The sequence below is a fragment of the Lentzea kentuckyensis genome (assembly GCF_002150765.1).
In the GTDB taxonomy this organism is placed as follows: Bacteria; Actinomycetota; Actinomycetes; order Mycobacteriales; family Pseudonocardiaceae; genus Lentzea; species Lentzea kentuckyensis.
On the sequence record NZ_MUYM01000009.1, the window covers coordinates 99,346 to 155,178 of the forward strand.

A 55,833-nucleotide genomic window follows, 5' to 3' on the forward strand; every position below is an offset into this window, starting at 1 on the left:
CACCGGGTCGCCTGTGCCCGCTGTCGCGCAAGTCCGTCCCTCCGGACCCGACAAAGCACTACCGCCGAGGTGACACGCATGGTGGTGTCCGTGGCGGTGTCGTCGCGAGCATCCTCGGCTGCGTAGCGCGGGTGGGTGGAGGCGGTCATGGCATCGCGGCTGACCAGAACGAATCCAGTGACGGTCAACGACATCCTCGAGGGTCACAAGGGGCTGGAGATCGACTGTCTGGACAGGGTCTATCTCAGCTTGTCGGTGCCGAACCTGATGGTGGGTGGCCAGGTGGTCAGCTTCCTGACTCAGCACGAGGGCAAACCGGTGCCGTCACCTGCGTTGCTGGACCGGCGCGGGCAGGCGTTCCGGCGGGCGGTGGCCTCGTATGCCGAGGCCAACCACATCCCGGTGATCCGGTTCGGCGGGCGCAAGGACAAGCACCGGCCCGGTGTCATGGCGGAGACCCCGTGGCCGGAACGCAAGATCGATCAGGTGATGCCGCTGCTGCGCCGGGCCGCCGCCACTGGGCGCTCGCAGGTCGTGGCGATCGGGGTGGCGCAGGAATACCAGTGGGTGTTCACCGGCACCAAGAAACAGACCGGCACCAGCGCGGTGTGGTTCTCCTGCAACAGGACCGAGCGGCGGGTGGTCTGCTACTACTTCTACCTCTGGGACAACGACTTCGGCCCGGCGCTCGTGAAGGTCTGCGCCTACTTCCCCTACCCCGGCAAGATCTGGGTCAACGGGCACGAGTGGGCCAAACGTCAGGCGATCCGCGCGGGAATCGGGTTCCGTGAGCTGTCCAACGGGTTCGCCGCCTGCGACGATCCGGCGACCCTGCAGGCGATCTGTGACCGGTTCGGGCCCGGCACGATCACCGTGTTCGCCGAACGCTGGTGGTCCCGGCTGCCACTGCCCTTCACCACCACCGACCGCGCGGCCGGCTACTGGTGGGACATCTCGATGCGCCAGATCGAGACCGCCAAGACCATCGTGTTCACCGCACCCCGGCACGCCCGCGCCTTCTTCGAGGCGCTCGCCGCGGACAATCTCGACATCGGCCGCCCCGACTGCATGGAGATCATCTTCAACCGGCAGATCCGCTCCACCACAGCTTGAAACCTGACTCACACGTTCAGAATCCGATCCCCAAGGATCTAGCGTTTGCACACCATCAGCAGTGCGAGCTTCCCGGGCAGCATGATCTCGTCCGCGGCCATGAACCCACCGGCCTCGAACGACTTGATGGCGCGTTTGTTGCGCACGTCGGGTTGCATCACGATCCGCGTGCAGTGCGGGTCGGCCTCGAACAGCGCGTCGGTGAGCCGGGGAAGCAGCGACCGCACCAGGCCGCGGTCGGTCATCGCCAGCTCGCCGACCGCCAGGGTCAGGCCCAGGTCGTGCGGTCGCACCCGGTAGCACTGGGCGACGGGGGAGCGGGCCGCGCGGTACAGCTCGGCGTAGATCACCGGGCGGCCGTGCCAGCTGATCAGCAACGGGCGGACGTCGTCGCCGCCCAGGTGGGTGCGCAGCTCCTCCTCCCAGCGCGGCAACGGCCATGCCTGCCGCCAGAACGCCGCCACGTGCGGTGCCTGGTTCCAGCGGTGGATGAGGTGCAGGTCGTAACCGTCCTGGCGGGCGACGCGCGCCTGCCACGGGTCCGTGAGCTCCGGGATCGGCGGGGCACCCGCCGTGGCGTGCCTGCGGTAGGAGTCCAGGTGCGATACCGGCTTCACTTGGCCTCCTGCGCCATTCAACTTAGGGTTGCCTTACTCGATAACCGCGGGGCCGCCGGTGTCAAGCCCTGTGTGACGGGTATTTCACAGGCGGTGACCACCCTGAGTCAATGAGCGGCCCGTTTCAATTGGCGCCGTACGGTCATGGCCATGCCGGAGATCCAGCGCGAACCCGTCCCGCGCGTCGACACGGGCGAGCTCGACGTCGCGCACGCGTTCCTCAAGTTCCAGCGCCACTGCGTGCTGAAGAAGGCCGAGGGGCTGACCGACGAACAGCTCCGCAGGCCGCTGGTCGCCAGCGGCACCTCGATCCTGGGGCTGGTCCAGCACCTCGCGGAGGCCGAGCGCGGCTGGTTCGACCACCACCTCGGCGGTGCCGACTGGGACGAGGAGGCCGAACTCGGCATGACCGTGCCCGCGGATCGGTCGGCCGAGGAGGTGATCGCGCAGTACCGCGCGGCGATCGAGGCGAGCGACCGGGCGATCGAGGCGGCCGGGGATCCCGGGGCGCTCTTCGCGATCCCGATCGACGGCGTGCGCAAGTCGTTGCGCTGGCTGCTCGCGCACATGACCACCGAAACGGCCCGGCACGCGGGTCACGCGGACATCATCCGGGAGCAGATCGACGGCGCGACCGGTCGTTGAAGATCAACTGCTGATGCCCCTCGGTCGGGTGTCGGACCCACCCGGTAATCTCACCCGCAATCACGCCAAAACGTCCGGTAACCAGGAGGATCCGTGTCGCCAGGGCAGATCGCAGCGCTGGTCGCCGCCGGTGCGTTCGTGCTGCTCGTGCTCGTGCTGGCGATCGTGGCCGTCAAGGCGGCCCGCTTCTTCGACGAGGCCACGATCGCGATGCGCAAGGCGCACGAGAACACGGACCCGTTGTTCACCGAGGCCAACACCACGCTCACGCACGTGAACACGCAGCTGGAGCGCGTCGACGGCATCACCGCGAACGCGCGCGCCGTCACCGGCAACGTCTCGGCGCTCACCAGCCTGTTCACCGCCACGCTCGGCGGGCCGCTGGTCAAGGCCGCCGCGCTGTCCTACGGCGTGAGTAAGGCCGTGAAGGCCCGGCGCAAGGCCGCCGAGCAGCCGAACAAGCACGCCAAGCGCCGCCCGAAGCGAGGTGCCAAGTGAGCCGCCTCTTCTGGTTCGGGCTGGGTGCCGCCGCCGGGCTCTTCGTCGCCAAGAAGGCCGCCGAGGTCACAAAGCAGGCGACTCCCGCCGGTATCGGCGCTAACGTGGGTGAAGGCCTGCGAGAGCTCGCCGGCGCGATCGGTTCCTTCGGTGCCGAGGTGCGCGCGGGCATGGCCGAACGGGAACAGGAGTTGCAGGAGACCGTGGAACGTCAGACGGGCTTCACGCCGGGGCGTCGAGCGCCCAGGGCGAACGGAAAGCACTAGCACCGTTCGCCTCGTCGTCGTGCCCTCTTCCGGGCGGCCCTGACAACTTCTGAAATAGCAAGGAAAACTCCCGTGCAGACCCACGAGATCATCAAGCGTTTCCGCGAGCACTTCGAGAACGCCGGGCACAAGTACATCCCCAGCGCCTCGCTGCTGCTCGACGACCCCAACCTGCTGTTCGTCAACGCCGGCATGGTGCCGTTCAAGCCGTACTTCCTCGGCGAGGCCCCGCCTCCCGCCCCGCGGATGACGAGCATCCAGAAGTGCGTGCGCACCCCGGACATCGACGAGGTCGGCAAGACCACCCGCCACCTCACGTTCTTCCAGATGGCCGGCAACTTCTCGCTCGGCGACTACTTCAAGGAAGACGCCATCCGGCTGGCCTGGGAGCTCGTCACCAAGTCCCAGGACGACGGCGGCTACGGCTTCGACCCCGAGCGCATCTGGGTGACGGTCTACCTCGACGACGACGAGGCCATCGAGATCTGGCAGAAGGTCGCCGGTCTGCCGCTGGAGCGCATCCAGCGCCGCGACATGGAGGACAACTTCTGGTCGATGGGCGTGCCCGGCCCGTGCGGCCCGTGCTCGGAGATCTACTACGACCGCGGCCCCGAGTACGGCAAGGAGGGCGGCCCGGTCGTCGACGAGGACAGGTATCTGGAGATCTGGAACCTCGTCTTCATGCAGAACGTCCGCGGCGAGGGTGGCGCCAAGAAGGGCTACCCGATCCTCGGTGAGCTGCCCGCCAAGAACATCGACACCGGCATGGGCGTCGAGCGCGTCGCCTACCTGCTGCAGGGCGTCGACAACGTCTACGAGACCGACCTGGTCCGCGCTGTCATCAGCAAGGCCGAGGAGCTGTCCGGCCGCAAGTACGGCGCCAACGAGGTCGACGACGTCCGCTTCCGCGTCATCGCCGACCACGCCCGCAGCGGTGTGCTGCTGGTCGGCGACGGCGTCACGCCCGGCAACGAGGCCCGCGGCTACGTGCTGCGCCGCCTGCTGCGCCGCATCGTCCGCTCCTCGCGCCTGCTGGGTGTGAACGAGCCGGTGCTGCAGCAGTTCGCCGAGGTCGTCCGCGACTCGATGGGCGAGGCCTACCCCGAGCTGGTCAGCGGGTTCGCCCGGATCCAGCAGGTGCTCAAGGCCGAGGAGGACACGTTCCTGCGCACCCTCGACGCCGGTTCGCGGATCTTCGAGAACGCCGCCAACGAGGTGAAGTCGGACGGCCGCGCCACGCTGCCCGGTGACAAGGCCTTCCAGCTGCACGACACGTACGGCTTCCCGATCGACCTCACGCTGGAGATGGCCTCCGAGGCCGGCCTCAGCGTGGACGAGGACGGGTTCCGCAAGCTGATGGCCGAGCAGCGCGCCCGCGCCAAGGCCGACGCCGCCGGCAAGAAGACCGGTCACGGCGACCAGTCGGTGTACCGCGAGCTGCTGGAGCAGGGCCCGACCGAGTTCACCGGCTACACCGAGCTCGCCTCCGAGGCCACGCTGCGCGGCATCGTGCTGAACGGCGCTCGGGTGAAGTCGGCTCGTGAGGGCGACATCGTCGAGGTCGTCCTCGACCGCACGCCGCTCTACGCCGAGTCCGGTGGCCAGGAGTCCGACGCCGGCACCATCGTGACCGGCAACGCCGAGCTCGAGGTGCTCGACGTGCAGAAGGTCGCCCGCAAGCTGTGGGTGCACCAGGTGCGCGTCGTGAACGGCGAGATCAGCGAGGGCGAGCACGTCGAGGCCCGCGTCGACCCGGAGTGGCGCGTCGGTGCCCGCCAGGGCCACTCGGGCACGCACGTCGTGCACGCCGCCCTGCGCCAGGTGCTCGGCCCGTCGGCCCTGCAGAGCGGTTCGTACAACAAGCCCGGCTACCTGCGACTCGACTTCGCCTGGACCGGTGGCCTGTCCGCCGAGGCCAAGAGTGAGATCGAAGAGGTCTCGAACCTCGCCGTGCGCAAGGACCTGCCGGTCAGCATCGTCTACACCGACATGGCCGGCGCCCAGGACATGGGTGCCGTCGCCCTGTTCGGCGAGACCTACGACGAGACCGTGCGCGTCATCGAGATCGGTGGCCCGTGGTCGCGCGAGCTGTGCGGTGGCACCCACGTCGAGCACTCGTCGCAGATCGGCCCGATCACCCTGCTGGGTGAGTCGTCGGTCGGTTCCGGCGTGCGCCGCCTGGAGGCCTACGTCGGTATCGAGGCCATGCGGTTCCTGGCCAGGGAACGCGCCATCGTGCAGAACCTCTCCGACATGCTCAAGGTCGGCTCCGAGGGCCTGCCCGAGCGGATCGAGTCGCTGGTCGAGCGGCTGAAGTCCGCCGAGAAGGAGCTGGAGAAGGTCCGCGCCGCCCAGCTGCTGGGCAACGCCGGGTCGCTCGCCGACAAGGCCCTGGACATCCGCGGCCTGTCGCTGGTGGCCCTGGGCCTGGAGGGCGTGTCGGGCAACGACCTGCGCACGCTCGGCGGCGAGGTCCGCAACCGCCTGGGCAACAAGCCCGGTGTGGTGGCCCTGTTCTCGGTCGACGGCGACAAGGTCAGCTTCGTGGTGGCCACCACGGCCGCCGCCCGCGACCTGGGGCTCGCCGCCGGCAAGCTGGTCCCGGTGTTCGGCCCGGCCATCGCCGCCCGCGGTGGCGGCAAGCCGGACCTGGCCCAGGGCGGTGGCACGAACCCGGCCGGTGTCTCCGACGCCATCACGGCTCTCACGAACGAACTGGACAAGGTGCTTGAGCAGCACTGACTCACCTGGCGTCGGCGATCCGGGCCTCGGTAGGAGGCTCGGCGTCGACGTCGGGTCGGTTCGGGTGGGAATTTCTCTCAGCGATCCGGGTGCTTTTCTGGCGACTCCGCTGGTTACCCTCCAGCGTGACGAGAAGCGCGGCTCGGACCTCACCGAGCTCGTACGTCTCGTGGCCGAACATGACGTCGTCGAGGTCGTGGTCGGTCTGCCCAAGACACTGGCTGGTCGGCACGGTCCGGCAGCGGACGCGGCGACCGCGTACGCTGCGGCCCTGGCCGACCGGATCGACCCCGTGCCGGTCCGGCTCAGCGACGAACGACTGACGACCGTCGTGGTGAGCCGGGTGCTGGCGCAGCGCGGTGTCAAGGGCAAGAAACAGCGTGCCGTGGTCGACCAGGCCGCCGCTGTCGAGATCCTGCAGTCTTGGCTGGACGCACGGGCACGCTCTGTGGCCGCCCGAAAGGACGAGGTGTGAGCGACGATCTCGGGTTGTTCACCGACCCCGAAGTGGACGAACGACGTCCGCCCAGACGCGACCGCGACCGCGAGCGCGACAGGGCCCGCGTCAAGGCCAAGAAGCGCAAGAAGACGATCCTGTGGCTGGTCGTCGCGCTGGTCCTCGCCGTGGGCATGGGTGGCGCCTACTACGGCTACCGCGAGCTGCGCGGCCTCGGCTCCTACGACGACTTCGCGGGCAGCGGCGAGACCGACACCATCGTCGAGGTCCAGGACGGCGACGTGGTCAGCAAGATCGCGTCGACCCTGTACGAGAACGGCGTCGTCGCCTCCGCGCGCTCCTTCATCGAGGCCAGCAAGACCGACGCCCGCGTGACGTCGATCCAGCCGGGCTTCTACCTGATGAAGACGAAGATGTCGGGCCAGCTCGCCGTCACCCGCATGGTCGACCCGAAGACGAGGGTCCCGGCCGTGCAGATCGTCGGCGGCCTGAAGCTCACCGACATCCAGGCCAACGGCAAGACCGTGCCTGGCGTCTACTCCCAGCTCGCCGCCGCGAGCTGCACGGAGAAGGACGGCCAGAAGAAGTGCCTGTCCGTCGAGGAGATCCAGGCCGCGGCCGAGCAGACCGACCCGGTCGCCCTGGGCGTCCCGGACTGGGCGCTGGCCGACGTGAAGCGCGCCGACCCCGTCCACCGCCTCGAAGGCCTGATCATGCGCGGCGTCTACCAGGTCAAGCCGGGTGTCTCCGCGGTGGAGCTGATCCGCAGCGTCATCGTCGCCTCGGCCCAGAAACTGCAGGGTGCCGGCATCCCCGGCGGCACCGTGAACACCGGCTTCCGCCCCTACGAGGTGCTGATCATGGCCTCGTTGATCGAGAAGGAAGCCATCGAGAAGGACTTCACCAAGGTCTCCCAGGTGATCTACAACCGCCTGAAGGAGCCCATGCCGCTGCAGTTCGACTCGACCATCAACTACCAGAACAACCAGCCGCACATCCGCACGTCCGACAAGGACCGCGACACCCCCGGCCCGTACAACAGCTACCTGAACCAGGGCCTGCCGCCGACCCCGATCGGTTCGCCGTCACAGCAGGCGATCGCGGCGACGATGAAGCCGGAGGGTGGCAACATCATGTACTTCGTGAAGTGCCAGAAGGACGGCACCACGTGCTTCTCGACGACGAACGACGAGCACGAGGCACTGGTCGCGAAGGCTCAGAAGGACGGCGTCTACTAGTGCTTCGCGCGGCTGTGATCGGTTCGCCGATCGAGCACTCCCTTTCCCCCGTGCTGCACAACGCCGCGTACGCCGCGCTGGGCCTCGACCTGGAGTACACGCGACTGGAGTGCACAGAGGACCGAGTGGCCGCCCTTGTCTCGTCGCTGGGACCGGAATGGGTCGGGCTTTCGTGCACGATGCCGACGAAGCGCGCGGCCCTGGCCGTCGCCGCGTCGGTCACCGAGCGCGCAGCGGCCGTCGGTGCCGCGAACACGTTGGTGCGCACCGATTCCGGGTGGCACGCCGACTGCACCGATGTGGACGGTGTCGTGGGGGCGTTGCGGGAGAAGGGTTTCTCCGGCGGCTCCCGCGGCGTCGTGATCGGCGCGGGCGGCACGGCCACGGCGGTGCTGGCCGGGTTCGCCGCGCTGGGCGTTACCTCGGCTTCCCTTGTGGTGCGGGATCCTTCGCGTGCCTCCGAGGCACTGGCCACCGCCGCTCGTGTCGGTGTCGAGGTCGAGGTGCTGTCACTGTCCTCTGTGGACCTCGGTGCGCTGGCCGCCGCCTCGGACGTGTTGGTGTCCACCGTCCCGGCCGAGGCGACGGTGCCGCTGGCCGAGGCGTTGGCGCGGGCGCCGTACGTGCTGGACGTGATCTACGACCCGTGGCCCACGCCGGTGGCCTCGGCGGTGGAGGCGTCCGGGTCACGGTTGGCGACCGGGCTGGACATGTTGCTGCATCAGGCTTTCGGGCAGGTGGAGCAGTTCACCAAGCTGGCCGCGCCGCAGGAAGTGATGCGCTCGGCGCTGGCCGCCGCACTGGCCGCGCGCGCGTAAGGGCGGCGAACCGGTTCCGGTGCCGATCTTCGGCGCGGCCTCCCTCCTGTTCATGGTGGAGGGCTACGAGGACGACGATGACTTCCCTCGGATCGCCGGGCCCGAACAGGTTTGGGGACCACGTCTCGACCGACGTGCACGATGTGAGTGTGAGTCGGCACAGCACGGACAGGCTGGTTTACGTCTCCGTCGAGTGCGAGTGCTCCTGGGAACAGGAAAACGGGTTGCAGGTCGTGTTTCGCGGCAGCGCGGGTATGGCCGGGCCGTCCGCTAGGGGCAGTCGTAGCCCGTGCTCGGCAGCCCTTCCACCTTCGTCTTGCCGGCGAGCGCCGTGCAGTACACCTGATACACACCCCACTTGCCGAGCGACGACAGCGGCACGTCCTCCGGCAGCAGGATCAGCCGCTCCACCACGTGGACCGACGAGGACGAGGTCGGCACGTCGGTCCGCAGCCCGAGCTTCTTCTCCTCGTCGGTGAGCCCGCGCAGCAGCAGGTTCATGGACGTGGTCGTGTCGACGTTGCCGGTGTACGGCCGCGTGCGCCGCACGAGTCCGTTGCCCTCGGCGGTCACGAAGTAGACGGTCAGCTCGTACGAGGAGACCGTCGGGGCCTCGGCACCGGTCAGCACCGGGGTGGGCCGCACGCCGCAGGACGCGAGCGTCACCAGGGCAAGCGCAAGGTGAAGACCGCGCCGCCCGAGGGCGCGTTGGCCGCTTCGATGGTGCCGCCGTGCAGGCGGGCGTTCTCCCATGCGATCGCCAATCCCAGACCGCTGCCCTCGGAACGGGAGCGGGCCGTGTCTGCCTTGTAGAACCGGTCGAAGATGTGCGGGAGGGCATCGGGTGGGATGCCGGGGCCGTGGTCGGCCACCTCGATGACACCAGGCCTCACGGTGACCTGGACGGGGGCGCCGCCGTGCTTCAGGGCGTTGCCGACGAGGTTGGCCACGATGACGTCGAGGCGGCGGCGGTCCACCCGGCCCATCACGCCGTCGGGGAGCGTCGCCCGCACCGACGACGTCCAGCCGCGCGCGGCCAGGGAGTCGCGGACGGCGGTGCTGATGTCCCACTCGTCGAGTTCGAGGAGGTTGCCGCCCTCGTCGAAGCGCGAGATCTCCATCAGGTCGTTGACCAGGCGGGTCAGCTTGCGCGTCTCGGTCGACACCAGCCGGGCCGCCACGGCCGTGTCCGGAGGCAGCGTGTCGGCGTCCTCGTCCAGGACGGCGGTCACCGCGCTCATGGCGGTCAGGGGCGTGCGGAGTTCGTGCGACACGTCGGCGACGAACCGGCGGGAGGCGGCCTGCGTGGCCTCCAGTTGCTCCGCCGCGCGGTTGAACGTGCGGGCCAGGTCGGACAACTCGTCGGAGCCCCGTTCGTCGACCCGCGTGTCCAGGCGTCCCGAACCGAGCGCGCGGGCCGCGGCTCCCAGCCGTCGCACGGGCCGAAGGACGCCGCGCGCGGTGAAGAGGGCCAGCCCGAGCGCGAGCGGGATGACCAGGCTGACGCCGACCCACGCGGCGGTCGAGAAGCTGCTGATGGCGGCCTGCGGGCCGTCCAGGGACTGCACCGACCACACCTCGACGCCGGTGGCGGAACCGTCGGCGCGCAGCAGTGGGATGCCGATGACCAGGTACGGATAGGTTTGGTCGGTGCGGCGCTGCCAGAGGACCGTCCTGCTCGACTTCAGCGACTCGCGCATTTCCGCGGGCCTGATCGACAGATCGGGGCCGGTGCGGGAACGAAGCTCCCCGTAGGTCACCGTCGCGGCGCCGCGCAGGAACGAGGAGAAGTCGTCGAGGTCCTTCTGCGACGGCGGCACGGTCAGCCGGAACGCGTAGTCGCGGACGTCCTGGACCAGCGGGTTCATGAACCCGTTCTGCGCGTCCTCCAGGATCAGGTTCCTGGCCGTGGCGAAGGAGGCACCCGCCGCCGCCACCGCGCCCAGCAGGGTCAGCAGCAGGAAAGCCGCCATCAGCCGGGGCCTCAGGCCCCGGAAGAGCGACTTCATCGGGGGCCGAAGCGGTAACCGAAGCCGCGCACGGTGTGGACGTAGCCGGGTTCGGAGGGCACGTCCTCGATCTTGGCGCGCAGCCGCTGCACGCACGCGTCGACCAGGCGCGAGTCGCCGAGGTAGTCGTGCTCCCAGACGGCTTCGAGAATCTGCTGGCGGGTCAGCACGCGGCCGGGCGTGCGGGACAGCTCCAGCAGCAGCTTCAGTTCGGTCGGCGTCAGCGCGACCTTCACGTCGTTCTTGAGCACCTGCAGGCCGGCGCGGTCGATCATCAGCGAGCCGTGCCGTTCCACGCTGGACGGTTCGGAGACGGTCCGCCGCAGCACCGCGCGGATCCTGGCCTCCAGGACACGCGGCTCGACGGGCTTCACCACGTAGTCGTCCGCGCCCGCCTCCAGGCCGGCGACCACGTCGAAGTCGTCGCCGCGCGCGGTGAGCATGATGATCGGCACCTCGGCCTGGACGCGCATCCGGCGGCACGTCTCGAAACCGTCGATGCCGGGCAGCATGATGTCCAGGACGACGATGTCGGGACGCGACTCACGGAGCTTCTCGACGCCTTCCTCGCCTGTTCCGGCCGCCCGGACGTCGTGTCCCTGGCGGCGCAGCGCCAGACCGAGTCCTTCACGCACAGAGGGGTCGTCCTCGACCAGCAAGACCATCGCCACGAGATCCATTATCGGCCGGTGACGGCGCCTGTGCCGGTTCTGTAGCGGAACCATGACATCGCGTGGACGCTCCCGTTGATCGGCTCGCGGAGTCTCGATCGCATGGCCGGAAGCTTGCTGGGATTCCTCTTCACGTACTTCGCGCTGGTGTGGACGTCGTTCGGGCAGAAGGCGGAGAACGCTGCGTTGCCCGAGCTGTCACTGCAACGCTCGTGGGCGTCCAACGTGGACATGGCGATCGTCGTCGCCGCGGTCCTCGTGATCCTTATTGCACGCAAGAAGGCGTTTCCGCCGTTGCTGCTGCTCGGCGGTTCGGTGTTGTTCGCACAGGTGCTGAAGCTCTACGTACTGGTGCGACCCGAGTTGGACGAAGACGCCGTGTTGGTGCACAACAGCTTTCCGAGCGGACACACGACGGCCGCGGTGGCGTCGGTGATCGCGGTGACCATGGCGGTGCCGAAGCGGTTCGCCCTCCTGGTCGCGGTGCCCGGTGCGATCGGGGCTGGCGCGGTGGCGGCGGAGACGGTGTCGCTCGGCTGGCACCGGTTCAGCGACACGCTCGGCGCGGCGCTGCTGGTCTCGACGCTCGCGTTCCTGGTGTTGCGCAAGTGGACCGCGGGTTTGATCGTGCCGCCCGCGCTCGCGGTGGGCGGGGTCTGGCTGATGGTGACGTACCCGCAGGCCACGCCGTCGACGTTGGCCGGCGTCGTGACCGCGGGTGTCGTCCTGCACTTCGGGTGGGCCGTGAGTGGTCTCGGTCGTCGGGGCGACCAGGACCGCTCACGGCCGGATCACGACTCAGTCGTCGTGGTCGGTGGCGATCAGTTCGGCGATGGCGTCGAGAGCAGCATCCGCTCCGTCCCCATCGGCGCTGAGCACCACCTCGTCACCGTGCATGGCACCCAGGGTCATCAGACCCAGAACACTCGCCGCTTCAACGGCTTCGCCGTCGTCCTTGCGGATGGTGACCGTCACCGGCTGGTCGGCGGCGGCCTTCGCCAGCAGTGCGGCCGGTCGGGCGTGCAGTCCGACCTTGCTGGCCACGGTGACCCGTCGCTCGGCCATGATGGTTCCTCCCGGTAGAACTGGTATTGCCTACTTGTCGGTCTTCGGCGCGCGGACGTCGGTGCGGGTGGTGCCCGCCTCGTCGCGCCCGCTGCCGACGATGCTCTCATCCGCCTCCGGCGACTCGTCGTCCTCGCGGCCCGGCGTCTTCAGGTTCCACTTGGTGATCACGAACCGGAACAGGAAGTAGTAGATCGCCGCGTAGATCAGGCCGAGGACGATCAGCAGCCACGGCTTGGTGGCGATGTTCCAGTTCAGGATGAAGTCGATCGCACCGGCCGAGAACGAGAAGCCGTCGTGCGCGCCGAGGGCGTTCGAGATCGCCAGCGACGTACCGGTCAGCAGCGCGTGGATCAGGTACAGCGGCCACGCGACGAACATGAACGCGAACTCGAGCGGCTCCGTCACACCGGTGATGAACGCGGTGAGCGCGGCCGAACCCATGATGCCGCCGATGATCTTGCGCTGGCTGGGGTTCGCGGTGTGCACGATCGCGAGAGCGGCCGCCGGGAGGGCGAACATCAGGATCGGGAAGAAGCCGGTCTGGAACGTACCGGCCGACGGGTCGCCCGCCAGGAATCGCGGGATGTCACCGGTCTTGCCGTTGAACTCGCCGAACTGGAACCACACGACGTTGTTGACGATGTGGTGCAGGCCGAGCGGGATCAGCAGGCGGTTGACCGTGCCGTAGATGAACGCGCCGATGATCGTGCTGCCGGTGACCCACTCACCGATGGCGGTGAGGCCCGCGTTGAACAGCGGGTACAGGAAGCCGAGCAGGACGCCGAAGATCACCATCACGCCGGCGACGATGATCGGGACGAACCGGCGGCCGCCGAAGAAGGCCAGGTACGGGGGCAGCTTGATGCGGTGGAACCGCTGCCACAGCAGTGCCGTGGTGATACCGACGACGATACCGCCGAGCACCCCGTAGTTGATCAGTACGGGCTTCGCGGCTGGGTCCGTCGGCTGGTCGAGGACGAACGGCGACATCGCCTTGAAGACGCTCGTCAGCACGACGTAACCGACGACACCGGCGAGCGCGGTGGAGCCGTCACCGCGCCGGGCGAACCCGACGGCGATGCCGACCGCGAACAGCAGGGCGAGGTTGCTGAACAGCGCGTCGCCCGCCGCACCGATCACCGAGGCGACAGCGTTCCAGCCCAGGCCGTCCTTGCCCAGGATGTCGGGCTGACCGAAGCGGAGCAGCAGGCCTGCCGCGGGCAGCACGGCGATCGGCAGCATCAGGCTGCGACCGAAGCGTTGCAACGTGGCGAGGCCCTTGATCTCACGACCACCGGTTGCGGCGTCCGTGCTCATCGGGTTCCTCCCTTGGCGGAGTTCGGTCCGGAACCCGGGACGGTCCGGTCCAGTTGCATGGTCACCTGGTAGAGATCGCCCCGGTACCAGGAAGTAACGTCTTCACAAGGCCGCCCCTGCGCGCTGGCGACCCTTCGGAACACGAGCAGCGGACTGCCCTTGCGGACGTCGAGCGCCTTCGCCGTGTCGGCGTCGGCGGTCTCGGCCCACACGGTCTGCCGGGCTTCGTCGAGCTGCACCCCGTACTTCGCCGCGAACAGCTCGTAGAGCGACCCGGAGAGGTCGCACCGGTCGAGCTCCGGCAGCAGGTGCGGGCTGTACCAGCCGGCCTCCAGGGCGAGTGGCGCCCCGTCGGCCCTGCGCAGCCGCACCACCCGGTACGCGTACTCGTCCGGATCGAGGCCCAGCGAGGCCTTCGAGCCGGGAGCCGCCTGGCCCGAGCTGATCACCTCGGTGCTGGGCTCGAGCCCGCGAGCCTTCATGTCCGAGGTGAACGAGGCCAGCAGGTGCTGCAGGTCGTAGCGCCGCCGTGCGGTGAACGTCCCACGCCCCTTCGCCCTGGTGAGCAGGCCTTCGGCGACCAGTTGGCCGACTGCCGCCCGCACCGTGATGCGGGAGACCCCGTACCGCTCGGCGAGGTCGCGTTCGGACGGGATGGGTGAGCCCGGCGCGAGGTCCTGCTCGGCGAGCCGGCGCAGGATCTCGCGGAGCTGCGCGTGCTTGGGCTTGGGCCCCTCCACGATCTCGTGCATTCGCTCACCTCCTCGCAGTGGTACTTTCCGGTCTAGACCAGTTGGTGCGGGAGAATGCTCCGCGCACCGAGCGGGTGTCAACCGCTGTTACGGGAACGAGAGGTACGAACGTGGCTGACGAGAAGGCGCAGAAGATCATCGAGGCGCTGGGCGGCGCGTCGAACATCGTCGAGATCGAACCGTGCATCACCCGCCTGCGGTGCGAGCTGGAGGACGGTTCCGTTGTCGACGAGAAGGCCCTGAAAGCGTTGGGAGCGCACGGAGTCATGCGTTCCGGCAACGTTGTCCAGGTAGTCGTCGGCCCCGAGGCGGACACGATCGCGTCCGACATCGAGGACCTCCTGTGAGCCTCCGCGTCGGCAGCCCCGTCACCGGCCGGGTGGTCGCGCTCTCCGCCGTGCCGGACCCGGTCTTCTCGCAGGCGATGGTCGGCCCCGGCGTCGCGGTCGAGCCGGTCCGCGCCAAGGCCGACGTGGTCTCCCCGGTCGACGGCAAGGTCGTCACCCTGCACCCGCACGCGTTCGTGGTGGCCACTTCGGATGGCGCCGCCGTGCTGGTCCACCTCGGCATCGACACCGTGAAGCGCAAGGGCGAGGGCTTCGAGCTGCACGTCGTGAAGGGCGAGGAGGTGCGGGCCGGCCAGCGGATCGTCACCTGGGACCCGGCCGAGGTCGAGGCGGCCGGTTTCGCGCCGATCTGCCCGGTGATCGCGCTGGACGCGTCCGCCGAAGTGCTCGGCGACCTGGCGGTCGACGTGGACGTGACGGCGACCGGCGCCCTCTTCGACTGGTCTCGCTGACCCGTTCCGGACGGTACGCGGGGTCCTCGCGTGCGGTCAGAGTGAACGAAAGCTCCCCGCGTGCACCTCAGGGCGCGGTTCGGGCGTTTTCCCAGCCCGGCGTGAGGCACGGTGGGGCCGTGCGTGAACGGACCGTTCACGACGGCCCGGAATTTGGGTCTGAGCTGTGCCGAGCAGGACCGTGGTGCCATGACCACGGTCCTGCTCGCGTCTGTGCTGGGTTCGTTGTGGACGGTCGCCGCCGTCCTCGACGCACCACCCTCGTCGTACGTGCTGGCGTCGTTCGGCATCGTGCTCGCGGCGACGGACCTGCGGCACCACCGGTTGCCGGACGCGCTGACCCTCCCGATGGGGGCCGTGCTGCTGCTCCTGCAGTTCCACAGGCTGGGAGCCGCGGTGCTCGGGGCGGTGATCTTCGGTGGCGCTCATCTCGCCGTCCGGCGCCTCAGACCGGCGCTGATGGGCGGCGGCGACGTGAAGCTCGCGGCGGGGCTCGGCACCACGCTCGCGCTGCCGGCGCTCCTACCTGCGGCGATCCTGTCCAGCGCGGTCACGCTCGCCCTCGCCGCGCTGAGACGCAGCAGGAGAGTGCCGCACGGGCCCGGGTTGCTGGCCGCCACCTGGGCGTTGACAACGCTGTGAAAGGATTGTGAACGTGCTGCGCTGGATCACCGCTGGAGAGTCACACGGCCCCGCCCTCGTCGCCGTCCTGGAGGGCATGCCCGCCGGGGTCGAGGTGACCACCGAGGACCTCGTCACCCAGCTCGGGCGACGCAGGCTCGGATTTGGCCGAAGCCCGCGGATGGGCTTCGAGCAGGACGAGGTCGAGATCCTCGGCGGCGTGCGCCACGGCAGGACCCAGGGCGGTCCGGTCGCGGTCACGATCGGCAACTCCGAGTGGCCCAAGTGGCAGACGGTCATGTCGCCGGACCCGGTCGACCCGAGCCTGCTCAAGCCGACCGGCCGCAACGAGGCCCTGACGCGGCCCCGGCCCGGTCACGCGGACCTGCCGGGCATGCAGAAGTTCGGTTTCGACGAGGCGCGGCCCGTGCTCGAACGCGCGTCCGCGAGGGAGACGGCCGCCCGCACCGCGCTCGGCACGGTCGCCCGGCAGTTCCTGCAGCAGTTGCTGGGCGTGCGGATCCTCAGCCACGTGGTGTCCATCGGCAAGGCGCAGACGCCGGAGGATGCCGCGCTGCCCACGCCGGACGACCTGCCCGCGATCGACGAGTCGCCGGTGCGCTGCTTCGACCAGCGCGGCACCGACGCGATGATCGCCGAGGTCGAGGCCGTCAAGGAGGCCGGTGACACGGTCGGCGGCGTGATCGAGGTGCTCGCCTACGGATTGCCGCCGGGCCTCGGCTCGCACGTGCACTGGGACCGCCGCCTCGACGCGCGCCTGGCCGCCGCGCTGATGGGTGTGCAGGCGATGAAGGGCGTGGAGATCGGCGACGGCTTCACCTCCGCCCAGCGCTGGGGTTCGCAGGCGCACGACGAGATCGACCGCGGCAGCGGCCCGGTCGGCGTCACCCGCCGCTCGAACCGCGCCGGCGGTCTCGAGGGCGGCATCACCAACGGCGAGATCCTCCGCGCCCGCGTGGCCATGAAGCCCATCTCGACCGTCCCGCGCGCACTGTCCACTGTGGACGTGCGCACCGGCGAGCCCGCCGTCGCGATCCACCAGCGTTCGGACGTGTGCGCGGTGCCGCGGGCCGGTGTGGTGCTGGAGTCCGTCGTGGCACTGGTGCTGGCCGAGGCCGCGCTGGAGAAGTTCGGCGGCGACTCGCTGGACGAGACCCGGCGCAACGCCCACGCGTACCTGAAGGCCCTGGAAGCCCGCTGGGAGGGCATGTGAGCCCGCGCTTCGTGGTGGTCGGCCCGCCCGGCGCGGGCAAGACCACCGTCAGCGAGCTGCTGGCGAAGCAGCTGAACCTCGCCTTCCGCGACGTCGACGCGGACATCGTCGAGAGCGCGGGCAAGCCGATCTCGGACATCTTCACCGACGACGGCGAGCCGGTTTTCCGAGCCCTGGAAGAAGAAGCCGTCGCCAAGGCGCTCGAAGAACACGACGGCGTGCTGGCGCTGGGCGGGGGAGCGATCCTCTCGCGGAAGACCCGCGACCTGTTGAAGAGCCACACGGTCGTGTTCCTGAACGTGGGCATGGCCGAGGGCGTGCGCCGCACCGGACTCTCGTCCGCGCGGCCGCTGCTGTCCGCCGTGAACCCGCGCGCGACGTTCAAGGCGCTGCTGGACGCGCGCCTGCCGCTGTACCGCGAGGTCGCGACGATCGAGGTGCTGACCGACACCCTCGATCCGGAGCAGGTGACCGCAGTGGTGATCGAGGGAGCTGAGCAATGACCGAGCCCGTCCGCATCCGGGTCGCCGCCGAGAAGCCCTACGACGTGGTGATCGGCCGCGGCCTGCTCGGCGACATCGTCGAGTTCCTGCGCGGCACCGCCAAGATCGCGATCGTGCACCAGCCGACGCTCGCCGCGACCGCCGAGGTGCTGGTCGACGAGCTGAAGGCCGTCGGAGCCGACGCCCACCGCGTCGAGATCCCCGACGCCGAGGACGGCAAGGACCTCGCCGTCGCGGGCTTCTGCTGGGACGTGCTCGGCAAGATCGGCCTGTCGCGCGCGGACGTCGTCGTCGGCCTGGGCGGCGGCGCGGTGACCGACCTCGCGGGCTTCGTCGCGTCCACCTGGATGCGCGGCGTGCGCCTGGTGAACATCCCGACGACGCTGCTCGGCATGGTCGACGCGGCGGTCGGCGGCAAGACCGGCATCAACACCGACGCGGGCAAGAACCTCGTCGGCACGTTCTACGAGCCGGACGCCATCTTCGTCGACCTGGCAACGCTGGAAACGCTGCCGCGCAACGAACTCGTCGCCGGCATGGCCGAGATCGTCAAGGGCGGCTTCATCGCCGACCCGGTCATCCTCGACCTGATCGAGGCCGACCCCGCGCTGGCCCTGGACCCCACCGGTGACGTGCTCGCCGAACTGGTCCGCCGCAAGATCCAGATCAAGGCCGACGTGGTGACGAACGACCTGCGCGAGTCGTCCCTGCGCGAGATCCTGAACTACGGCCACACCCTCGGCCACGCCATCGAACGCCGCGAGCGCTACCGCTGGCGGCACGGCGCCGCGGTCAGCGTGGGCCTGGTCTTCGCCGCCGAACTGGCCCGCCTCGCCGGCCGCCTCGACGACGACACCGCCGATCGCCACCGCCGGGTGCTGGAACTGCTCGGCCTGCCGACCTCCTACGACCCGGACGCCCTCCCGCAGCTCATGGAGGGCATGAAGGTCGACAAGAAGAACAAGGCGGGCGTGCTCCGCTTCGTCGTCCTCGACGGCCTGGCCAAGCCCGGCCGCCTGGAGGGCCCGGACCCGGCCCTGATCGCCGCCGCCTACTCGGCCGTCGCCGCCGAGCCCACCACCGGCTCCGGGAAGGTGTTGCTGTGAAGGTCCTCGTCCTGAACGGCCCGAACCTGGACCGCCTCGGCACCCGCGAGCCGCTCATCTACGGCAGCACCACCCACGCCGACCTCGTCGACCTGTGCGTCGCTGAGGGCAAGGAGCTCGGCTTCGAGGTCGAGGTCCGCCAGACCGCCTACGAGGGCGAGATGGTCGCGTGGCTGCACGAGGCCGCCGACGCCTCGATCCCCGTCGTGCTCAACGGCGCCGCCTGGACCCACTACTCGATCGCGGTGCGCGACGCGTGCTCGCAGCTCACCGCGCCGCTGGTCGAGGTGCACATCTCGAACATCCACCAGCGCGAGGAGTTCCGGCACCACAGCGTCATCTCGGCGATCGCGAGCGGCGTGATCGTGGGGCTCGGCGTCGAGGGCTACCTGCTGGCGCTGCGCTGGCTGTCGCTCAAGAAGTAGCGCGCGCTCGCCTGAGCCCGCTGACCAGCAGAACGGCCGCGATCGTGGTGAGCCCGAGCGCGGCTGTTCTCATGTCAGACGAGTTGAGCTTGAACGTTGTCGTGGCTGCGGACCGCTTACGGCCCGCCATCAGCAACACATCGCCGTGCACGTTGTGCACCTGCACGACCGAGGCGCTGTCACCGACCTCGCCCGAGAGATTGTTGCGCACGCGGAAATCGTCGGCCATTGCCGTCCTTTGCTGGGTTGCCGTGGGGATGTCGAAGAGATTAGTGGCCAAATTCGTCCCAGCCAGTCCCAGTTGATCGTCAATCTCGGGCCAGTTGGTTGACATTCGGTATCCGCGAGTTTGAACCACGGCACACTACCGGGGAGGGGGTGCGGCGAATTGCTGCATCACGTGGAATTGTGGGTGCCGGACCTGTCCCGCGCCGAAGCCACGTTCGGCTGGCTCCTCCCAGCCCTCGGCTGGACCGAGTTCCAGCGCTGGACCGCCGGCGTCAGCTGGAAGCTCGGCGGCACCTACGTCGTGGTCGAGCAGTCCCCGGCGTTGACAGGTCCACACGATCGGATGAAAGCCGGCCTGAATCACCTCGCCCTGCACGCCGGTACCCGCGAGGACGTCGACCGTCTCACCGAACAGGCTCAGCACAACGGCTGGCGGCTGATGTTCGCCGACAGGCACCCGTACGCGGGCGGCCCCGACCACTACGCCGCGTTCCTGGAGAACGAGGACGGCTTCGAGGTCGAGTTGGTCGCGACCGCCGGCTGACCTCTCATCTGCGAGGATGCCGCGCGTGCCGAGACTGTTCATCGCCGCCGTCGCGCTGTTCCTGGCCGGGTGCGCGGCCGCCCCGCCACCAGCTGCCCCGACCTCGACCTCGGCGGCACCGGACGGCGCCGCGCCGTCCAACGCGGAGCTGCAGGCCAAGTGGTGGACGTGGGCGCTGTCGAGTCCGGAGGCGCGCAACCCGGTGGCCGACCCCACCGGTCAGTTCTGCGCCGAGGACCAGCCGAAGGACGTGTGGTTCCTCGCCGGGACGTTCGGTGGCAAGGCGCAACGGACGTGTGAGGTGCCCGCCGGTCGCCCGCTGGCCGCGCCCGCCGTGAACCTGTACAGCGCGAACACGTCCGACTGCAAGTCGTTCATGGCGGCGGCGAAGGGGTCGATGACGCTCGACGGGCAGGTCGTCGAGCTGCGGCGGGTCGATCCCGTCGAGATCTCCTTCCAGGCCGCGAAGGACAACGCGATCGGGGAGAGCGCCGGGCGCAAGGTCGCCCAGGCGTGCGGGCTGTGGGCGTGGCTGCCGCCGTTGCTGCCCGGCGAGCACGAGCTGAAGATCGAGGGGGAGTCGGGCTCCTTCTCGACCTCGGTCGTCTACCAGCTCAAGGTGAGCGGCGACTAACCGCGCGCCGAGTCCTTCTGCGCGAGGAAACCACCGAGCAGCATGCCGAGCCCCGCCGGCGCCAGCACGAGCAACGCGGTGAAGGCCGCCCCGCCCGTCAGCGCCACCCACAGCGCCTCCTGCCCGGTCTGGTCGACCAGCAGCGCCGACCCGATCACGCCGAGCGCCCCGGCGAACGGCCCGGCGATCAGCGCCGCGATGAACCACTGCATGCCGCGCGAGGGCATCTCGCGCAGTGTGTCGACCGCGCCCCAGATCACCGCGGCGGCGATCAGCAGCCCGATGGCGATCGGGCCGACGGACGAGGCTTCTGGGCTGCGGACGGCGACCGCGGCCACACCCGTCTGCACGGCTCCGTGCAGGAGCCCCATCCACAACGCACGGACGAACCAAGGACTCATGCGGACAGCTTAGGACTGGCCGTACGCTGCGAGACATGTCGTCGTACGCCGCACGCCGAACCGCCCTGCGTCAGGAGCTCCAGGCCACGAACCTGGACGCGCTCCTCGTGACGAATCTGCTGAACGTCCGGTATCTCACCGGATTCACCGGATCGAACGCCGCCGTCCTGGTCGACGCGCAGGGCGACGACACCACGGTGTTCTGCACCGACGGCCGTTATCTCACGCAGTCGCAGAAGCAGGTGCCCGACCTGGAACGGCTGATCGACCGGCCGTGCGACATCGCGCTGGCGAGCCGGGCCAAGGGCAGGCTCGGGTTCGAGAGCCACCACGTCACGGTGGACGGGCTGGACGCGCTCACCCAGACAGCAGAGAAGGCGGAGCTGCAGCGGGCGGGTGGCCTGGTCGAGAAGCTGCGGCTGGTCAAGGACGAGGTCGAGATCGAGGCGCTGCGGATGGCGTGCGCGGCGGCGGACCGGGCGCTGGCGGCGTTGATCGGGCACGGCGGCCTGCGTGCGGGCCGGACCGAGCGCGAGGTCGCGCGCGAGTTGGAGGGCCGGATGCTCGACCACGGTGCGGAGGGCCCGTCGTTCTCCTCGATCGTGGCGTTCGGGGCGAACTCGGCGGTGCCGCACCACGCGCCGACCGACGCCGTGCTGCACCAGGGCGACCTCATCAAGCTCGACTTCGGCGCGCTCGTCGACGGCTACCACTCGGACATGACCCGCACGCTGGTGCTCGGCAAGCCCGCGGACTGGCAGCGCGAGTTGTACGACCTGGTCGCACGCTCACAGGCGGCCGGCCGCAACGCGCTGAAGCCGGGGGTGCGGCTGTGCGACGTCGACCACGCGTCGCGCGAGGTGATCGAGAAGGCGGGGCACGGGAACGAGTTCGTGCACGGCCTGGGCCACGGCGTCGGGCTGGAGATCCACGAGGCACCGGCGTTGTCGAAGGCGGGTGACGGTACACTTTCGGCCGGTATGGCGGTCACCGTCGAGCCCGGCGTCTACTTGTCGGGGCGGGGCGGGGTCCGCATCGAGGACACCCTCGTGGTGCGCGAAAGCGGGCCGGAGCTCCTCACCCTGACCACGAAGGAACTCGTGGTCGTCTGACACCCCCGTCCAACACAGGAGAAATTCCACCGTGGCCACCACGAACGACCTGAAGAACGGCCTGGTGCTGAACCTCGACGGCCAGCTCTGGACCGTCACCGCGTTCCAGCACGTCAAGCCCGGCAAGGGTGGCGCCTTCGTGCGCACGACCCTCAAGCACGTGCTGACCGGGAAGGTCGTCGACAAGACCTTCAACGCGGGCACCAAGGTCGACACCGCCACCGTGGACAAGCGCGGCATGACGTTCCTCTACAAGGACGGCGCCGACTTCATCTTCATGGACGGCGACACCTACGACCAGATCCCGGTCCCCGGCGACACGGTTGGCGACGCCGCCAACTACATGCTGGAGAACCAGGAAGCCGTCGTCGCGATGCACGAGGGCGTGGCGCTGTTCATCGAACTCCCGACGTCGGTCGAGCTCGTCATCGAGCACACCGACCCCGGCCTGCAGGGCGACCGCTCCACCGGTGGCACCAAGCCCGCCCGCCTGGAGACCGGCGCCGAGATCCAGGTCCCGCTGTTCGTCACGACCGGTGAGAAGATCAAGGTCGACACCCGCGACGGTCGTTACCTCGGCCGCATCAGCGACAAGTAATGGGCGCTCGTAGCAAGGCCCGCAAGCGCGCGGTCGACTTCCTCTACGAAGCCGACCTGCTGGGCAGCGACGCGGTGACGTTGCTCGCCTCGCGCGTCGGGTCTCCGGACGTGCCGCCGGTGAACGACTACACGGTGACCCTCGTCGAGGGCGTCACCGCACACCGTGCGCGCATCGACGACCTCATCTCCGAACACGCCGAGGGCTGGACCCTGCAGCGCATGCCGGCGGTCGACCGCGCGGTCCTGCGCATCGGCCTGTACGAGCTGCTGTGGGCGGCCGACGTGCCGGACGCGGTGGCGATCGACGAGGCCGTGGAACTCGCCAAGGGCCTGTCCACGGACGACTCGCCGCGGTTCGTGAACGGTGTGCTCGGCCGGATCGCGGTCATCGCGGACCAGCTGCGCGCTGTTCTCTGACGTTCTCCGTGAACGGCCCGCTCGCCTCGGGGTGAGCGGGCCGTCCGGCGTTCAGTCGGTACGTGCCCAGCCGCGGCGCTCTCCCTCGTCGATCAGGTGCACGGCGGCGTCCCAGAGCGACGTCGACGCCTCACCGATCACGGCTTTGCGGCCGCGCACGGCGTTCGCGGTGACACCGGGCGTGTGCCAGGTACCGCCCTTCGCCATCCAGTTGAGCAACAGAGGTTGCAGCCGGTCCATGGCCTTCGCGAACCGCGCTTCCGGCGTCTTTCGCGCCTCGAACTCGTCCCACAGCTCGCGCAGGGCTCGCCCCGAATCGCCGGGCAGGATGCCGAACAACTGGTCCGCGGCGGCTTCTTCGCGTTCCTGCTGACTCACGCCGAGCTCGGTGTCGTAGATCGGCGTGTCTCCGGCGTAGATCTCGATGAGGTCGTGCACCACCACGAGCTTGATCGTGTGGCCGACGTCGATCGGTTCGTCGGCGTACTCCGCGAGCACCATGACCATCAGCGCGAGGTGCCACGAGTGCTCCGCGTCGTTCTCCCGCCGCTCGGCCGCCGCGAGAGGGGATGCCCGCAGCACGGTCTTCAGCTTGTCCACCTCGATCAGGAACGTGAGGTGGTCGCGCAGCCGGTCGTCCAGACCGGACGGCAGCGGGTTGCGATCGGCGAGGAGTTCTGCGTCGGAAGTGGTCACCTCGCCAGCATCTCAGCCTGCCAGGAACTCCTCCCATGTGCGGGTTCCGTGGTCGCCGTCCAACGTCAGGTTCTGCCCGCCCCGATAGGCCTTCCCGGCCTTGCCCGGCAGCCGCACCGGCACGGTGAGACGGCGCTTTCCCGCGGTGGTCAGGTAGTCCTGCACGAGCTGCTTCATCTCGTAGACCGCGGGTCCGGCGATGTCCGTGACGCGTCCGGCAGGCGTACCGAGGGCGAGTTCCACGATCCGCGCGGCCACGTCGCGTACGTCGACCGGCTGCAGGCGCATGCCCGGCACCGGCACGATCGGCAGCTTCGCGAGGCCTCGCACCATGGTCAGCGTGAGGTCGTGGAACTGGGCGGCGCGCAGGATCGTGAACGGGATCCCCGAGCCGGCGATCTCTTCCTCGCAGACGAGTTTGGTGCGCAGCCAGGCCAGCGGCACGGTGTCCGCGCCGATCACCGAGATGTAGACGAAGTGACGCACGCCCGCACACGCCGCGAGCAGGTTGCGGGTCGCGCAGTCGTCGCCCTTCTGGCCACCGGCGAGGTGCACCACGACGTCGGCGTCGATCCGGGGGACGTCGCCAGCCAGCAGGTCGCAGGCGATGTCGCCGTGCCTGCTCAGCGTCGTGACCTCCGCGCCGGCCGCGCGCAGCAGGGGCACCACGTGCCGGCCGAGAGTGCCGGTGCCGCCGGTGACGAGGATCTTCATGGTTACCCTCCAAGTGAGTCGTTGCCCGGTCGACCCGGCGGCGCTCGGGAACGTGACACGGTGTGTGCCAGGCCACAGGGGGAAGTTGTGATCGCGCAGTTCGAGCAGGAGCGTCCGCGGTTGCGGGCGGTCGCCCACCGGATGCTGGGCTCGTTCGCCGAGGCCGACGACGCGCTGCAGGAGGCGTGGCTCCGGGTCGAGCGCGCCGACACGAGCACGGTGGAGAACCCGGCGGCCTGGCTCACCACCGTGGTCGGCCGGGTGTGCCTGAACATGTTGCGCGACCGGCGAGAGCACGCGTTCGAGATGCCGGACCCGGTGATCGACACGCGGGAGGAGCCCGAGCACCAGGCCGTGGCCAGGGACGAGGTCGGGCTGGCGATGCTGATCGTGCTGGACACCTTGAAGCCCGATGAACGGTTGGCGTTCGTGTTGCACGACATGTTCGCCGTGCCGTTCGACGACATCGCGCCGTTGATCGACAAGACGCCCACGACCACACGCCAGCTCGCGTCCCGTGCGCGCAAACGCGTGCAGGACCGGCCGCAGCCCAACGTCGACCTGCCGAAGCAGCGGGAAGTGGTGCAGGCGTTCCTCAAGGCGTCGAAGGAAGGCGACCTGGAGGGCCTGGTCTCGGTCCTGCACCCGGACGTCGTGCTGCGCGCGGGGGCCCTGGAGGTCATCGGCGGACGCACGGTGGCCGGTCGGGCCAGCATGTTCCGCAAGTTCGCCACGACGGCGGAGGTCCAGTTCGCGGTCATCGGTGGCGAGGCCGGCTTCGTCAGCTGGGTCGGCGGTGTGCTGTTCTCGGTCATGGCCTTCACCGTTCGCGACGGGCGAATCGCCGCGATCCACGTGATCCAGGACAGGGACCAACTTGCCGCGCTTGTGCCGTGAGTGGCACGGCTCACTCGGAAAGGGTGACAGGACGGTGTCGCGGACGGGTGCGAACGTCCGCGGCATGAAACTCACCGATGAGGACTGCCTCGCCGAAACCCTGGAGTTCACCAGGAGGTTCCAGCCGCGGGAGGCACCGCTGGACGTCCTGCGCCGCAACCGGCTCGGTGGCGACACCCCGCCGGTGCGGCTGCCGCAGGGCCGGGACCGCGTCGTCGCGGGTGTGCCGGTCAGGGTGTTCACGCCGGACCACGTTGATGGCGTCTACCTGCACGTTCACGGCGGCGGCTGGTCGTTCGGCTCTGCGGACGGGCAGGACGAGCGGTTGTGGAGGCTGGCCGAAGAGGCGCGGCTGGCCGTGGTGAGCGTCGAGTACCGCCTGGCGCCCGAGCACCCGTTCCCCGCCGCGCCCGACGACTGCGAGGCGGTCGCGCGGTGGCTGGCCGAGCACGCCGAGGCCGAGTTCGGCACGAGCAGGCTGCTGATCGGTGGTGAGTCGGCGGGCGCGCACCTGAGCGTCCTGACGTTGCTGCGCCTGCCAGGGGTTTTCCGGGCGGCGAACCTGGTGTTCGGTGCGTACGACCTGTCGAAGCCCGGCACCGACAGGTTGAAACGCACGTATGAGCAGTTCGCCCCGAAGATGACCGCCGAGCAGCGCCGAGCCCCCGAGATCTCGCCGGTGTTCGCCGATCTGACCGGCCTGCCGCCCGCTCGGATCGTCGTCGGCGCCGAAGATCCGCTGCTCGAAGACTCCCTCTCCCTGGCCCAGCGGTGGCAGGCGTCCGTGCGGCTGAGCGTTGTCGCCGGCGCGATCCACGGCTTCACGCTGTATCCGCTGACGATCACCGAACGGGAGCTGCGACGCGAGCGGGAGTTCTTGGCAGGATCGGGGTGGTGAACCGCACCGCCCGGCTTTACGCGCTGGTGGAGGAGTTGCGCGCGGCGGCGCCGAGATCGTTGACGGTCGCGGCCCTCGCCGCACGGCTCGACGTCAGCACACGGACCGTGCAACGCGACTTGCAGGCGTTGATGGAGACCGGCGTCCCGGTACGGATCACGTCGGGGCGCGGCGGAGGCTGGTCGATCGACCCGGCGATGACCCTGCCACCGATCCACTTCACCCCGGACGAGGCATCGGTGCTGGCCGCCGCGCTCGCCGGGGCCGACGGCTCGAATGCCGCCCGCACGGCGTTCCAGAAGATCGCGGCGGTGTTGAACGGTCCCGCGACCGCCGCGGCCGGTGAACTCGCCGCCCGCATCGTCGCTCTGCCGTCCCGCACGGATGCTCAGGTCCGTGCGGCGGTCCACCAGGCGCTGGCCACGAACACGGTGCTGTGCCTGACCTACGTCGACGCGGCTGGGCGGGAAACCGATCGCCTGGTGGAACCCGCCGGGCTGCTCACCACCGACGGCCGGTGGTACCTGATCGCGTGGTGCCGGACCCGGCGGGCCGGTCGTGGCTTCCGGCTGGATCGGATCATCTCGGCGGTGACCACCCGTGAGCATGCACAGCGTCACGATCTGAGCGAGCTGCTGCGCGGTTCGACCGCCGCCCACGCCACCCGTCCGGCGACGCTGGACCCCCTGAATGCAGCAATGGCCCCCTCGACGTCCTCAGGGCGACTAACAGGACGTGAGGGAGCCACTACTCCGAACGGGAAGTGAAGCTCAGTCTTCCTTGGCGGGACGGGCCTCGGGGGGAAGCACGCCCCAGTCGATGAGCTGCTCGGTGAGCTCGCCCGGCGTCATGTCGTAGATGATCGCCAGCGAACGCAGGTCCTCGGTGCGGATGGAGAGGACCTTGCCGTTGTAGTCGCCGCGCTGCGACTGGATGGTCGCGGCGTAGCGGGCCAGGGGGCCGACCTTCTCGACCGGCAGCTGCTGGAGCCGTTCCAGGTTGATCACGATCTTGGTGGCCGGCTCGGCACCCGACGGTACGCGGCCCTCGGGCAGGAGCTCGGCGACGGGAACCCCGTAGAAGTCGGCCAGTTCGGCCAGCTTCTGCACGGTCACCGCGCGGTCACCGCGCTCGTACGAGCCGACGACCACGGCCTTCCAGCGACCGCCGGACTTCTGCTCGACGCCGTGCAGGGACAGGCCCTGCTGCTGGCGGATAGCGCGGAGCTTGGCCCCCAGCGCCTTGGCGTAGTCGCCCATGTGGCGGTTCTCCGTTCATTCGCCCCGTCAGCAGTACGGGCGTGCTGCGGGGAGGCTTAGATCGATACGCAGAGTAATGATTACTCGCCGTGGTCGGCAGGTCAAGCTGATCTCGGGGAGAGACGCTCGCCACGCGGGCGACACCACTCGGACGGCTGACCGTCCGTAGGTGATACGGTGCAGGTCAGCCTGGTTGTTACCAGGTGTCCGACGTCCTTTAAGGACCCGTCCAGTGAGGCGGGGAAGGAGGTCCAGCCGTGGCGTCACGTCAACGTGGCGCGACGGATCCGGCCGGGGATCGCGAGATCCTGTCGGCCGGTGATGTCGCGCGCACTGTCGCCCGAATGGCCCATCAGATCATCGAGAAGACCGCTCTCGATGCACCGAGCGCACCCGACGTCGTCTTGATGGGTATTCCCAGCCGGGGAGCCCCCCTCGCACGCCGTCTGGCCGCTAAGATCGCCGAATTTTCCGGCCGCCAGGTGCACGAAGGCACTCTGGACATCACGCTCTACCGCGACGACCTCCGCCGTGGCCCGACGAGGCCGCTGGAGACGACGAAGCTGCCCGAGGGCGGCATCGACGACAAGCTCGTCGTGCTCGTGGACGACGTGCTGTTCTCCGGTCGCACCATCCGCGCCGCGCTCGACGCCCTGCGCGACCACGGCCGTCCCCGCGCGGTGCAGCTCGCCGTGCTGGTCGACCGCGGCCACCGCGAACTGCCGATCCGCGCGGACTACGTCGGCAAGAACCTCCCGACGTCCAAGAACGAGGACGTCGTCGTCATGCTCGACGAGTTCGACGGCCGCGACGGAGTGGTGCTGAAGTGAAGCACCTGCTCTCCACGGACGGCCTCGACCGCGATCAGGCCATCGCGATCCTCGACACCGCCGACCGCCTGAAGCAGGCGCTGCTCGGCCGCGAGGTCCGCAAGCTGCCGACGTTGCGCGGACGCACCGTGATCACGATGTTCTACGAGAACAGCACCCGGACGCGGGTGTCGTTCGAGATCGCGGGCAAGTGGATGTCGGCCGACGTGATCAACGTCAGCAGCTCCGGTTCCAGCGTCAGCAAGGGCGAGTCGCTGCGGGACACCGCGCTCACGTTGCAGGCCGCCGGCGCGGACTGCGTGATCGTGCGGCACCCGGCGTCCGGTGCGGCCCACCGGCTCGCGGGCTGGCTCAAGCACACGAACACGTCCGTCGTGAACGCGGGCGACGGCATGCACGAGCACCCGACGCAGGCGCTGCTCGACGCCGCCACGTTGCGCGACCGCCTCGGCAGCCTCGACGGCCGCCGCGTCGCGATCGTCGGCGACGTCCTGCACAGCCGGGTCGCGCGGTCGAACGTGCACCTGCTGACCACGCTCGGTGCCGAGGTCACGCTGGTGTCCCCGCCCACGCTCCTGCCCACGGGCGTGGAGAAGTGGCCGGTCACGGTCTCGCACGAGATCGACAGCGTGCTGGCGTCGCAGGACGCGGTGATGTTGCTGCGCGTGCAGGCCGAACGGATGCACGGCGGGTTCTTCCCGAGCGCCCGCGAGTACTCGATCGCCTACGGCCTCAACGAACGCCGCCTGAAGCTGCTGCCAGACCACGCCGTCGTGCTGCACCCCGGCCCGATGCTGCGCGGCATGGAGATCGCCTCCGTCGTCGCCGACAGCCCGCAGGCCGCCATCACCGAGCAGGTCCGCAACGGTGTCCACGTGCGCATGGCCGTGCTGTACCACTTGCTCGCCCACGAGGAGGAAAACGCGTGAAGCCCTTGCTGCTCAAGGGAGTTAGGCCCTACGGCGAGGGGGAACCGATCGATCTGCTGATCCGCGACGGCGTGATCGCAGAAGGTGCGGATGACAACGCCGAGATCATCGAAGGCAACGGGGCGATCGTTCTGCCCGGTTTCGTCGACCTGCACACCCACTTGCGTGAGCCGGGTCGCGAGGACACCGAGACCATCGAAACGGGTTCGCGAGCCGCCGCTCTCGGTGGCTACACCGCCGTTTTCGCCATGGCCAACACCGATCCGGTCGCCGACAACGCGGTGATCGTCGAGCACGTCGTCCGCCGGGGCCAGGAGGTCGGCCTGGTCGACGTCCACCCGGTCGGCGCCGTCACCGTCGGGCTCAAGGGCGAGAAGCTCGCCGAGCTCGGCACCATGGCCAACAGCAAGGCCAACGTGCGGGTGTTCTCGGACGACGGCCACTGCGTGCACGACCCGTTGATCATGCGCCGAGCGCTGGAGTACTCCAAGGCTCTGGGCGCCGTGATCGCCCAGCACGCCGAGGAACCCCGCCTCACCATCGGCGCCCAGGCGCACGAGGGGGAGAACGCGTCGCGGCTGGGCCTGCAGGGCTGGCCGGCGGCGGCCGAGGAGTCGATCGTCGCCCGCGACTGCATCCTCGCGAAGCAGGTCGACGCGAAACTGCACGTCTGCCACGTCAGCACCACCGGCACGGCCGACGTCCTGAAGTGGGCGAAGGCACGCGGCACCAAGGTGTCCGCCGAGGTCACCCCGCACCACCTGATCCTGACCGACGACCGGCTCTCCACCTACGACCCGGTCAACAAGGTCAACCCGCCGCTGCGCACGCAGGCCGACGTCGACGCGCTGCGCCAGGCGCTCGCGGACGGCACCATCGACTGCGTCGCCACGGACCACGCCCCGCACGCGATCCAGGACAAGGACTGCGAGTGGTCGGCCGCGCGGCCCGGCATGCTGGGCCTCCAGACCGCACTCGGCATCGTCGTCGAGACGATGGTGAAGACCGGCCTGCTGGACTGGCGCGGCGTCGCGCGGGTGATGAGCGAGAAGCCCGCCGAGATCGCCGGCCTGACCGACCAGGGCCGTCCGATCGCGGTCGGTGAGCCCGCGAACCTCGTGCTGGTCGACCCGGACGCGACGTGGACGGTGAACGGCGCGGAGCTCGCGAGCATCGCGGGCAACACCCCGTTCGAGGGCATGGAGTTGCCCGCCGCGGTGACGGCGACCATCTTGCGTGGCCGGGTGACCGCACAGGCGGGAAGGATTGCGGAATGACCCGCGTACTCCTCTCCGTGGCGGTTTTGGTCTTCTTCGCGCTGTGCGTCTACGGCATGTGGCACGGCTGGAAGCGACGCCAGCGCGAGCAGGCCGACCTCCCCGCGTTCCCCGCGACACCGTCGGCCCTCGGCGCGGCGAAGCTGGCGACCACGGGCGTCTACATCGGAACGACGAACGCGGGCAACTGGCAGGACCGCATCCAGGTCGGTGACATCGGCCACCGCGCAGAGGCCACGTTGAGCCTCGTGCCGGAGGGCGTCGCCATCGAACGTGTTGGCGCGACGCCGATCTTCATCCCCGCCGAGTCCATCCGGGACGCCCGCACCGATCGCGGGCTCGCCGGGAAGGTCATGTTCAGCGAAGAGGGATTGCTGGTGGTCCAGTGGGAGAACCAGGGCCACCTGTTCGACACGGGTTTCCGTGGCGATGACAAAGACGTTTACGACGAATGGGTAGCAGCACTCGTGGGAGGCAAGGCGTGACGAACGCGGCATTGGTGCTGGAAGACGGTCGCGTCTTCCGCGGTGAGGCGTACGGAGCGACCGGCGTCTCGCTCGGCGAGGTCGTGTTCTCCACGGCCATGACCGGGTACCAGGAAACCCTGACCGACCCGTCCTACCACCGCCAGATCGTGGTGCAGACCGCTCCGCAGATCGGCAACACCGGCTGGAACGACGAGGACGACGAGTCGTCGAAGATCTGGGTCGCCGGGTACGTGGTCCGGGACCCCGCGCGCACGCCGTCGAACTGGCGGTCCAAGCGCGGCCTGGACGAGGAACTGACCAACCAGGGCATCGTCGGCATCGCGGGCCTCGACACCCGGACGCTGACCCGCCACATCCGTGAGCAGGGCGCGATGCGGGCCGGGGTGTTCTCCGGCGCCGAACTGTCCGACGACGCGTCGATGGTCGAGCAGGTCAAGGCCTCGGCGCAGATGGTCGGCGCGAACCTCGCGGTCGACGTCACTACCAACAAGCCCTACGTGGTCGAGGCCATCGGCGAGAAGAAGTTCACCGTCGCGGCGCTCGACCTGGGCATCAAGTCGAACACCCCGCGGATGATGGCGGCGCGCGGCATCGAGGTGCACGTGCTGCCGTTGACGTCGTCCTTCGAGGACATCCTCAAGGTCAGCCCGGACGGGTTGTTCCTGTCGAACGGTCCTGGTGACCCGGCGACGCAGGACCACGCGATCGCGCTCACCAAGGAGGCGCTGGGCCGCAAGCTGCCGTTGTTCGGCATCTGCTTCGGCAACCAGATCCTGGGCCGCGCGGTCGGCCGCGGGACGTACAAGATGCGCTACGGCCACCGCGGCATCAACATCCCGGTGATCGACGTGACCACCGGCAAGGTCGCCATCACCTCGCAGAACCACGGGTTCGCGCTGGAGGGCACGCCGGGGGAGGAGTTCTCCTCCGAGTTCGGCCGCGCCGTGCTGTCGCACTACTGCCCCAACGACGGCACCGTCGAGGGCGTCCGGCTGCTCGACGCGCCGGCGTTCTCCGTGCAGTACCACCCCGAGGCCGCGGCCGGTCCGCACGACGCCGCGCCCCTGTTCGACGAGTTCGTGACGCTGATGAATGAGGCCCGCTGATGCCGAAGAGGACTGATCTCAAGCACATCCTGGTCATCGGCTCCGGCCCGATCGTCATCGGTCAGGCGTGCGAGTTCGACTACTCCGGCACCCAGGCGTGCCGGGTGCTGCGGGAGGAGGGCATCAGGGTCAGCCTGGTGAACTCCAACCCGGCGACGATCATGACCGACCCCGAGTTCGCCGACGCCACCTACATCGAGCCGATCACGGCCGAGTTCGTGGAGAAGGTCATCGCGCAGGAACGCCCGGACGCGATCCTGGCGACGCTGGGCGGGCAGACGGCGTTGAACACGGCCATCGCGCTGCACGAGCGCGGGGTGCTGGAGAAGTACAACGTCGAGCTGATCGGCGCGGACATCGACGCCATCCAGCGCGGCGAGGACCGGCAGATCTTCAAGGACCTGGTCCGGGGGATCGGCGCCGAGGTCCCGCGTTCGGCCGTCTGCAACACGATGGACGAGGTCCGCAAGACGGTCGCGGAGCTGGGGCTGCCGGTCGTCATCCGCCCGTCGTTCACCATGGGCGGCCTCGGTTCCGGCATGGCGTACACCGAGGAGGAGCTGGAGCGCCTCGCGGCCATCGGCCTGGAGGAGTCTCCGGTCACCGAGGTGCTGATCGAGGAGAGCGTGCTCGGGTGGAAGGAGTACGAGCTCGAGCTGATGCGCGACCGCAACGACAACGTGGTCGTCATCTGTTCGATCGAGAACATCGACCCGATGGGCGTGCACACCGGTGACTCGGTGACGGTCGCGCCCGCGATGACGCTGACCGACCGCGAGTACCAGCACATGCGCGACGTCGGCATCCAGGTCATCCGCGAGGTCGGCGTCGACACGGGTGGCTGCAACATCCAGTTCGCCATCCACCCCGAGAACGGCCGCATGGTCGTCATCGAGATGAACCCGCGGGTGTCGCGTTCGTCCGCGCTGGCCTCGAAGGCGACCGGTTTCCCGATCGCCAAGATCGCCGCGAAGCTCGCCATCGGCTACACGCTGGACGAGATCACCAACGACATCACGGGGGAGACCCCGGCGTCGTTCGAGCCGACGCTCGACTACGTGGTCGTGAAGGCGCCGCGGTTCGCGTTCGAGAAGTTCCCCGGTGCGGACCCGACGCTGACGACCACGATGAAGTCGGTCGGCGAGGCCATGTCGATCGGCCGCAACTTCGTCGAGGCGCTGGGTAAGGCACTGCGTTCGCTGGAAACGAAATCGGTCGGTTTCTGGACGCAGCCGGACCCGGAGGGCACTACGCTCGAAAGCGTCCTGGCACAACTGAATCGCGGTCACGACGGCCGCCTGTACACGGTCGAGCGTGCTCTCCGGCTGGGCGCGTCCATTGAGGACGTCTACCAGGCTTCGGGGATCGACCCGTGGTTCATCGAGCAGATCGCCTGGCTCGGCACGTTGCGCACGGAGCTGCTGGAGGCTCCGGTGCTGGACGAGCCGTTGCTGCGCAAGGCGAAGCGCGCTGGTCTGTCCGACCGGCAGATCTCCGTGTTGCGGCCGGAGCTCGCCGGTGAGGACGGCGTGCGCATACTGCGGCACCGTCTGGGCGTGCGACCGGTCTACAAGACGGTCGACACGTGCGCGGCGGAGTTCAAGTCCGAGACGCCGTACCACTACTCCGCGTACGAACTCGACCCCCAGGCCGAGACGGAGGTGGCCGAGCAGCGGGAGAAGCCGAAGGTGCTGATCCTGGGCTCCGGTCCGAACCGCATCGGGCAGGGCATCGAGTTCGACTACTCGTGCGTGCACGCGGCGATGGCGTTGCGGGCGGCCGGGTACGAGACCGTCATGGTCAACTGCAACCCGGAGACGGTGTCGACGGACTACGACACGTCGGACCGCCTGTACTTCGAGCCGCTGACGTTCGAGGACGTGCTGGAGGTCGTGCACTCCGAGCAGCGTTCCGGCACGGTCGCGGGCGTGATCGTGCAGCTCGGCGGCCAGACGCCGCTGGGTCTGGCGCAGCGCCTGGCCGACGCCGGCGTTCCGGTCGTGGGCACGACGCCCGAGGCGATCCACCTCGCCGAGGACCGCGGCCAGTTCGGCAAGGTGCTGACCGAGGCCGGTCTGCCCGCGCCGAAGTTCGGCACGGCCACGTCGTTCGACGAGGCGAAGGAGATCGCGGACGAGATCGGCTACCCGGTCCTCGTGCGGCCCTCCTACGTCCTGGGCGGCCGGGGCATGGAGATCGTGTACGACGAGGAGTCGCTGTCGGGCTACATCGCCCGCGCGACCGAGGTGACGCCCGAGCACCCGGTGCTGGTCGACCGGTTCCTCGACGACGCCATCGAGATCGACGTCGACGCGCTGTGCGACGGCGACGAGGTGTTCATCGGTGGTGTGATGGAGCACATCGAGGAAGCCGGTGTGCACTCCGGTGACTCCTCCTGCGCGCTGCCGCCGATCACGTTGGGCGCCTCCGACATCGAGAACGTGCGGAGGTCCACCGAGGCCATCGCGCGTGGCATCGGTGTGCGCGGGCTCCTGAACGTCCAGTACGCCCTCAAGGACGACGTCCTGTACGTCCTGGAGGCAAACCCGCGTGCGTCGCGCACGGTGCCGTTCGTGTCCAAGGCGACGGCCGTGTCGATGGCCAAGGCCGCGTCGCGCGTGATGCTCGGCGCCACGATCGCGGAACTGCGCGTGGAGGGCATCCTGCCGGCCACTGGTGACGGTGCCCGGCTGCCCGAGCACGCGCCGGTCGCGGTCAAGGAAGCGGTCATGCAGTTCCACCGCTTCCGCACGCCCGAGGGTCACGGCGTGGACTCGTTGCTGGGCCCGGAGATGAAGTCCACCGGCGAGGTCATGGGCATCGACTCGTCGTTCGGCAAGGCGTTCGCGAAGTCGCAGACGGCCTCGTACGGCTCGCTGCCGACGTCCGGCAAGGTCTTCGTGTCGTTCGCGAACCGCGACAAGCGCGCGATGATCTTCCCGGTCAAGCGCCTGGCCGACCTCGGGTTCCAGATCCTGGCGACCGCGGGCACGGCGGAGGTGTTGAAGCGCAACGGGATCGACTGCACCGAGGTGCGCAAGCACTTCGAGGGCGACGGCAACGTCGTCGACATGATCCTGGCCGGCGAGATCGACATGATCTTCAACACGCCGTACGGCAACAGCGGCCCGCGGGTCGACGGCTACGAGATCCGCACCGCCGCTGTGGCGAAGGACATCCCTTGTGTCACCACGATCCAGGGTGCCGCCGCGGCCGTGCACGGCATCGAGGCGCTGATCCGCGGTGACATCGGGGTGCAGCCGTTGCAGGCACTGCAGGCCGCGCTGAGGGGAGACGCATGACGTCTGTGTCGAATTTCGGGGACAAGCTCGCGAAGGCCGCCGCGGCGCACGGACCCCTGTGCGTCGGGATCGACCCGCACCCGAGCCTGCTCGACGCCTGGGGCCTCTCCCGGACCGCGGAGGGCCTCGAACGGTTCGCTCTGACGGCCGTGGAGGCGTTCGGCGGCAAGGTGGCGATGGTGAAGCCGCAGGCGGCGTTCTTCGAGGCCTACGGGTCTCGTGGGGTCGCCGTGCTGGAACGGGTGATCGCGGACCTGCGCGACTCCGGCACCCTGGTGCTGGTGGACGCCAAGCGCGGCGACATCGGCTCGACCATGGCCGCGTACGCCGAGGCGTACCTGGGCGACGGGTCCGCGCTGGCAGGGGACGCGGTCACGCTCTCACCGTTCCTCGGCTTCGGCTCGCTCCAGCCGGCCCTCGACACGGCGCGGGCGACTGGCCGGGGTGTGTTCGTGCTGGCGCTCACGTCGAACCCGGAGGGTGCCGAGGTCCAGCACGCGGTTGCTCCGGACGGGCGAACGGTGGCGCGGACGATCATCGATTTCGCCTCCGCTCGGAATTCCGGCATTTCCCCGTGCGGCGATGTTGGTCTCGTCGTGGGTGCCACGATCGGTGAAACGGATGTGGACCTCTCCGGGTTCAACGGACCGATCCTGGCCCCCGGTTTCGGTGCTCAGGGAGGCTCGGTGGCTGATCTAAAACGCCTCTTCGGACCCGACATGCGCAACGTCTTTCCGACTTCTTCACGAGATGTTCTCAGGCATGGCCCGGACGTATCGTCGCTGGTCAGCGCCGTGCGAAGGGTGCAGGAGGGCCTCTAGGGCAGGGGCGCGCCACAACTTTTGGGGTGTGGCGCGCTCACCTGGGGAAACATGTGTTGGTAGGGTCCAGCCCACCGGCTGCCCCGCTGGTCACCGGCCTCATAGCACACCTTGAGTGCGCGACGAGTTGCCGGAGGGCAGTGATCAGGCCGCCGGAGGGTGTTGGTACTACTACCACCCGCCGCAATCATGGCCGCTGAAGATTTACCTGACTGGGTCACGTTGTACTCAGGCAATTGCGGTCGGTACGGTCGCGGCACCGATCCGAAAAGAATCCACACCACGGAGGAAATCGTGGCTCTTCCCCAGCTTACCGAGGAGCAGCGAGCCGCAGCGCTGGAGAAGGCTGCTGCCGCTCGTCGCGCTCGGGCTGAGCTCAAGGAGCGCCTCAAGCGCGGCGGCACGACCCTGACGGACGTGCTCAAGGCCGCCGAGAGCGACGAGGTCCTGGGCAAGATGAAGGTGTCCGCGCTGCTCGAGGCCCTGCCGGGCGTCGGCAAGGTGCGCGCGCAGCAGATCATGGAGCGCCTCGAGATCGCTCCCAGCCGTCGCCTGCGCGGTCTCGGTGACCGTCAGCGCAAGGCCCTGCTCTCCGAGTTCAGCGGAGAGTGATTGGCACCGAGGCGGGAACGGGTGTTGCCCGTTCCCGCCTCACCGTCTTGTCCGGGCCGTCGGGCGTTGGCAAGTCCAGCGTGTTGGCGGAGCTGCGCAGGCAGCAGCCCGATGTCTACTTTTCCGTCTCGGCGACCACCAGGAAGCCGAGGCCGGGCGAGGTCGACGGAGTGCACTACCACTTCGTGGACCGCGAGAAGTTCCAGCAGATGGTGGAAGCCGGCGAGTTCCTCGAACACGCCGAGTTCGCCGGTAACTGCTACGGAACTCCTCGCCGGCCCGTCGAAGAAGCTCTGGCCGCGGGCCGTCCCGCGCTCCTGGAGATCGAACTGCAGGGCGCGCGGCAGGTCCGCGTGGCCATGCCCGAGGCCCAGCTGGTCATGCTGATGCCCCCGTCCTGGGAGCACCTGGTCGACCGGTTGACGGGCCGGGGCACCGAACATCCGGACGTCGTCGAGCGCCGGCTGGCCATCGCCCGCGAGGAGATGGCGGCCGAAAAGGAGTTCGACGAGGTCGTCGTGAACGCCGACGTGCAGTCGGCCGCCGCCGACTTGCTATCCTTGATGGTCGGACCACGAATTTCAGGAGATTGACGAGTGATCACCCACACCGAGCTCGGTCACCTGACCGGTTCCCCGGAGGGCATCACCAACCCGCCGATCGACGACCTGCTGGAGCAGGTGAGCTCGAAGTACGCGTTGGTGATCTACGCAGCGAAGCGTGCCCGCCAGATCAACGACTACTACGCGCAGCTCGGCGAGGGCCTGCTCGAGTACGTCGGCCCGCTCGTCGAGCCGGGCCCGCGCGAGAAGCCGCTGTCGATCGCGCTCCGCGAGATCCACGCCGGTCTTCTAGAGCACACCGAGGGCGAGTAGTTCCGCTCGCTTGGCGGATCTGGCGCGTGCAAGTACCACCAACTCAACATCAACAGGCACTTTTCTACCGCCAACCTGTTCGGCGCTCGTCGAACAGGTTTGATCACGAGTTGGTAGTACTTGCAGACGTCGTAACCGGTCGTCCTCATGGGAGAGCGCTTGAGTTCCGCTTCATCTGACGTCGATGCCCCCGTCAAGCCCCGGATCGTTCTCGGGGTGGGCGGGGGCATCGCCGCGTACAAGGCCTGTGAGGTTTTGCGACGGCTGACCGAATCCGGTCACTCCGTGCGGGTCATCCCCACCGAGGGCGCGCTGAAGTTCGTGGGAGCCGCCACGTTCGAGGCGCTGTCCGGCGAGGTCGTGTCCGCCGACCCGTTCGACGACGTGCACGAGGTGCCGCACGTCAAGCTCGGCCAGAACGCCGACCTCGTGGTGGTCGCACCGGCGACCGCGAACCTCATCGCGAAGGCCGCGCACGGCCTCGCGGACGACCTGCTGACGAACACCCTGCTGACCGCGCGTTGCCCGGTCCTGCTGGTGCCCGCGATGCACACCGAGATGTGGGAGCACCCGGCCACCCAGCACAACGTGCAGCTGCTGCGCAGCCGCGGTGTCGTCGTCGCCGAACCCGCGTCCGGCCGGCTGACCGGCAAGGACACCGGCAAGGGTCGCCTGCCCGATCCCGCCGAGATCGTCGAACTGGCCCGGCTGCTGCTGGTGCGATCCGACGCTCTGCAGCGGACACTCGAAGGTGTGCACGTCGCGATCTCCGCCGGAGGCACGCGAGAACCACTCGATCCGGTGCGGTTCATCGGCAACCGCTCGTCCGGCAAGCAGGGCTATGCGCTCGCACGGGTGGCCGCCCAGCGCGGTGCGCGAGTGACGTTGGTCGCGGGCAACACCGCGGACCTGGCCACGCCGCCCGGTGTCGACCTGGTCAAGGTCGATTCGGCCGTGCAACTGCGCGACGCGATGCACAAGGTCGCGGCGGACGCCGACGTGGTCGTGATGGCCGCGGCAGTGGCCGACTTCCGGCCGTTGTCGCTCACCGGACACAAGATCAAGAAGACCGACGGGGACCCCGACCCGATCGCGCTGACGAAGAACCCGGACATCCTCGTGGAACTCGTTTCCGCACGTCGGGAGAACCAGGTGATCGTCGGGTTCGCCGCGGAGACCGGCGACGAGACCACGTCGGTGCTCGACTACGGCCGCGCCAAACTGCGGCGCAAGGGCTGTGACCTGCTGGTGGTGAACGCGGTCGGCGACGGCAAGGCGTTCGAGCAGGAGGACAACGCCGGGTGGCTGCTGTCCCGCGAGGGCGCCGAGACCCCTATACCCCACGGGCCGAAGACGCAAGTGGCGTCCGCGGTGTGGGACGCGGTTACCGCTCGCTTGACCGCGCCTCGATAGACTTTTGAACCAGTCCAACCCGCCAAGAAGGAGTGTCCGTGAGCCAGCACAGCAGCAGGCTGTTCACCAGTGAGTCGGTGACCGAGGGACACCCCGACAAGATCTGTGACGCGATCAGCGACTCGATCCTCGACGCGCTGCTGGCGAAGGACCCGCGCTCCCGCGTCGCGGTGGAGACGATGGTCACCACCGGCCAGGTCCACGTCGCGGGTGAGGTCACCACCGAGGCCTACGCGGACATCCCCACGATCGTCCGCGAGAAGATCCTGGAGATCGGGTACGACTCGTCCGCGAAGGGCTTCGACGGCCACTCGTGCGGCGTGAACGTCGCCATCGGCGCGCAGTCCCCGGACATCGCCCAGGGTGTCGACACCGCGTTCGAGAACCGCGTCGAAGGTGCGGACGACGAGATCGACAAGCAGGGCGCCGGCGACCAGGGCCTGATGTTCGGCTACGCGTGCACCGACACGCCCGAGCTCATGCCGCTGCCGATCGCGCTGGCCCACCGCCTGTCGCGCCGGCTGACCGCGGTCCGCAAGGACGGCACGGTCCCGTACCTGCGCCCGGACGGCAAGACCCAGGTCACCATCGAGTACGCGGGCGACCAGCCCGTGCGCCTCGACACCGTCGTGATCTCCACGCAGCACGCCGACGGCATCGACCTGGAGAAGCTCCTCGGCGTCGACCTGCGCGAGCACGTCGTCCAGCCCGAGATCGACGCGCTGTCGCTCGACACCACGGGCGTCCGCCTGCTGACCAACCCGACCGGCCGCTTCGTCATCGGCGGCCCGATGGGCGACGCGGGCCTCACCGGCCGCAAGATCATCGTCGACACCTACGGCGGCATGGCCCGCCACGGCGGCGGCGCCTTCTCCGGCAAGGACCCGTCGAAGGTCGACCGCTCCGCCGCGTACGCCATGCGCTGGGTCGCCAAGAACACCGTCGCGGCCGGCCTCGCCACCCGCGTCGAGGTCCAGGTCGCCTACGCCATCGGCAAGGCCGCCCCGGTGGGCCTGTTCGTCGAGACCTTCGGCACCGAGACGGTCGACCCGCAGAAGATCCAGCAGGCCATCACCGAGGTGTTCGACCTCCGGCCCGCCGCGATCATCCGCGACCTCGACCTGCTGCGCCCGATCTACGCCCCGACCGCCGCGTACGGCCACTTCGGCCGCACCGACATCGAGCTGCCCTGGGAGTCGACCGACCGCGCCGACGCCCTGCGCACGGCCGCCGGCGCCTGATCCCGCACCCGCAGCGGCCCGCTTCCCCAGGGGAGGCGGGCCGTTTCGCTTGTGCCGATCTTGTCGGACCTCCCGAGTAAGTTGAGATGCAGGGGTTCCCGACTCGGGGGGACGCCTGCGCGAGCATGCCGCGCGTATTTCCGGCCAGCCTCCCGCCTCCGCTCACCGTGGGGGACAACACGACCGGATTGCACGCGGTACCTCGGCCACTCGACGTCGAGCTGCCCCGCCTGCGCCTGGTCGACCGCCTGCGCCAGCGCTGGACCCGTCCGATCACGCTGGTCGTCGCCGGGCCGGGGTTCGGCAAGACCACCGCCCTGGCCCAGGCGGTCCGCGCGAACCTGCTCGAACCCCGCGGCATCGACGCCTGGGTCACCTGCGGGCCGGACCACGAGGACGCGACCCGGCTCGCCCGGACGATCCTCGACGCCCTGACCGGTGATCCCGGCCAGGAGCCCACCGCACGAGATGTCCTCGCGGCCCTCTGCCGCAAGTCGCCGCTCGACGTCTGCCTGCTGTTCGACGACGTGCACGAGATCCCCGGCGGTTCACCGGGAGCGAGCCTGCTCGAAGCCGTCGCGAGCGCCCTGCCCGGCACCGCGCACCTGGTGCTGTCCGGCCGGAACACGCCGGCTCTGCGGCTGGCCAGACGAGAAGCGGCCGGTGAGGTGGCCGCGATCGGAACCGCCGACCTGGCCTTCACCGACGCGGAAACAGCCGCTCTGGCCAGGAGGTTCGGCCGCGAACTCGACGACGACCTGAACGGCTGGCCCGCTCTCGTCAGGCTGTCCCTCACCGTGGGACCCGCCGGTTCGTGGCGGTACGCGGCGGAGGAGGTGCTGAGCAGACTCTCCGAGCCGACCCGCACAGCATTGGCCGCACTGGTGACGCTCGGCTGTGCGACCGAGGAGGAAGCCTGCGCGGTCGCTGGGAGGCCCGCCGGCCTGGAGGACCTCGCCAGGTCGGTGCCGCTGGTCAACCGCCTGGACGACGGCAGATACCGCGCCCACGACCTGTGGGCTGGGCTGGTCCCGACAGATCACCTGCGCGCCAGGGCGGTCGAGGTGCTGGTGGCGCGAGGAGAACTGGCCGGAGCCGGCCGGGTGGCCTGCCGGGCAGGCGACTGGCGCCTGCTGGGCGACCTCGCGATCGAACTGGTGCGGACCACGCTGTCGGTGCTGCCCCGCGCGACCGCCGGGCGCTGGCTGGAAGCGGTGCCGCGACGACATGCCGACGAGCCCGCGTTCCTGTTGCTCAAAGCCGCGGCGATGCACGCGAGCGACTTCACCGACCCCTCGATCGACTGCCTGGTGGACCACGCCTGCGCCAGGATGCTCGACGCGGGTGACCACGACGCGGCGGCGGTGGCACTGGGGCAGGCGGTGATCACGGCGCACTCCAGGGGAGACCTGGCCAGGCTCGCGACGGTGGCTCACCGGGCACAACAGCTGACGGCCTCGTCACCCGTGCTGAGACTGCTGCGGCACAGCGTCGCCGGGGTGCTCGCCGAACTGGCGGGCGACCCGGAGGAGGCGCTCGTCCACTTCGCCCAGGCGCCCACGACCGAAGTGCCCAAGGCGTTGTCGGTGTCCACGACCCGGTTCCACGTCCACTGCCTGTCGATGTGCGGCCGCGGCCAGGACGCCGCCGAACTCGCCGAACGCATGCTGGACGACGACCTGGCGAGCCACCACGCCGCCGCGGCCCGCTGGTTCGACGGCGAACCCGTTGAGTTCCACGAGAAAGGCGCGGACAGCACCGCGCGAGGTGAGTTCGTGGCGCGGGCTCTGCACACGGTCATCGCCGCGTCGTTCGGTGAGACCGTCCCCGAACTGATCGCCGGCCAGGACAACCCACGCGACGCGGTGCTGGGCTGTGCGGCGCAGGCGGCGGTGGCCGTCGTGCGCGGCGAGGAAGATCTCGCCCGCGACCTGTACAAGCAGCACCTGGCGAAATGGCCCGCCAGCATCAAGCTCGCCGAACGGCACCTGCGCCGCTTCCTGACGTTGGGCTACGTGCTCAGCGACGAGCTCAGAGAACGGTGGGACAACACGGATCTGGGTCCGTCGCACCGCAGGGCGCGGGCGGCCGGACGTGCGTTCCTCAACGCCAGGAACGGAGATCCCCGCACCGACCTGCCGGAAGCACACGCGCTCTGCTTCCTCCCGCTGCCGTGGTCGGCGGAACTCGCCACCCGGCTGGCCGCGGCGGGCAGCACGACACTGGGGACCTGGCTGGCGGAACGGGTCGGCCCGGCGGCGCACCGCCGGTTCCGCGAGCTCGCCCGCGACCCGGATCTCGCCGGCGGCGCCCTCAAACTGCTCGCCACCGTGCCCACACCGCCGGACCACCCGATCGGCATCGAGGTCCTCGGGCCGATGCGCGTCACCCGCAACGGCGTCGCGACGGACGCTCCCGAGCTGAGGCGCGCACGGGTCCGTCAGTTGCTGGGCCTGCTCGTGCTGCGCCCGGTACTGGGCCGGGACCAGGCGATGGACCTGCTGTGGCCCGAACTCGACCCCGCCAGCGCCGCGAGGAACCTGCGCGTGACGACGACTCACCTCAGACGGCTCCTCGAACCCGAACGCGCCGGTGGTGAGGCCAGCTACTGCCTGCGCAGTGACGGCGAGACGATTCGCCTCGTCCGCAGCGACATGCTGAGCGTGGACCTGTGGTCGTTCCAGGAACTCGGGGACGCGGAACGGCTCGACGAGGCGGTCGCGTTGTGGCGTGGTGAGCCGTTGGCGGATCTGGTGGACCTGTGTGAGGCCGAGATCGCCCAGATCAGGACCAGGCACGTGCACAACCTGCTGGCGCTGGGCGAACTGCGCCTCGTCACCGCGGATCCGGCCCAGGCGGGGCGGCTGGCGGACCGCGCGCTGGCGCTGGAGCCGTTCGAACCACGCGGGCACCGGCTCGCGCTCGCCGCCGCGTTGCGCGCACGGAATCCACAAAGGACTGTGCGGACCCGTGCGCGCGTGCTGGACTCGTTGCGGCAGCTCGGAGTGCGCCCCGACCCCGCCACGGAGATCCTGTTGCGGCAGTCGGTCAGCAGCTGACCTGGACCTCCGTGGACGCCGTGCAGAAGTCGAAGCCGGCCTCGCCGTCGCCCGCGTCGCCGTTCACGTGAGCGTCGCCGGACAGCAGGTCTCTGCCGTCGCCGCCGCGCATCCTGTCGTCGCCCGCTTCGCCGTAGACGGTGTCGTCGTCCAGGCCGCCCTGAACCCTGTCGTTGCCCCAGCCGGCACAGATCAGGTCGTTGCCGTCGCCGCCGTGGAGCTCGTCGTCGGCGCCGAGCCCGAGGATGATGTCGTTGCCGCCCATGCCCCAGATGACGTCCGGCCCAGGGGTGCCGACGATCACGTCCGGACCAACGCCGCCGAAGGTCACCATCCCAGGAGCGGGGACGACGATCGTGGGCACGGCGTTGTAGCAGTCCGCGGGCGTGGGTCTGTTCTGGAACTCCGGCGGGACTTCGTCGGCCGAAGCGACACCGGCGGTGCACAACCCGATGGCGAGCGCTGCGGCGGCAATGCGGAGTTTCATGGTTTGTCCTCCCCTTGTCCGTGTGGTGCGTACGGAAGGAGAGTCACAACGGTGCGTTGCCTGAACGCTAACCAGAGCGCGCCATGTCCCGTTCCACGGTCGGAACGGGCGCGCCGATCTCAGTGCGGATCGCCGCCGCCTCCGCCCGTAGTGACCGGTTCTGCGTGACGTCGGCCAACGCCTCCAGCACGCTCGCCTGGCGCCAGCGGTCGCCGAGCTCGCGGTGCAGGGTGAGGCTGCGTTCCAGCAGGGAACGCGCGGTGTCGGGATTGCCGGTGCCGCGTTCGACGACGCCGAGCAGGTTGAGTGCCCAGGCGATGCCCTCCTTGAACTCCAGTTCTCCGAACGTGTCCAGCGCTTCGTCCAGCAATGCGCGTGCTTGCGCCGGGTCACCCCGGTACCAGGCGACGGCGCCCAGGTAGGCGAGCGACGACGTGGCACCGCGCCGGTCACCCAGTTCGCGCAGTGACTTCAGTGATGCCTGAAGATCGGCCTCCGCCGTCACGAGATCACCGGCGAGCCAGGACGTCGCACCGGCGAGCTGACGGGCGTAGGCGGCGTTGACCGGGTTCGACGCGGATGCGGCTTCTTGATAGTGGTGCAGCGCCATCTCGTAGTCGCCGCGTTCCCGTGCGACCGAGCCCAGCAGCTGGTGCAGCCTTCCGGCGAGCGAGGGGTCGGTCGTCAACCCGTCACGAGCGTAGCGCACGGCCTCGGCGTAGTCGCATTCGAGCAACGCCAGCGCCGCTGCCGACGCCAAAGCCTTGCCGCGCAACGGTCCTGAAACTTCGAGCGCGATGTCCAGCCACTGCCGTCCCTCGCGGTAGTTGCCGGTGCGGTGCCAATATCGTTGCAGCGCAACAACAAGGCGAAAGATCTTGGTCACGTCACCTGATGAGGTGAACCAGTCCATGGTGCGCTGGAGGTTCGCGTGCTCCACGCGTAGCTCATTGAGCAACGTGCCGGTGGAGTCGGCCTCGGCGCGTTCGGCCAGACATAAGAAGAAATCCGCCGCACGGGCGTGTGCACTTGTTTGCTGTTCTAACGCGAACGCGTGCACGGTCTCCAACATCGAGAAACGGGTTCCGCCCGCGACTCGTGAGACCCGCACGAGCGATTTCGCGACAAGGCCCGTTAGTGCGTCGAGCGAGCTTGCTAATGACTCAACGAGGTCCGCAGGGAAACCTCCCGCACACACGGCGAGATCGGCGAACAACGTGCGTTCCGCGGACGTCAGCAGATCGTGGCTCCACGCGATGGCGGCCCTGAGTGGTCCCAGCAGGCCGAACCTGTCGCGCAGCCTGCGCACGATCTGGGCCGGCGTGAGGACGGAGGTGCGGGCGGCGGCCAGTTCCAACGCCAGCGGCAGGCCGTCCAGCGCCGCGCAGAGCTGGGCGATCGCCGGTGCGTCCGCGTCGGTGTAGGTGTGGGCGGCGCGGTCCAGGAACAGCCGGACGGCGTCGTACGCGGCCAGTTCGGTCAGGGAGCGCGGGACGTCCGGATCGGGCACGGCGAGCGGTGGGATCGGGTAGACGGTCTCGCCCGGCACATTGAGGGGTTCACGGCTCGTAGCGAGCACACGGAGCCGTGGGTAAGAGACGGTGAACGCGGTGCACTGAGCGCGCAGGTGTTCGCAGTTGTCCAGCACCACCAAGGTGCCGCCGAGCGATCCGAGCTCACGGGTGGTGATGGTGAAGGCCGCCGCGCCACAGCGTGAGTGCCGCACGGGATGAGGGCGCGCGCTCGAAGCGTGTCAGGTCCACGCGCGATGGATCGATCCGCAACGCATAACCCGCAGTGGTGGTGACCAGGATGTCGGTGAGCCCGATCGCCGTCAGGGCCGCACGGACGCGCGCGATGTGGCCGTGGAGCGTGCGCAACACCGTGGGTGGAGGCTCGGTGCCCCACAACGCGTCGATGAGACGGGTTGCGGGGAGCACCGAGGGTGCGCGCATCGCCAGCAGCGCCAGGAGGGAGCGCTGGCGCGTGCCGGCGAGGCGCAGCACGCCGCCTGGCCCGGTGACTTCAAGGGGCCCGAGCAGGCGGACGTCCAGAACCTCCACGAACGAGCGGAGCTTTTATGGCCGACCCTGATACATCGGACGGGAGAACTCACTGAACGCACATGTCGTACAAACCCTCCGTGCACGTGTCGTTGCCGCCGAGGCCCTTCATGACGTTGGGCCAGGCGTTGCCGGACAGCGTGTCGTCCCCCGCGGTGCCGTTGACGTCCTGCACGTTCTTGAGCTCGTCGACCTCGCCGGGTCTGGTCGCGGCGCCAGCGGCGAGGTCGATCGTCATGCCCTCGGTGTGGTCGCTGAAGTCCGCGCGGTCGCGCGTGTTCGCCTTGGCGCCGTCGATCTTGTCGTTGCCGTCACCGCCTTCCAGCGTGTCGGCGCCGGAACCGCCCTGCAGCGAGTCGTCGCCGTCGCCACCGTGCTGTTCGGTGGGCACGGCGCTGTCGTAGAGCACCGTGTCGTCGCGGTTGCCCAGATAGATGACGATCTTCTGGACTTGCGCGCATTGGACGCGTGAGGCAGACAGGCGTGTGCATCCGGTACCGGCCCGCATCGTGCCGGCATCGCTGATGGTGTTGCCGGAGACGTGGATCTGGCTGGCGCGAGCAGGCGCCCCGGTGATGACGAGCCTGCCGGCCTCGACCCGCGCGCTGGTCGCGGGGTCCGGTGCGGCGGCGGTTCCTGATGCGGCCAGTGCTGCCGCGAGGACGAGTTGGAGCATGTCGTTCCCCCTCGAAGACGGTGTGCACGTGAGTACGCGGATGTTGTTGTGGATCGGTTGTGACGACCGCATCCGGGTCACAACCGCGCGGGTCTCTCCTTCTCGGCGTCCGTGAAGTTGGAAGGGGAGGAAGAACATGAGAACCGGCATGGCAGCCCTGCTCGGCGTCGTGATGGCGCTGACGGCGACACCGCTGATCGCGGCGGCGCAGGAGGAACCGGAGCAGGAGATCATCGTCAAGTTCCGCGAGGGCGCGTCGCGGTCCGACGCGTTGGAGAAGTCGCGGACCAGGGCCGTCGCGGAGGCCACCGACGGCGCCGAGGTGCTCGCCTCCCGCGACGCCGCGGAGTCGATCCGGGTGCTGATGGCGCGCGGTGACGTCGAGTACGCGGAGCCGAACATCGTGCTCGAAGCCACGGCCGTGCCGAACGACCCGATGTGGCCGCAGCAGTGGCACTACTGGGAGGCGACCGGCGGCATCCAGCTGTCGCCCGCGTGGGACCTCGGGCCGTCCGGACTGGGCCAGCGGATCGCGGTGATCGACACCGGCCGCACCGCGCACCCGGACCTGAGCGCGAACTACGTCGGTGGCTACGACTTCATCAGCAACGCCGGGTTCGCCAAGGACGGCAACGAGCGTGACGCCAACCCGGCCGACCAGGGCGACTGGCGGTTGGCCGGGCAGTGCGGTCCTGGATCGGGCGCACGGCTGTCGAGCTGGCACGGGCTGCACGTCGCGGGCACAGTGGCGGCGTTGCGCAACAACATGACGGGCGTGACGGGCGTTGCACCGTTGGCCAAGGTCGTGCCCGTGCGTGTCCTCGGCACGTGTGGCGGCACTTTGACGGACATCGCGGCGGGCATCGTGTGGGCGGCTGGTGGCGCGGTGGAGGGCGCTCCGGCGAACCCGACCCGGCCAAGATCCTCAACCTGTCGCTCGGCGGTCCGTCGGCCGCGTGCCCCGCGCTGCTGCAGGGCGCCATCAACCCGGCCCGCAACACGTTCGGCGCCACCGTCGTCGTCGCGGCGGGCAACGACGCCGCGAACGCCGCGGGCACCACCCCGGCGAACTGCGCCGGTGTGATCACCACGGGTGCCACGGACCGGCAGGTCAACCGCGCCTCGTACTCGAACTTCGGCGCCACGGTCGAGATCTGCGCGCCGGGTGGCGAGACGTCCCCGCTGGTCGCGAACGGTGTGCTGTCGACGTTGAACAACGGCGCGACGGTGCCGGCCGTGTCGATCTACAAGCAGTACCAGGGCACCAGCATGGCGACCCCGCACGTCGCCGGTGTCGTGGCGCTGATGCAACACGCACGGATGCAGCACCTGAAGGCGTTGCTCACGCCCGCGCAGGTGTTGCTGCACTTGAAGGCAAAGGTGCTTCCGCCCGCGTTGATGTGCGGCAAGGGCCTGCTCGACGCCCGTGCGAGTGTCGCTGCTGCGATCGCGGCGCCCTGAGTGTGAGTGTGAACGAGGCCCCGGTGAATCCGGGGCCTTTGTTCATACGCGGGTCGGTTCCGCGACACGTCCAGAGACTAGAAACTCTTCTCATGTCGCTCTCTCGTCGCGGGTTCATGGCTGCCGTCGCTGCTGCTGGCGCGGGCACGTTGCTGCCACCGTCGGTGCACGCCGCATTGGCCCGTGAGCCCCGTGCGGGAGGGTTGCGCGCGATCAAGCACGTCGTGCTGTTGATGCAGGAGAACCGTTCGTTCGACCACTACTACGGAACACTTGGTGGCGTGCGCGGGTTCTCCGACCGCAACGCCCTGAAGGGTGTGTTCAACCAGTCGGGCGTGCTGCCGTTCCCGGTGCGTGAGGCAGCGTCCGGGCGTGACATCCAGTACATCGGCGACCTGGACCACAGCTGGAACGGTGGACACTCGGCGTTGCGCGGCGGGTGGAACGACAACTGGGTGCCGGCGAAGACCGCGGCGACGATGGCGTTCTACACGCGGCAGGACATCCCGTTCCACTACGAGCTGGCCGACACCTTCACGCTGTGCGACGCGTACCACTGTTCGGTGCCGTCATCTACTTCGCCGAACCGGAACTACTGGGTGTCCGGGTACACCGGTTTCGAGCCTTCTGGTGCTCGTGCGACCGGCAACGCGGCCTACAGCGAAGACACCCACACCGGGTACACGTGGAAGACGTATCCCGAACGCCTTGAGGCGGCAGGGAAGTCGTGGCGCGTGTATCAGGAGTGGGACAACTTCCAGGACAACAACCTGGAGTTCTACGTGCGGTTCAAGGAGATCGCGCGCAAGGTGCTGCCCGCGGGGTTCAAGTCCCTGGACAAGCTGTACGGGACCGGGGACCCCGCGCTGATCGGTTCGATCGACCTGTCCCGGTTGTCCGCCGCGGAGAAGTCCTTGTACGAGCGCGGATTGCACCGCGTGCGGCCCGGTGGGCTGGGCGAGGCGTTCCGGGCAGACGTCGAGGGCGGCCGCTTGCCTTCCGTCTCCTACCTGGTGCCGTCCTCCGTGGACTCCGAACACCCCGGCGCGTCGTCGCCCGCCGCCTCCGCCTCGATCACCTACCAGGTGCTGGACGCGTTGGCCTCCAACCAGGACGTGTGGGAGTCGACGGTGCTGTTCATCACGTACGACGAGAACGACGGCTTCTACGACCACGTACCGCCGCCGCGCCCGCCGTTGTCGGTGACGGATGAGTACGTGGGTGACCGGCCGTTGGGCCTCGGCGCGCGCGTGCCGATGACCGTCGTCTCGCCGTGGTCCGTTGGCGGTTACGTGTGTTCGCAGGTGTTCGACCACACGTCGATGACGCAGTTCCTGGAGCGGTGGACCGGCGTGCGCTCGGAGGAGATCTCCGCCTGGCGCCGCACCGTCACGGGCGACCTGACCTCGGCGTTCGACTTCGACCGGCGCCGCACGTGGCCCGAGGTGGGCGAGCCCGCCGCAGTGCCGCCGGCGTCCCCGCGCTGGCGCCCCGCACCCCCGTCAACACAGAAGATGCCCGAGCAGGAGGCCGGACGGCGACGTGCGCGCGCTCTGCCGTACCAGCCAGACGCGTCGTTGCGCGGTTCTACGTTGGAGATGTCGAACTCCGGTTCTGCCTCCGTGCACTTCGCGCTGTACCCGTACTCGGGCCAGTTCGCGGTGCCGCAGCACTTTGACGTCGCCTCTGCTTCTTCGGTGGAGCTTGCCGGTGACCACGACCTGGTGTTGCTGGGTCCCAACGGTTTCCGCCGCGAGTTCGCCGGTTCGTCTTCTGGCCGTGCGCGGGTGTCGTCGTCGGTGCGCGGATACAGCCGTGTGCTGACACTGACGTTCGAGAACACCGGGACCTCACGTCTGACGTTCGTGCTGGGGCGGCGGCGGTACGTCGTGAGACCAGGGCATCGGCACGTGATCCCGTGGCTGACTGTCATGAACTCGGGCTGGTACGACCTGACGGTGACGGTGGAGGAGGAGCCGCGGTTCCGCCGTCGCCTGTGCGGTCACATCGAGAACGGCCAGGAGTCGATCTCGGGCTGACGTGTCCCCGTGGAGGTCACGGGTGGTAACGCAGTGGCGGGCTTCACCGGTTTGGTGAGGCGCGACGCGTGACTGTCGGGGTCGTCTGATACACCAGGAGGCATGAGCGCGAAGACCGGAGCAAGACGAGGGGAACGAGTCCCCGCGGCGTCGCTGCCGGTCGCCCGAATCGTGGTGGACGTGCCGCTGGCCCACCTGGACCGCCCCTTCGACTACTCGGTTCCGTCCGAACTGGACACCGCGGCCGTCCCTGGCTGCCGCGTCCGCGTCCGCTTCGCGGGCCAACTGGTGGACGGCTACCTCCTGGAGCGCACCGAAACCTCCGAGTACGGCAAAAAACTGGCTTTCATCGAAAAGGTCGTCTCGCCCGAGCCGGTCCTGGCCCCGGAGATCGCCGCCCTGGCCCGCGCCATCGCCGACAGGTACGCGGGCGGCATGATCGACGTGCTGCGCCTGGCCATCCCGCCCCGGCACGCCCGAGCGGAAGCGGCAGCCTCCCCCGAACCGCCCCCGCTACCCCAGATCCCGGCCTGGGTGGGCCAGCGAACGCCCGCTGAACAGCCGGTCACCGCTGCGCAGCCGACCACCACCGAGGGCTCGGCGGACGCGCCCGCCGACCAGCCAACCGGCGCCGCACTGTCCGTGGACGCGGCCGCCGAACCGACCGGCGAGCCGCTTGCCGCCGCCGGGGGGTCGACGGCGGCGCCCGTCGAACAGCCGACCTCTGAACCAGCGTCCGAGCAGCCGACGGGTCCTTCGGGGGACACGCCGTCAGGTGATCCCGCAGCCGTTCCCACGTCGGCCGCTGAAGCCGCGCCTGACGTGACCACGCCACAGGCACTTACAGCCGCGCACTCGGCTTCCCCCGAGGATTCCGCCACGGCTCCCTCCGCGCGTTCTCAGCTACCGCCCGTCCCCGCCGACGCCTGGGCGCGCTACCCACGCGGCCCCAAGTACCTCGAAGCCCTCCGCGAAGGCCGCCCCGCGCACGCCGTCTGGCAGGCGCTGCCCTCCGAGGACTGGCCCGCCCGGCTGGCCGAGGCGGCGGCCGCGGTCGCGTCCAGTGGGCGGGGGGTCGTGATCGTCGTACCTGACCATCGCGACCTCGCCCGTGTCGCCGAGGCGTGTGGCCGGCTCATCGAAGGGGTGGTGACTCTCTCCGCCGATCTGGGGCCGTCCGAGCGCTACAAGCGTTGGCTGGCGGTGCGCCGGGGGATCGCGCAGGTGGTCGTGGGGACGCGGGCCACGGCGTTCGCCCCGGTCAAGGATCCTGGGTTGCTCGTGGTGTGGGACGACGGCGACGATCTGCACGTCGAGCAGCGGTCGCCGTACCCGAACGTGCGCGACGTGCTGGTGCAGCGGGCTCACATGTCCGGCGCGGCGTTGTTGATCGGCGGGTTCGCGCGCACGGCGGAGGCGCAGTTGCTCGTCGAGACGGGCTGGGCGCACGAGATCGTGGCGTCGCGCGAGACCCTGCGCGCCATCGCGCCGCGGGTGGTGTCGGTCGGCGACAACGACTGGCAGGACGTCAAGGACCCGGCCGCTCGCACGGCTCGGCTGCCGTCCATCGCCTTCGACGCGGCGCGCTTCGCCCTCAGCGACTCGCCCGTCCTCATCCAGGTGCCGCGGCGCGGGTACGTGCCCGCCCTGGCTTGCGGGCAGTGCCGTGGGCCGGCGAGGTGTCGCCGGTGCGCGGGGCCGCTGGCACTTCCCGGCGGCACTCAGGACGGGGTGCCGAAGCCCGCGTACTGCCGGTGGTGCGCGGCGACGGAGGCCGCGTTCCGATGTCCGACCTGTGGCAGCCGCAGGCTCCGCGGGCAGATCATCGGGGCTCGGCGCACGGCCGAAGAGCTGGGGCGGGCGTTCCCGGGGTATCCGGTGCGGACCAGCGGTGCGGACGAGGTGCTGACCACGGTGCCGGGCAAGCCCGCGCTGGTGGTGGCGACGCCCGGCGCCGAGCCCGTGGCCGAGGGCGGTTACGGCGCGGTGCTGTTGCTCGACGGGTGGGCGTTGCTGGGCAGGGCCGACCTCAGGGCGTCCGAGGAGGCGTTGCGACGCTGGATGACGGCCGCGGGGCTGGTGCGGCCGGGCAACGGGCGGGTGGTCGTCATCGCGGACTCGTCGCTCACGCCGGTGCAGGCCCTCGTGCGCTGGGATCCGGTGTGGCACGCCGCCACCGAACTCGCCGCGCGCACGGAACTCGGGTTCCCGCCGGCGGTGCGGATGGCGACCGTCGACGGCACCCCGGACGCGGTGAACGCGCTGCTCGACGAGCTGCGGTTGCCGTCGACCGGTGAGGTCCTCGGGCCGGTGCCGCTCGGCGACGACGAGACCAGGGAACGGGCGCTGGTGCGGGTCGCGCGGGGTGAGGGGCGGCAGCTGGCCGCAGTGCTCGCCGAGGCGCAGGCCGTGCGGACGGCGCGGAAGGAGCAGGAGCTGGTGCGGATCAAGCTCGACCCGCTCGAGGTGCTCTAGACGTAGTGGGAGCGCAGTTCCGCGATGTGCTCGCGAATCTGCTCGTCGGTGAGCTTCTCGTACTCGAGGTACTCGCTCATGTACGTCATCAGGTCGCCGCGCTCGGGGTGGTCCTCGCTCGCGATCACGTGCGCCGTGGTGCCCGAGATGCCCGCCGGGAACAGCAGGAAGCCGTCGAGGCCCGCCATCGTGTCGAACGAGGCGTTCTTGGCCTCCCACAACGTCCAGACGTCCTCCTCGCGGCCGCACTCGGCGAGCAGCAGCGCGGCGAGGACCATCGTCTCGCTCAGGCCCCAGCCCTCGCGGTGGGCGGCCGTCTCGGCGGCCAGCAGGTGGCGCAGCAGGTCCGCGTCACCCTCGCGGCGTTCGCGCAGGAGGACATGCAGCACCTCCTCGCGGTCAGCCTCGTCGAGCGGGGTGTTCGCGAAATCCGTTCGCAACCGGTCAAGATCGATCGACACACCCGCACCTTAGGCCTTCCTCAAGGAGTGTTGCCATCTGGTCGCGACGGAGTAGAAGTTTTCCGCATGTTGCGAACGGTTGCCGCCCTGACGCTCTCCGTCGTACTGGTCGCTCCCGCTCAGGCGGTTGCGGCGGAACCACCGCCTCGCGTGCCCGAGCAGGTCGGCTGGGGCGGCGCCGTCTCCAGCGTCGACCCCGACGCGTCCCAGATCGGCATCGACGTGCTCCGCCGCGGTGGCAACGCCGTCGACGCCGCGGTCGCCACCGCCGCCGCGCTCGGCGTCACCGACCCGTTCAGCGCCGGCATCGGTGGCGGAGGGTTCTTCGTCCACTACGACGCCCGCACCGGTCGTGTGTCCACTCTGGACGGGCGCGAGACCGCGCCGCGCACCGCGACCGACCAGCTGTTCGTGGAGAACGGCAAGCCGCTCCCGTTCGCCGAGGCGATGACCAGCGGCCTGTCCGTCGGCGTCCCCGGCACGCCCAGGACGTGGCAGCAGGCGCTGCGCAAGTGGGGCACGCTGAACCTGCGCGAGGCCATGGCGCCCGCGGAAGCGTTGGCACGGCGTGGTTTCGTCGTCGACCAGACGTTCAACACGCAGATCGCGAACAACGCCGCCCGCTTCGCGGACTTCACCTCGACCCGCGACCTCTACCTGCCCGGCGGCCAGCCGCCCGCGGTGGGCAGCACGTTCCGCAACCCGCAGCTCGCCGACACCTACCGCGAACTGGCCCGCACCGAGCTGGCCTCGCTGTACGGCGGCGCGGTCGGCCGCGACCTGGTGAAGGCCGTCGGGCAGCCGCCGGTCGTGCCGGGCTCGACCCGCAACGTCCGCCCCGGCGCCATGGAGATCTCCGACCTGGCCCGCTACCAGGTCGAACGCCGCGAGCCCACGCACACGCGCTACCGCGGCCTCGACGTCTACGGCATGGCGGCGCCGTCGTCCGGCGGCACGACCGTCGGCGAGGCCCTGAACATCCTCGAGTCGACCGACCTCTCGAAGGCCTCCGACGTCCAGTACCTGCACCGCTTCATCGAGTCGACGAAGCTCGCGTTCGCCGACCGGCTGCGCTGGGTGGGCGACCCGGCTTTCTCCAAGGTGCCGACCGAGGGCCTGCTCTCGCAGAAGTTCGCCGACAGCCGCGCGTGCCTGATCAAGCCCGACGCCGTGCTGCCCGCCCCGCAGCCCGCCGCCGACCCGAACAACCCCCAGGCGTGTGAAGCCACCGCCGGCATGTCGGCACTGCGTGAGGACGCCGAGCGCACCACCCACCTCACCGTCGCCGACCGCTGGGGCAACGTGGTCTCCTACACGCTCACCATCGAGGCGGAGGGCGGCAGCGGCATCGTCGTCCCTGGCCGGGGTTTCCTGCTCAACAACGAACTCACCGACTTCGAGTTCGTCGCCCCGACCGCCGGCGTCCCGCACCCGAACCTCCCGGGTCCCGGCAAGCGCCCGCGTTCGTCGATGGCCCCGACCATCGTCCTGGACCACGGCAAGGTGCTCCTCGCCGTCGGTTCACCCGGTGGCTCGACCATCATCACCACGGTCACCCAGATCCTGACCGGACGCCTGGACCGAAACATGTCCCTGCGTGACGCCGTGGCGGCCCCGCGCGCCTCCCAGCGCAACGCGGCCATCACCCCGGCGGAGAAGGAGTTCATCGCCGCGGGGACCACCCAGGGCCTGAAGACCATCGGCCACACGTTCAGCCAGAACGCCGAGATCGGCGCCGCCACGGGCGTCGAACGCACCAAGGACGGCCGCTGGCGCGCCGTGGCCGAACCGACGCGACGCGGCGGAGGCGCCGCCCGCGTCGTGTGGGTGGGCTGAGCTTTCCCGGCTAGTCGTTGGTGCGTCCGTCGATGCGTTCGCGGATGAGGTCGGCGTGCCCGTTGTGCTGCGCGTACTCCTCGATCAGGTGGATGTAGAGCCAGCGCACGGAAATCTCGCCCACTCGCTCGTGGACGAAGGTGTCGTCGAGGTCCCGCGTGGCGATCGCCATGCGGGACTCGGCCATTTCGGCGAGGAGAGCGGCGTACTCGGCCTCGGCACGGGCCGGGTCGAGATCGGAGAAGGAACCGCCCGAGGTGCCGGGTTTGCTGTAGCGGCCGCTGACGTCCTCGCCGGCCAGACGCCTGCGGAACCAGACGCGTTCCACATCGGTCAGGTGGCGGATCAGGCCCAGCAGGGTCAGGTTCGACGGAGGAGTCGAGGCGATCGCGAGCTGTTCGCCGGTGAGTCCCGCGCAGTTGGCCAGGAAGGTGGCTCGATGGCGGTCGAGCCACGCTTCCAGCATCGGGCGTTCCGCGCCGAGCAGTGGTTCGTCGGTCACTTCTACTTCGGGTGCTGTCCAGGTCATGGGTTCATAGTTAGCTGATGCCGCCCTCGTAGACGATCTCTCCCTCGGCGTTGCGCGCCACCAGGCGCATGTCGGCGGGAGAAAGCATCCGGTCGTTCCCGATGGGCAACGAGAACGTTGCGATGAAGTGGCCGTCGGCGACGTTCGTCGTCATCGGGAAAACGCCTGTGCCGGACACCTCGACGGTTTTCGCGGCGCTGGTGGTGCGTCCGGCCATGATGAACTCGGATCCGGACTGGTGGCCGCCGACGACCAGCGCGGAGTCCGGCTTGCCGGACGTCGTGCGGATCAGCGACAGGCTGTCCGAGCGGGTCTCGGTGAACGCACAGGTCGCCCACTCCCGGTGGCCGCGGTGGGCGAGCAGCATGCCGCGGTGCTGCTCGAGGCCGGACTCCAGCAACGGCTCCCAGCCTCGGAGCTCGTCGACGGTCTTGTTGTTGTTGAAGGCGTTGTCGATGCACCTGGCGAGGACGTTGACGGACGCCCACGGGTCGCTGTCGTCGCTCTCAAAGCTGTCCGTGACCCCGTTCGCCGACCACGACGTGAACCGCTGG

59 protein-coding genes and 3 pseudogenes (1 of these 62 only partly in view) are annotated in these 55,833 nt (G+C 69.4%); 43 read left to right on the forward strand and 19 right to left on the reverse strand.

Annotated elements, in window-relative coordinates; translation table 11 throughout:
* Nucleotides 1-147: 147 nt before the first annotated feature.
* A complete protein-coding gene (locus B0F77_RS06040; protein ID WP_143466590.1) occupies nt 148-1,113 on the forward strand; it encodes a hypothetical protein in 966 nt (321 codons plus the stop codon).
* Between the two features lie 38 nt (nt 1,114-1,151).
* Here B0F77_RS06040 and B0F77_RS06045 read toward each other — a convergent pair whose 3' ends face one another.
* Complete coding sequence (locus B0F77_RS06045) at nt 1,152-1,730, reverse strand: GNAT family N-acetyltransferase (protein ID WP_158102615.1); 579 nt, start codon at nt 1,728-1,730, stop codon at nt 1,152-1,154.
* A gap of 150 nt (nt 1,731-1,880) precedes the next feature.
* On the opposite strand from B0F77_RS06045, the gene B0F77_RS06050 reads away from it, so the two are divergent.
* From B0F77_RS06050 to B0F77_RS50825, 8 genes and pseudogenes are all read left to right on the forward strand, one after another.
* Nucleotides 1,881-2,375 carry a DinB family protein gene (locus B0F77_RS06050; protein ID WP_086661834.1) on the forward strand — a complete coding sequence of 165 codons (495 nt, stop codon included), beginning with the start codon at nt 1,881-1,883 and terminating at the stop codon, nt 2,373-2,375.
* Between the two features lie 93 nt (nt 2,376-2,468).
* On the forward strand, nt 2,469-2,873 hold the full coding sequence (locus B0F77_RS06055) for a DUF948 domain-containing protein (RefSeq protein ID WP_086661769.1): 405 nt from the start codon (nt 2,469-2,471) through the stop codon (nt 2,871-2,873).
* Nucleotides 2,870-3,139, forward strand: coding sequence for a hypothetical protein (locus tag B0F77_RS06060; RefSeq protein ID WP_030471638.1), 270 nt, complete (start codon nt 2,870-2,872; stop codon nt 3,137-3,139). Before B0F77_RS06055 ends, B0F77_RS06060 begins: the two co-directional genes overlap by 4 nt.
* A 72-nt stretch (nt 3,140-3,211) precedes the next feature.
* Nucleotides 3,212-5,881 (forward strand): alanine--tRNA ligase, encoded by a 2,670-nt coding sequence (alaS, locus tag B0F77_RS06065; protein ID WP_086661770.1) that lies wholly within the window; start codon nt 3,212-3,214, stop codon nt 5,879-5,881.
* A complete protein-coding gene (gene ruvX / locus B0F77_RS06070; protein ID WP_086661771.1) occupies nt 5,868-6,356 on the forward strand; it encodes a Holliday junction resolvase RuvX in 489 nt (162 codons plus the stop codon). The genes alaS and ruvX overlap by 14 nt, the downstream gene beginning before the upstream one ends.
* Nucleotides 6,353-7,576: an endolytic transglycosylase MltG gene (gene mltG / locus B0F77_RS06075; protein WP_086661772.1), complete on the forward strand. Its 1,224-nt coding sequence runs from the start codon at nt 6,353-6,355 to the stop codon at nt 7,574-7,576. Before ruvX ends, mltG begins: the two co-directional genes overlap by 4 nt.
* Nucleotides 7,576-8,394, forward strand: a complete 819-nt coding sequence (locus tag B0F77_RS06080) for a shikimate dehydrogenase (protein WP_245847855.1) — start codon at nt 7,576-7,578, stop codon at nt 8,392-8,394. The genes mltG and B0F77_RS06080 overlap by 1 nt, the downstream gene beginning before the upstream one ends.
* 77 nt (nt 8,395-8,471) lie before the next feature.
* A pseudogene (locus B0F77_RS50825) lies at nt 8,472-8,630 on the forward strand (DUF6985 domain-containing protein); the annotation flags it as partial.
* 34 nt (nt 8,631-8,664) lie between these two features.
* Here B0F77_RS50825 and B0F77_RS06085 read toward each other — a convergent pair.
* From B0F77_RS06085 to B0F77_RS06095, 3 genes are read right to left on the reverse strand one after another with little or no spacing between them, the layout of a single operon-like run.
* Nucleotides 8,665-9,060, reverse strand: coding sequence for a hypothetical protein (locus B0F77_RS06085; RefSeq protein ID WP_086661773.1), 396 nt, complete (start codon nt 9,058-9,060; stop codon nt 8,665-8,667).
* The gene (locus B0F77_RS06090) at nt 9,057-10,367 is read right to left on the reverse strand and encodes a sensor histidine kinase (RefSeq protein ID WP_245847856.1); all 1,311 of its coding nucleotides are present in this window, start codon (nt 10,365-10,367) and stop codon (nt 9,057-9,059) included. Before B0F77_RS06090 ends, B0F77_RS06085 begins: the two co-directional genes overlap by 4 nt.
* Nucleotides 10,368-10,399: 32 nt before the next feature.
* Nucleotides 10,400-11,074: a response regulator transcription factor gene (locus B0F77_RS06095; RefSeq protein ID WP_086661836.1), complete on the reverse strand. Its 675-nt coding sequence runs from the start codon at nt 11,072-11,074 to the stop codon at nt 10,400-10,402.
* A gap of 231 nt (nt 11,075-11,305) precedes the next feature.
* Between B0F77_RS06095 and B0F77_RS49650 the strand changes: the two are divergent.
* Nucleotides 11,306-11,668, forward strand: a pseudogene (locus B0F77_RS49650) (phosphatase PAP2 family protein); the annotation flags it as partial.
* Nucleotides 11,669-11,872: 204 nt separating this feature from the next.
* Here the strand turns inward: B0F77_RS49650 and B0F77_RS47735 are convergent.
* Genes B0F77_RS47735 through B0F77_RS06110 form a run of 3 tightly spaced genes read right to left on the reverse strand, consistent with a single transcriptional unit; the run spans nt 11,873 to nt 14,211 of the window.
* Complete coding sequence (locus tag B0F77_RS47735; RefSeq protein ID WP_158102618.1) at nt 11,873-12,139, reverse strand: HPr family phosphocarrier protein; 267 nt, start codon at nt 12,137-12,139, stop codon at nt 11,873-11,875.
* A 30-nt stretch (nt 12,140-12,169) separates the two neighbouring features.
* Nucleotides 12,170-13,459 (reverse strand): PTS transporter subunit EIIC, encoded by a 1,290-nt coding sequence (locus tag B0F77_RS06105; RefSeq protein WP_086661776.1) that lies wholly within the window; start codon nt 13,457-13,459, stop codon nt 12,170-12,172.
* Nucleotides 13,456-14,211, reverse strand: a complete 756-nt coding sequence (locus tag B0F77_RS06110) for a GntR family transcriptional regulator (RefSeq protein WP_086661777.1) — start codon at nt 14,209-14,211, stop codon at nt 13,456-13,458. The genes B0F77_RS06105 and B0F77_RS06110 overlap by 4 nt, the downstream gene beginning before the upstream one ends.
* A gap of 110 nt (nt 14,212-14,321) precedes the next feature.
* Between B0F77_RS06110 and B0F77_RS06115 the strand changes: the two genes are divergently transcribed.
* The 7 genes from B0F77_RS06115 (at nt 14,322) to aroQ (ending at nt 18,899) form a co-directional block, all read left to right on the forward strand.
* Nucleotides 14,322-14,558 (forward strand): PTS sugar transporter subunit IIB, encoded by a 237-nt coding sequence (locus tag B0F77_RS06115; protein ID WP_086661778.1) that lies wholly within the window; start codon nt 14,322-14,324, stop codon nt 14,556-14,558.
* Complete coding sequence (locus B0F77_RS06120; RefSeq protein ID WP_086661779.1) at nt 14,555-15,010, forward strand: PTS sugar transporter subunit IIA; 456 nt, start codon at nt 14,555-14,557, stop codon at nt 15,008-15,010. Before B0F77_RS06115 ends, B0F77_RS06120 begins: the two co-directional genes overlap by 4 nt.
* 189 nt (nt 15,011-15,199) lie before the next feature.
* The gene (locus B0F77_RS06125) at nt 15,200-15,652 is read left to right on the forward strand and encodes a prepilin peptidase (protein WP_086661780.1); all 453 of its coding nucleotides are present in this window, start codon (nt 15,200-15,202) and stop codon (nt 15,650-15,652) included.
* 13 nt (nt 15,653-15,665) lie between these two features.
* Nucleotides 15,666-16,865, forward strand: coding sequence for a chorismate synthase (gene aroC / locus B0F77_RS06130; protein ID WP_086661837.1), 1,200 nt, complete (start codon nt 15,666-15,668; stop codon nt 16,863-16,865).
* A complete protein-coding gene (locus B0F77_RS06135) occupies nt 16,862-17,368 on the forward strand; it encodes a shikimate kinase (RefSeq protein WP_086661781.1) in 507 nt (168 codons plus the stop codon). The genes aroC and B0F77_RS06135 overlap by 4 nt, the downstream gene beginning before the upstream one ends.
* The gene (gene aroB / locus B0F77_RS06140; RefSeq protein ID WP_086661782.1) at nt 17,365-18,474 is read left to right on the forward strand and encodes a 3-dehydroquinate synthase; all 1,110 of its coding nucleotides are present in this window, start codon (nt 17,365-17,367) and stop codon (nt 18,472-18,474) included. Before B0F77_RS06135 ends, aroB begins: the two co-directional genes overlap by 4 nt.
* On the forward strand, nt 18,471-18,899 hold the full coding sequence (gene aroQ / locus B0F77_RS06145; RefSeq protein WP_086661783.1) for a type II 3-dehydroquinate dehydratase: 429 nt from the start codon (nt 18,471-18,473) through the stop codon (nt 18,897-18,899). Before aroB ends, aroQ begins: the two co-directional genes overlap by 4 nt.
* On the opposite strand, the gene B0F77_RS06150 is transcribed toward aroQ, so the two are convergent.
* Nucleotides 18,889-19,233: a hypothetical protein gene (locus B0F77_RS06150; RefSeq protein WP_143466591.1), complete on the reverse strand. Its 345-nt coding sequence runs from the start codon at nt 19,231-19,233 to the stop codon at nt 18,889-18,891. The two genes, aroQ and B0F77_RS06150, sit on opposite strands and share 11 nt — an antisense overlap.
* 54 nt (nt 19,234-19,287) lie before the next feature.
* Between B0F77_RS06150 and B0F77_RS06155 the strand changes: the two genes are divergently transcribed.
* Together B0F77_RS06155 and B0F77_RS06160 are read left to right on the forward strand one after the other, a co-directional pair.
* The gene (locus tag B0F77_RS06155) at nt 19,288-19,671 is read left to right on the forward strand and encodes a VOC family protein (RefSeq protein ID WP_086661785.1); all 384 of its coding nucleotides are present in this window, start codon (nt 19,288-19,290) and stop codon (nt 19,669-19,671) included.
* Between the two features lie 25 nt (nt 19,672-19,696).
* Nucleotides 19,697-20,305 carry a hypothetical protein gene (locus tag B0F77_RS06160; RefSeq protein ID WP_211293681.1) on the forward strand — a complete coding sequence of 203 codons (609 nt, stop codon included), beginning with the start codon at nt 19,697-19,699 and terminating at the stop codon, nt 20,303-20,305.
* On the opposite strand, the gene B0F77_RS06165 is transcribed toward B0F77_RS06160, so the two are convergent.
* On the reverse strand, nt 20,302-20,706 hold the full coding sequence (locus B0F77_RS06165; protein WP_143466592.1) for a B-4DMT family transporter: 405 nt from the start codon (nt 20,704-20,706) through the stop codon (nt 20,302-20,304). The genes B0F77_RS06160 and B0F77_RS06165 overlap by 4 nt on opposite strands.
* Nucleotides 20,707-20,741: 35 nt before the next feature.
* Here B0F77_RS06165 and B0F77_RS06170 point away from each other — a divergent pair, with 35 nt between their 5' ends.
* Genes B0F77_RS06170 through nusB form a run of 3 tightly spaced genes read left to right on the forward strand, consistent with a single transcriptional unit; the run spans nt 20,742 to nt 22,835 of the window.
* Nucleotides 20,742-21,818, forward strand: a complete 1,077-nt coding sequence (locus B0F77_RS06170) for a M24 family metallopeptidase (RefSeq protein WP_086661787.1) — start codon at nt 20,742-20,744, stop codon at nt 21,816-21,818.
* A gap of 31 nt (nt 21,819-21,849) precedes the next feature.
* Complete coding sequence (gene efp / locus B0F77_RS06175; RefSeq protein WP_086661788.1) at nt 21,850-22,416, forward strand: elongation factor P; 567 nt, start codon at nt 21,850-21,852, stop codon at nt 22,414-22,416.
* A complete protein-coding gene (gene nusB, locus B0F77_RS06180) occupies nt 22,416-22,835 on the forward strand; it encodes a transcription antitermination factor NusB (RefSeq protein WP_086661789.1) in 420 nt (139 codons plus the stop codon). The genes efp and nusB overlap by 1 nt, the downstream gene beginning before the upstream one ends.
* Before the next feature lie 51 nt (nt 22,836-22,886).
* Here the strand turns inward: nusB and B0F77_RS06185 are convergent, their stop codons facing one another.
* On the reverse strand, nt 22,887-23,531 hold the full coding sequence (locus B0F77_RS06185) for an HD domain-containing protein (RefSeq protein WP_086661790.1): 645 nt from the start codon (nt 23,529-23,531) through the stop codon (nt 22,887-22,889).
* 12 nt (nt 23,532-23,543) lie between these two features.
* Nucleotides 23,544-24,245, reverse strand: a complete 702-nt coding sequence (locus B0F77_RS06190; RefSeq protein ID WP_086661791.1) for an SDR family oxidoreductase — start codon at nt 24,243-24,245, stop codon at nt 23,544-23,546.
* An 87-nt stretch (nt 24,246-24,332) separates the two neighbouring features.
* Here B0F77_RS06190 and B0F77_RS06195 point away from each other — a divergent pair, with 87 nt between their 5' ends.
* From B0F77_RS06195 to B0F77_RS06205, 3 genes are all read left to right on the forward strand, one after another.
* The gene (locus B0F77_RS06195; RefSeq protein ID WP_086661792.1) at nt 24,333-25,142 is read left to right on the forward strand and encodes a sigma-70 family RNA polymerase sigma factor; all 810 of its coding nucleotides are present in this window, start codon (nt 24,333-24,335) and stop codon (nt 25,140-25,142) included.
* Nucleotides 25,143-25,206: 64 nt separating this feature from the next.
* Nucleotides 25,207-26,040 (forward strand): alpha/beta hydrolase, encoded by an 834-nt coding sequence (locus tag B0F77_RS06200; protein ID WP_086661793.1) that lies wholly within the window; start codon nt 25,207-25,209, stop codon nt 26,038-26,040.
* Nucleotides 26,037-26,807, forward strand: a complete 771-nt coding sequence (locus B0F77_RS06205; RefSeq protein WP_086661839.1) for a helix-turn-helix transcriptional regulator — start codon at nt 26,037-26,039, stop codon at nt 26,805-26,807. Before B0F77_RS06200 ends, B0F77_RS06205 begins: the two co-directional genes overlap by 4 nt.
* A gap of 3 nt (nt 26,808-26,810) precedes the next feature.
* Here B0F77_RS06205 and bldD read toward each other — a convergent pair whose 3' ends face one another.
* Entirely contained in the window at nt 26,811-27,299 is a 489-nt protein-coding gene (bldD, locus tag B0F77_RS06210; RefSeq protein WP_030471611.1) for a transcriptional regulator BldD, read from the reverse strand.
* 257 nt (nt 27,300-27,556) lie between these two features.
* Between bldD and pyrR the strand changes: the two genes are divergently transcribed.
* The 13 genes from pyrR to B0F77_RS06275 all read left to right on the forward strand — a co-directional run bounded on the left by pyrR (nt 27,557) and on the right by B0F77_RS06275 (nt 43,252).
* A complete protein-coding gene (gene pyrR / locus B0F77_RS06215; protein WP_086661794.1) occupies nt 27,557-28,129 on the forward strand; it encodes a bifunctional pyr operon transcriptional regulator/uracil phosphoribosyltransferase PyrR in 573 nt (190 codons plus the stop codon).
* Nucleotides 28,126-29,058, forward strand: coding sequence for an aspartate carbamoyltransferase catalytic subunit (locus B0F77_RS06220; protein WP_086661795.1), 933 nt, complete (start codon nt 28,126-28,128; stop codon nt 29,056-29,058). Before pyrR ends, B0F77_RS06220 begins: the two co-directional genes overlap by 4 nt.
* Nucleotides 29,055-30,335, forward strand: a complete 1,281-nt coding sequence (locus B0F77_RS06225; protein ID WP_086661796.1) for a dihydroorotase — start codon at nt 29,055-29,057, stop codon at nt 30,333-30,335. The genes B0F77_RS06220 and B0F77_RS06225 overlap by 4 nt, the downstream gene beginning before the upstream one ends.
* Nucleotides 30,332-30,820, forward strand: coding sequence for a PH-like domain-containing protein (locus B0F77_RS06230; protein ID WP_086661840.1), 489 nt, complete (start codon nt 30,332-30,334; stop codon nt 30,818-30,820). Before B0F77_RS06225 ends, B0F77_RS06230 begins: the two co-directional genes overlap by 4 nt.
* Complete coding sequence (carA, locus tag B0F77_RS06235) at nt 30,787-31,929, forward strand: glutamine-hydrolyzing carbamoyl-phosphate synthase small subunit (RefSeq protein WP_086661797.1); 1,143 nt, start codon at nt 30,787-30,789, stop codon at nt 31,927-31,929. The genes B0F77_RS06230 and carA overlap by 34 nt, the downstream gene beginning before the upstream one ends.
* Entirely contained in the window at nt 31,929-35,231 is a 3,303-nt protein-coding gene (gene carB / locus B0F77_RS06240) for a carbamoyl-phosphate synthase large subunit (RefSeq protein ID WP_086661798.1), read from the forward strand. The genes carA and carB overlap by 1 nt, the downstream gene beginning before the upstream one ends.
* Complete coding sequence (pyrF, locus tag B0F77_RS06245) at nt 35,228-36,052, forward strand: orotidine-5'-phosphate decarboxylase (RefSeq protein WP_086661799.1); 825 nt, start codon at nt 35,228-35,230, stop codon at nt 36,050-36,052. The genes carB and pyrF overlap by 4 nt, the downstream gene beginning before the upstream one ends.
* Nucleotides 36,053-36,346: 294 nt before the next feature.
* Entirely contained in the window at nt 36,347-36,664 is a 318-nt protein-coding gene (mihF, locus tag B0F77_RS06250; RefSeq protein ID WP_030471603.1) for an integration host factor, actinobacterial type, read from the forward strand.
* Nucleotides 36,661-37,257: a guanylate kinase gene (gene gmk / locus B0F77_RS06255; protein WP_425435624.1), complete on the forward strand. Its 597-nt coding sequence runs from the start codon at nt 36,661-36,663 to the stop codon at nt 37,255-37,257. The genes mihF and gmk overlap by 4 nt, the downstream gene beginning before the upstream one ends.
* Before the next feature lie 3 nt (nt 37,258-37,260).
* On the forward strand, nt 37,261-37,539 hold the full coding sequence (rpoZ, locus tag B0F77_RS06260) for a DNA-directed RNA polymerase subunit omega (RefSeq protein ID WP_045313812.1): 279 nt from the start codon (nt 37,261-37,263) through the stop codon (nt 37,537-37,539).
* A gap of 147 nt (nt 37,540-37,686) precedes the next feature.
* Nucleotides 37,687-38,952: a bifunctional phosphopantothenoylcysteine decarboxylase/phosphopantothenate--cysteine ligase CoaBC gene (gene coaBC / locus B0F77_RS06265; protein ID WP_086661800.1), complete on the forward strand. Its 1,266-nt coding sequence runs from the start codon at nt 37,687-37,689 to the stop codon at nt 38,950-38,952.
* Nucleotides 38,953-38,990: 38 nt separating this feature from the next.
* Complete coding sequence (gene metK / locus B0F77_RS06270; protein ID WP_169730890.1) at nt 38,991-40,193, forward strand: methionine adenosyltransferase; 1,203 nt, start codon at nt 38,991-38,993, stop codon at nt 40,191-40,193.
* Between the two features lie 125 nt (nt 40,194-40,318).
* Nucleotides 40,319-43,252, forward strand: a complete 2,934-nt coding sequence (locus B0F77_RS06275) for an AfsR/SARP family transcriptional regulator (protein ID WP_143466593.1) — start codon at nt 40,319-40,321, stop codon at nt 43,250-43,252.
* On the opposite strand, the gene B0F77_RS06280 is transcribed toward B0F77_RS06275, so the two are convergent.
* The 4 genes from B0F77_RS06280 to B0F77_RS06295 all read right to left on the reverse strand — a co-directional run bounded on the left by B0F77_RS06280 (nt 43,242) and on the right by B0F77_RS06295 (nt 46,478).
* Nucleotides 43,242-43,739 carry a calcium-binding protein gene (locus B0F77_RS06280; protein ID WP_086661802.1) on the reverse strand — a complete coding sequence of 166 codons (498 nt, stop codon included), beginning with the start codon at nt 43,737-43,739 and terminating at the stop codon, nt 43,242-43,244. The two genes, B0F77_RS06275 and B0F77_RS06280, sit on opposite strands and share 11 nt — an antisense overlap.
* Before the next feature lie 67 nt (nt 43,740-43,806).
* The gene (locus tag B0F77_RS06285; protein WP_086661803.1) at nt 43,807-45,465 is read right to left on the reverse strand and encodes an ATP-binding protein; all 1,659 of its coding nucleotides are present in this window, start codon (nt 45,463-45,465) and stop codon (nt 43,807-43,809) included.
* A complete protein-coding gene (locus B0F77_RS06290) occupies nt 45,416-45,802 on the reverse strand; it encodes an AfsR/SARP family transcriptional regulator (protein WP_086661804.1) in 387 nt (128 codons plus the stop codon). The genes B0F77_RS06285 and B0F77_RS06290 overlap by 50 nt, the downstream gene beginning before the upstream one ends.
* Nucleotides 45,803-45,851: 49 nt before the next feature.
* Nucleotides 45,852-46,478, reverse strand: a complete 627-nt coding sequence (locus B0F77_RS06295; RefSeq protein WP_143466595.1) for a hypothetical protein — start codon at nt 46,476-46,478, stop codon at nt 45,852-45,854.
* A 172-nt stretch (nt 46,479-46,650) separates the two neighbouring features.
* On the opposite strand from B0F77_RS06295, the pseudogene B0F77_RS50830 reads away from it, so the two are divergent.
* From B0F77_RS50830 to B0F77_RS06315, 4 genes and pseudogenes are all read left to right on the forward strand, one after another.
* Nucleotides 46,651-47,340 (forward strand): annotated as a pseudogene (locus B0F77_RS50830) (S8 family serine peptidase); the annotation flags it as partial.
* A gap of 5 nt (nt 47,341-47,345) precedes the next feature.
* Nucleotides 47,346-47,939, forward strand: a complete 594-nt coding sequence (locus B0F77_RS50500) for a S8 family serine peptidase (protein WP_158102616.1) — start codon at nt 47,346-47,348, stop codon at nt 47,937-47,939.
* A 92-nt stretch (nt 47,940-48,031) separates the two neighbouring features.
* Nucleotides 48,032-49,978 carry a phosphocholine-specific phospholipase C gene (locus B0F77_RS06310; RefSeq protein WP_086661808.1) on the forward strand — a complete coding sequence of 649 codons (1,947 nt, stop codon included), beginning with the start codon at nt 48,032-48,034 and terminating at the stop codon, nt 49,976-49,978.
* Nucleotides 49,979-50,080: 102 nt separating this feature from the next.
* Complete coding sequence (locus B0F77_RS06315; RefSeq protein ID WP_086661809.1) at nt 50,081-52,453, forward strand: primosomal protein N' family DNA-binding protein; 2,373 nt, start codon at nt 50,081-50,083, stop codon at nt 52,451-52,453.
* Here the strand turns inward: B0F77_RS06315 and B0F77_RS06320 are convergent.
* Nucleotides 52,450-52,914, reverse strand: a complete 465-nt coding sequence (locus B0F77_RS06320) for a hypothetical protein (protein WP_086661810.1) — start codon at nt 52,912-52,914, stop codon at nt 52,450-52,452. The two genes, B0F77_RS06315 and B0F77_RS06320, sit on opposite strands and share 4 nt — an antisense overlap.
* 66 nt (nt 52,915-52,980) lie before the next feature.
* Between B0F77_RS06320 and ggt the strand changes: the two genes are divergently transcribed.
* Nucleotides 52,981-54,750 carry a gamma-glutamyltransferase gene (gene ggt / locus B0F77_RS06325; RefSeq protein ID WP_086661811.1) on the forward strand — a complete coding sequence of 590 codons (1,770 nt, stop codon included), beginning with the start codon at nt 52,981-52,983 and terminating at the stop codon, nt 54,748-54,750.
* 10 nt (nt 54,751-54,760) lie between these two features.
* Here ggt and B0F77_RS06330 read toward each other — a convergent pair whose 3' ends face one another.
* Both B0F77_RS06330 and B0F77_RS06335 read right to left on the reverse strand, forming a co-directional pair.
* Nucleotides 54,761-55,279 carry a DinB family protein gene (locus tag B0F77_RS06330; RefSeq protein ID WP_086661812.1) on the reverse strand — a complete coding sequence of 173 codons (519 nt, stop codon included), beginning with the start codon at nt 55,277-55,279 and terminating at the stop codon, nt 54,761-54,763.
* 10 nt (nt 55,280-55,289) lie between these two features.
* Nucleotides 55,290-55,833 carry the 3' portion of a hypothetical protein gene (locus B0F77_RS06335; RefSeq protein WP_086661813.1) on the reverse strand. 587 nt of this gene lie beyond the right edge of the window, so only the last 544 of its 1,131 coding nucleotides appear in the window; its start codon lies off the right edge, out of view; its stop codon occupies nt 55,290-55,292.

Coding starts and splice junctions, on each gene's coding strand:
- B0F77_RS06040 (WP_143466590.1), top strand. CDS start 148: ATGGCATCGCGGCTGACCAGAACGAATCCAGTGACGGTCAACGACATC.
- B0F77_RS06230 (WP_086661840.1), top strand. CDS start 30,332: ATGACCCGCGTACTCCTCTCCGTGGCGGTTTTGGTCTTCTTCGCGCTG.
- B0F77_RS06150 (WP_143466591.1), bottom strand. CDS start 19,233: ATGTCAACCAACTGGCCCGAGATTGACGATCAACTGGGACTGGCTGGG.
- pyrF (WP_086661799.1), top strand. CDS start 35,228: ATGACGTCTGTGTCGAATTTCGGGGACAAGCTCGCGAAGGCCGCCGCG.
- nusB (WP_086661789.1), top strand. CDS start 22,416: ATGGGCGCTCGTAGCAAGGCCCGCAAGCGCGCGGTCGACTTCCTCTAC.
- B0F77_RS06295 (WP_143466595.1), bottom strand. CDS start 46,478: ATGCTCCAACTCGTCCTCGCGGCAGCACTGGCCGCATCAGGAACCGCC.
- carA (WP_086661797.1), top strand. CDS start 30,787: ATGGGTAGCAGCACTCGTGGGAGGCAAGGCGTGACGAACGCGGCATTG.
- B0F77_RS06275 (WP_143466593.1), top strand. CDS start 40,319: ATGCCGCGCGTATTTCCGGCCAGCCTCCCGCCTCCGCTCACCGTGGGG.
- B0F77_RS06105 (WP_086661776.1), bottom strand. CDS start 13,459: ATGAGCACGGACGCCGCAACCGGTGGTCGTGAGATCAAGGGCCTCGCC.
- B0F77_RS06315 (WP_086661809.1), top strand. CDS start 50,081: ATGAGCGCGAAGACCGGAGCAAGACGAGGGGAACGAGTCCCCGCGGCG.
- B0F77_RS06330 (WP_086661812.1), bottom strand. CDS start 55,279: ATGACCTGGACAGCACCCGAAGTAGAAGTGACCGACGAACCACTGCTC.
- B0F77_RS06310 (WP_086661808.1), top strand. CDS start 48,032: ATGTCGCTCTCTCGTCGCGGGTTCATGGCTGCCGTCGCTGCTGCTGGC.
- coaBC (WP_086661800.1), top strand. CDS start 37,687: ATGGGAGAGCGCTTGAGTTCCGCTTCATCTGACGTCGATGCCCCCGTC.
- B0F77_RS06280 (WP_086661802.1), bottom strand. CDS start 43,739: ATGAAACTCCGCATTGCCGCCGCAGCGCTCGCCATCGGGTTGTGCACC.
- B0F77_RS47735 (WP_158102618.1), bottom strand. CDS start 12,139: ATGGCCGAGCGACGGGTCACCGTGGCCAGCAAGGTCGGACTGCACGCC.
- B0F77_RS06165 (WP_143466592.1), bottom strand. CDS start 20,706: ATGAGTCCTTGGTTCGTCCGTGCGTTGTGGATGGGGCTCCTGCACGGA.
- aroB (WP_086661782.1), top strand. CDS start 17,365: ATGACCGAGCCCGTCCGCATCCGGGTCGCCGCCGAGAAGCCCTACGAC.
- B0F77_RS06110 (WP_086661777.1), bottom strand. CDS start 14,211: ATGCACGAGATCGTGGAGGGGCCCAAGCCCAAGCACGCGCAGCTCCGC.
- B0F77_RS06090 (WP_245847856.1), bottom strand. CDS start 10,367: ATGGCGGCTTTCCTGCTGCTGACCCTGCTGGGCGCGGTGGCGGCGGCG.
- B0F77_RS06200 (WP_086661793.1), top strand. CDS start 25,207: ATGAAACTCACCGATGAGGACTGCCTCGCCGAAACCCTGGAGTTCACC.
- B0F77_RS06170 (WP_086661787.1), top strand. CDS start 20,742: ATGTCGTCGTACGCCGCACGCCGAACCGCCCTGCGTCAGGAGCTCCAG.
- B0F77_RS06125 (WP_086661780.1), top strand. CDS start 15,200: ATGACCACGGTCCTGCTCGCGTCTGTGCTGGGTTCGTTGTGGACGGTC.
- carB (WP_086661798.1), top strand. CDS start 31,929: ATGCCGAAGAGGACTGATCTCAAGCACATCCTGGTCATCGGCTCCGGC.
- B0F77_RS06050 (WP_086661834.1), top strand. CDS start 1,881: ATGCCGGAGATCCAGCGCGAACCCGTCCCGCGCGTCGACACGGGCGAG.
- B0F77_RS06190 (WP_086661791.1), bottom strand. CDS start 24,245: ATGAAGATCCTCGTCACCGGCGGCACCGGCACTCTCGGCCGGCACGTG.
- bldD (WP_030471611.1), bottom strand. CDS start 27,299: ATGGGCGACTACGCCAAGGCGCTGGGGGCCAAGCTCCGCGCTATCCGC.
- ggt (WP_086661811.1), top strand. CDS start 52,981: ATGTTGCGAACGGTTGCCGCCCTGACGCTCTCCGTCGTACTGGTCGCT.